The sequence below is a fragment of the Rhabdochromatium marinum genome, from assembly GCF_016583795.1.
Taxonomy (GTDB): domain Bacteria; phylum Pseudomonadota; class Gammaproteobacteria; order Chromatiales; family Chromatiaceae; genus Rhabdochromatium; species Rhabdochromatium marinum.
The window spans coordinates 1-57,671 of record NZ_NRRS01000006.1; the positions used below are offsets into that span (position 1 = coordinate 1).

General features: G+C 59.5%; 39 protein-coding genes and 3 pseudogenes (1 of these 42 running past the window's edge). 34 read left to right on the forward strand and 8 right to left on the reverse strand.

Annotated features, from left to right (window positions below; translation table 11 throughout):
• Positions 1-115: 115 nt before the first annotated feature.
• From CKO36_RS03055 to CKO36_RS03135, 16 genes are all read left to right on the forward strand, one after another.
• Positions 116-577, forward strand: a complete 462-nt coding sequence (locus CKO36_RS03055; protein ID WP_207161373.1) for a sulfotransferase family protein — start codon at positions 116-118, stop codon at positions 575-577.
• Positions 578-583: 6 nt separating this feature from the next.
• Positions 584-2,713, forward strand: coding sequence for an O-linked N-acetylglucosamine transferase, SPINDLY family protein (locus CKO36_RS03060; RefSeq protein WP_200280411.1), 2,130 nt, complete (start codon positions 584-586; stop codon positions 2,711-2,713).
• A gap of 17 nt (positions 2,714-2,730) precedes the next feature.
• A complete protein-coding gene (locus CKO36_RS03065; protein ID WP_200280413.1) occupies positions 2,731-4,938 on the forward strand; it encodes an O-linked N-acetylglucosamine transferase, SPINDLY family protein in 2,208 nt (735 codons plus the stop codon).
• Between the two features lie 22 nt (positions 4,939-4,960).
• A complete protein-coding gene (locus CKO36_RS03070) occupies positions 4,961-7,168 on the forward strand; it encodes an O-linked N-acetylglucosamine transferase, SPINDLY family protein (protein WP_200280415.1) in 2,208 nt (735 codons plus the stop codon).
• Positions 7,169-7,190: 22 nt separating this feature from the next.
• Entirely contained in the window at positions 7,191-9,281 is a 2,091-nt protein-coding gene (locus CKO36_RS03075) for an O-linked N-acetylglucosamine transferase, SPINDLY family protein (RefSeq protein WP_200280417.1), read from the forward strand.
• A 147-nt stretch (positions 9,282-9,428) separates the two neighbouring features.
• Entirely contained in the window at positions 9,429-10,694 is a 1,266-nt protein-coding gene (locus CKO36_RS03080; protein WP_338053411.1) for a flagellin N-terminal helical domain-containing protein, read from the forward strand.
• A 181-nt stretch (positions 10,695-10,875) separates the two neighbouring features.
• On the forward strand, positions 10,876-11,370 hold the full coding sequence (locus CKO36_RS20065; RefSeq protein ID WP_200280623.1) for a flagellar protein FlaG: 495 nt from the start codon (positions 10,876-10,878) through the stop codon (positions 11,368-11,370).
• A gap of 52 nt (positions 11,371-11,422) precedes the next feature.
• Positions 11,423-12,871, forward strand: a complete 1,449-nt coding sequence (fliD, locus tag CKO36_RS03090; RefSeq protein ID WP_200280419.1) for a flagellar filament capping protein FliD — start codon at positions 11,423-11,425, stop codon at positions 12,869-12,871.
• A gap of 50 nt (positions 12,872-12,921) precedes the next feature.
• Positions 12,922-13,323, forward strand: coding sequence for a flagellar export chaperone FliS (gene fliS / locus CKO36_RS03095; RefSeq protein ID WP_200280421.1), 402 nt, complete (start codon positions 12,922-12,924; stop codon positions 13,321-13,323).
• Positions 13,324-13,347: 24 nt separating this feature from the next.
• Entirely contained in the window at positions 13,348-13,683 is a 336-nt protein-coding gene (locus CKO36_RS03100; RefSeq protein WP_200280423.1) for a hypothetical protein, read from the forward strand.
• A gap of 66 nt (positions 13,684-13,749) precedes the next feature.
• Positions 13,750-16,032 carry a tetratricopeptide repeat protein gene (locus CKO36_RS03105; protein WP_200280426.1) on the forward strand — a complete coding sequence of 761 codons (2,283 nt, stop codon included), beginning with the start codon at positions 13,750-13,752 and terminating at the stop codon, positions 16,030-16,032.
• 15 nt (positions 16,033-16,047) lie between these two features.
• Positions 16,048-18,036: an O-linked N-acetylglucosamine transferase, SPINDLY family protein gene (locus CKO36_RS03110; protein WP_200280429.1), complete on the forward strand. Its 1,989-nt coding sequence runs from the start codon at positions 16,048-16,050 to the stop codon at positions 18,034-18,036.
• Between the two features lie 15 nt (positions 18,037-18,051).
• On the forward strand, positions 18,052-20,235 hold the full coding sequence (locus CKO36_RS03115; RefSeq protein WP_200280431.1) for an O-linked N-acetylglucosamine transferase, SPINDLY family protein: 2,184 nt from the start codon (positions 18,052-18,054) through the stop codon (positions 20,233-20,235).
• A 138-nt stretch (positions 20,236-20,373) separates the two neighbouring features.
• Entirely contained in the window at positions 20,374-22,560 is a 2,187-nt protein-coding gene (locus CKO36_RS03120) for an O-linked N-acetylglucosamine transferase, SPINDLY family protein (RefSeq protein WP_200280434.1), read from the forward strand.
• Positions 22,557-23,654 carry a methyltransferase domain-containing protein gene (locus CKO36_RS20070; protein ID WP_275957809.1) on the forward strand — a complete coding sequence of 366 codons (1,098 nt, stop codon included), beginning with the start codon at positions 22,557-22,559 and terminating at the stop codon, positions 23,652-23,654. Before CKO36_RS03120 ends, CKO36_RS20070 begins: the two co-directional genes overlap by 4 nt.
• A gap of 133 nt (positions 23,655-23,787) precedes the next feature.
• Complete coding sequence (locus CKO36_RS03135) at positions 23,788-24,642, forward strand: class I SAM-dependent methyltransferase (RefSeq protein ID WP_200280436.1); 855 nt, start codon at positions 23,788-23,790, stop codon at positions 24,640-24,642.
• A gap of 118 nt (positions 24,643-24,760) precedes the next feature.
• On the opposite strand, the pseudogene CKO36_RS20370 reads toward CKO36_RS03135, so the two are convergent.
• Positions 24,761-24,862: pseudogene (locus tag CKO36_RS20370) on the reverse strand (hypothetical protein); the annotation flags it as partial.
• Positions 24,863-25,006: 144 nt separating this feature from the next.
• On the reverse strand, positions 25,007-26,098 hold the full coding sequence (locus CKO36_RS03145) for a tetratricopeptide repeat protein (protein WP_200280439.1): 1,092 nt from the start codon (positions 26,096-26,098) through the stop codon (positions 25,007-25,009).
• A 64-nt stretch (positions 26,099-26,162) separates the two neighbouring features.
• Here CKO36_RS03145 and CKO36_RS03150 point away from each other — a divergent pair, with 64 nt between their 5' ends.
• The 5 genes and pseudogenes from CKO36_RS03150 (at position 26,163) to CKO36_RS03170 (ending at position 33,897) form a co-directional block, all read left to right on the forward strand.
• The gene (locus tag CKO36_RS03150) at positions 26,163-29,687 is read left to right on the forward strand and encodes an O-linked N-acetylglucosamine transferase, SPINDLY family protein (protein WP_200280442.1); all 3,525 of its coding nucleotides are present in this window, start codon (positions 26,163-26,165) and stop codon (positions 29,685-29,687) included.
• Between the two features lie 82 nt (positions 29,688-29,769).
• A complete protein-coding gene (locus tag CKO36_RS03155; protein WP_200280445.1) occupies positions 29,770-30,102 on the forward strand; it encodes a hypothetical protein in 333 nt (110 codons plus the stop codon).
• A gap of 88 nt (positions 30,103-30,190) precedes the next feature.
• Entirely contained in the window at positions 30,191-32,926 is a 2,736-nt protein-coding gene (locus tag CKO36_RS03160) for an FkbM family methyltransferase (RefSeq protein ID WP_200280447.1), read from the forward strand.
• A gap of 271 nt (positions 32,927-33,197) precedes the next feature.
• A pseudogene (locus CKO36_RS03165) lies at positions 33,198-33,544 on the forward strand (Rpn family recombination-promoting nuclease/putative transposase); the annotation flags it as partial.
• Positions 33,545-33,582: 38 nt separating this feature from the next.
• A complete protein-coding gene (locus tag CKO36_RS03170) occupies positions 33,583-33,897 on the forward strand; it encodes a DUF1640 domain-containing protein (RefSeq protein WP_242469353.1) in 315 nt (104 codons plus the stop codon).
• Between the two features lie 71 nt (positions 33,898-33,968).
• On the opposite strand, the pseudogene CKO36_RS20375 reads toward CKO36_RS03170, so the two are convergent.
• Positions 33,969-34,235: pseudogene (locus CKO36_RS20375) on the reverse strand (IS982 family transposase); the annotation flags it as partial.
• A 125-nt stretch (positions 34,236-34,360) separates the two neighbouring features.
• Here CKO36_RS20375 and CKO36_RS03175 point away from each other — a divergent pair.
• The 5 genes from CKO36_RS03175 to CKO36_RS03190 all read left to right on the forward strand — a co-directional run bounded on the left by CKO36_RS03175 (position 34,361) and on the right by CKO36_RS03190 (position 37,569).
• Positions 34,361-35,665, forward strand: coding sequence for a hypothetical protein (locus CKO36_RS03175; protein WP_200280450.1), 1,305 nt, complete (start codon positions 34,361-34,363; stop codon positions 35,663-35,665).
• A gap of 218 nt (positions 35,666-35,883) precedes the next feature.
• Entirely contained in the window at positions 35,884-36,513 is a 630-nt protein-coding gene (locus CKO36_RS03180) for an IS607 family transposase (protein WP_200280453.1), read from the forward strand.
• Complete coding sequence (locus CKO36_RS03185) at positions 36,510-36,719, forward strand: hypothetical protein (RefSeq protein ID WP_242469354.1); 210 nt, start codon at positions 36,510-36,512, stop codon at positions 36,717-36,719. The genes CKO36_RS03180 and CKO36_RS03185 overlap by 4 nt, the downstream gene beginning before the upstream one ends.
• Positions 36,709-36,969 carry a hypothetical protein gene (locus CKO36_RS19525; RefSeq protein ID WP_242469355.1) on the forward strand — a complete coding sequence of 87 codons (261 nt, stop codon included), beginning with the start codon at positions 36,709-36,711 and terminating at the stop codon, positions 36,967-36,969. Before CKO36_RS03185 ends, CKO36_RS19525 begins: the two co-directional genes overlap by 11 nt.
• 33 nt (positions 36,970-37,002) lie before the next feature.
• The gene (locus CKO36_RS03190) at positions 37,003-37,569 is read left to right on the forward strand and encodes a hypothetical protein (RefSeq protein WP_200280456.1); all 567 of its coding nucleotides are present in this window, start codon (positions 37,003-37,005) and stop codon (positions 37,567-37,569) included.
• Here the strand turns inward: CKO36_RS03190 and rimO are convergent.
• Positions 37,566-38,897 (reverse strand): 30S ribosomal protein S12 methylthiotransferase RimO, encoded by a 1,332-nt coding sequence (gene rimO / locus CKO36_RS03195; RefSeq protein ID WP_200280458.1) that lies wholly within the window; start codon positions 38,895-38,897, stop codon positions 37,566-37,568. The two genes, CKO36_RS03190 and rimO, sit on opposite strands and share 4 nt — an antisense overlap.
• A gap of 467 nt (positions 38,898-39,364) precedes the next feature.
• Between rimO and iscB the strand changes: the two genes are divergently transcribed.
• The 3 genes from iscB to thiO all read left to right on the forward strand — a co-directional run bounded on the left by iscB (position 39,365) and on the right by thiO (position 42,960).
• Complete coding sequence (gene iscB, locus CKO36_RS03200; protein WP_200280460.1) at positions 39,365-40,714, forward strand: RNA-guided endonuclease IscB; 1,350 nt, start codon at positions 39,365-39,367, stop codon at positions 40,712-40,714.
• Between the two features lie 208 nt (positions 40,715-40,922).
• The gene (ispH, locus tag CKO36_RS03205; RefSeq protein WP_200280462.1) at positions 40,923-41,852 is read left to right on the forward strand and encodes a 4-hydroxy-3-methylbut-2-enyl diphosphate reductase; all 930 of its coding nucleotides are present in this window, start codon (positions 40,923-40,925) and stop codon (positions 41,850-41,852) included.
• 13 nt (positions 41,853-41,865) lie between these two features.
• Entirely contained in the window at positions 41,866-42,960 is a 1,095-nt protein-coding gene (gene thiO / locus CKO36_RS03210; RefSeq protein ID WP_338053413.1) for a glycine oxidase ThiO, read from the forward strand.
• A 2-nt stretch (positions 42,961-42,962) separates the two neighbouring features.
• Here the strand turns inward: thiO and glgX are convergent, their stop codons facing one another.
• Positions 42,963-45,041 carry a glycogen debranching protein GlgX gene (gene glgX, locus CKO36_RS03215; protein ID WP_200280464.1) on the reverse strand — a complete coding sequence of 693 codons (2,079 nt, stop codon included), beginning with the start codon at positions 45,039-45,041 and terminating at the stop codon, positions 42,963-42,965.
• Between the two features lie 185 nt (positions 45,042-45,226).
• Here glgX and CKO36_RS03220 point away from each other — a divergent pair, with 185 nt between their 5' ends.
• Both CKO36_RS03220 and CKO36_RS03225 read left to right on the forward strand, forming a co-directional pair.
• On the forward strand, positions 45,227-48,223 hold the full coding sequence (locus CKO36_RS03220; RefSeq protein WP_200280466.1) for a diguanylate cyclase: 2,997 nt from the start codon (positions 45,227-45,229) through the stop codon (positions 48,221-48,223).
• Between the two features lie 59 nt (positions 48,224-48,282).
• A complete protein-coding gene (locus CKO36_RS03225; protein WP_200280468.1) occupies positions 48,283-51,138 on the forward strand; it encodes a diguanylate cyclase domain-containing protein in 2,856 nt (951 codons plus the stop codon).
• Between the two features lie 51 nt (positions 51,139-51,189).
• On the opposite strand, the gene CKO36_RS03230 is transcribed toward CKO36_RS03225, so the two are convergent.
• Together CKO36_RS03230 and kaiC are read right to left on the reverse strand one after the other, a co-directional pair.
• A complete protein-coding gene (locus CKO36_RS03230) occupies positions 51,190-51,516 on the reverse strand; it encodes a circadian clock KaiB family protein (RefSeq protein WP_200280470.1) in 327 nt (108 codons plus the stop codon).
• Positions 51,513-53,189, reverse strand: coding sequence for a circadian clock protein KaiC (gene kaiC / locus CKO36_RS03235; protein ID WP_200280472.1), 1,677 nt, complete (start codon positions 53,187-53,189; stop codon positions 51,513-51,515). Before kaiC ends, CKO36_RS03230 begins: the two co-directional genes overlap by 4 nt.
• A gap of 102 nt (positions 53,190-53,291) precedes the next feature.
• On the opposite strand from kaiC, the gene CKO36_RS03240 reads away from it, so the two are divergent.
• The gene (locus CKO36_RS03240; protein ID WP_200280474.1) at positions 53,292-53,807 is read left to right on the forward strand and encodes a TIGR00645 family protein; all 516 of its coding nucleotides are present in this window, start codon (positions 53,292-53,294) and stop codon (positions 53,805-53,807) included.
• 96 nt (positions 53,808-53,903) lie between these two features.
• Here CKO36_RS03240 and hemE read toward each other — a convergent pair whose 3' ends face one another.
• Positions 53,904-54,968 carry a uroporphyrinogen decarboxylase gene (gene hemE, locus CKO36_RS03245; RefSeq protein ID WP_200280476.1) on the reverse strand — a complete coding sequence of 355 codons (1,065 nt, stop codon included), beginning with the start codon at positions 54,966-54,968 and terminating at the stop codon, positions 53,904-53,906.
• Between the two features lie 146 nt (positions 54,969-55,114).
• Here hemE and uvrD point away from each other — a divergent pair, with 146 nt between their 5' ends.
• Both uvrD and CKO36_RS03255 read left to right on the forward strand, forming a co-directional pair.
• Entirely contained in the window at positions 55,115-57,277 is a 2,163-nt protein-coding gene (gene uvrD, locus CKO36_RS03250; protein ID WP_200280478.1) for a DNA helicase II, read from the forward strand.
• Positions 57,278-57,340: 63 nt separating this feature from the next.
• Positions 57,341-57,671, forward strand: partial view of a TRAP transporter substrate-binding protein gene (locus CKO36_RS03255; protein WP_200280480.1) — the 5' portion only. It continues 758 nt past the right edge of the window; only the first 331 of its 1,089 coding nucleotides appear in the window; it begins with the start codon at positions 57,341-57,343; its stop codon lies off the right edge, out of view.

Sequence of the window (57,671 nt, forward strand, 5' to 3'; positions counted from 1 at the left end):
TTGAGCAAGTGCTTGAACGCATGCCTTGGCCGGCTTGGCCGGCTCGACGACGACCTCGACCGGCAAAGCGCCCCTACCTGATGCCTGTGGCGGCTTAGCAACAATGGACCAAGGCATGATCAAGGCCCTGTTCCCAAAGGCGCGGATTATTCACTGCCAGCGCGATCCGATGGCAACCTGCTGGTCAATTTTTAGTCATCCATTTAATGAGCATCATTACGCCCACCGCCTCGATATTCTAGGCCAGCATTACCGGCAGTATCAGAGGCTCATGGCGCATTGGGAACAAGTGCTGCCTATGCCGATCTATTCAGTACGATATGAACAACTGGTACGGGAGCCAACATCGATGATCCCGGCGCTGCTTGATCACTGCCAGCTTCCATTTGAGCAGGCATGCCTTGCGCCACACCTCAATGATCGGCCAGTCCTAACAGCCAGCGCTCACCAAGTTGTTAAGCCAATCTATATGGATCGAATCAATTTTTGGAAAAACTATAAACCCTATTTGATGGACTTGCATCAGGCATTGTATGGTGAAGGTGATACCAATGAAGATTCGCCCAACCCGAACTGAAATCCAATGATGCAAACACCCGGCGGGGAAACCGGTCAGCTTGAGCGCCTGCTGGCCGCGCAACCAGAGGATCTGAACACCTGGCTGACGCTGATCGAAACCCACTTGCAGCGTGGTGAAGTGGAAGCCGCGCTGCAAGCCGTTGAACGCGCCATCACGGCCATCGGCCAGCACGCCGGTCGAGCGCAGTTGACGCAGTTGCAGCAAACGCTGGAGATTTTTCTCAGGCCAGCGGCGGCTGAGGCGGATCCCGTCCAAGCCGCCGCCTGCTATCAACAGGGCAATCAAGAACGCGCCCAGTCCCGCCCAAAGGAAGCCAGGCTGGCATATCTGCAAGCGCTGGCACACAATCCTGATGATCCCGCCGCGCGGCTCGCGCTGGCCGCGCTGGAGACCGAACAGGGCCAGTTCCAGCAGGCGGAATATCACTATCGGCAGGCGCTGGAACGCTGGCCCGACCGGGCGGATGTCCTGGAGCCGGTCGCGGGCTTTCTCTCGGGGATCGATGCCTTGGACGAGGGCATTGCGCTGTTCCGGCGGGCGCTGGAGCTGAATCCCGAGCGAGCCGAGCTGTGGTTCTTTGCCGCCAATGCCAACAAGGCGCTTGGCAAGGCCGCCGTGGCGGAAGTGGCCTATCGCAGTGCACTGGAACTCAATCCCGATTATGTTGCCGCCTGGACGAACCTCGGCGAGCTGTTACGCACACTCAACCGCCGTGAAGAGGCGGAAGCTGCGTTTCGCCGCGCGCTGGCGATTGATCCCCACTGTGCCGTAGCGCATCAGTGTCTTGGCATGTTGCTGTTCGATCTGGCGCGCTTCGACGCCGCACACGCGGCTTTTCGTGAGGCGCTGGCCTGCCAGCCGGACTTTGCCCTGGCAATGAGCAACCTGCTGTTTCGAATAGGCTTTGCGGTGCACTGGTCAGCCGCGACCATGCGCGCCGAAGCGGAACGCTGGGAGCAAGTCGCCCTGTCCGCGCAAGAGCGGCAACAGGCGCGCGCTCGGACTTTTGCTCGCCAGTTGCTGCCGGGGCGGCGTCTGCGACTCGGGGTCTTGTCGAGCGAGCTGGGGCATCATGCCGTCGGGTTTTTTCTATGGCCTTGGCTGAGCGCACTGGATCGCAGCCGCTGCGAGCTGTTTCTCTATCCCACGCGCCTGCGCCCGGAGCCGCAGGCAGCGTCCTTTCAGGCGCTCGCCGATGCCTGGACCCCCCTGGTTGGTCTGGACGACTGCCAGGCGGCGGAACGTATCCGTGCCGATCAGATCGATGTGCTGATTGAAACCAGCGGTCACACCAAAAGCAACCGCCTTGGGATCATCGCCCATCGCGTGGCCCCGGTGCAGTGCCACTACATTGGCTACTTTGCCACCACCGGCCTGAGCGAAATGGATTATTTTATCGGCGACGCTGTCTTTACCCCGCCCGATCAGGATGACGGCTTTACCGAGCGCGTCTGGCGCCTGCCGCGCAGCCGTTATGCCTTTCATTCCTTGATAGACGCACCCGAACCTGCCTGGCATCCCGATCCCAAAGGCCGACTGTGGCTGGGCAGCTTTAATCAACTGAATAAGGTGCGCGAAGACAGCCTGGCGCTGTGGGGCGAGATTCTGCGCGCGCTGCCGAACGCGCATTTGTTCTTAAAGAACAACCAGGCCGATGATCCTCTGGTGCAAGACCGTATTCTGCGCACCCTGGCAGGCGAGGGCATTGGAGCGGACAGGGTCAAGTTTGTCGGCTATGCCTCCTGCTGGGCTGAACACATGGGGCTTTACAACTATGTCGATCTTGCGCTCGATCCGACGCCTTTTACCAGCGCCACCACCGGCTTTGAGGCGCTGTGGATGGGCACACCTTTGGTCACGCTGATGGGCGAACAGCCGGCCACGCGCCAAGCCGCGTCCATGTTAACCGGTCTGGGGCAGCCGGACTGGATCGCAACGACCCATGCCGACTATGTGCGCATTGCGCTTGAGCTGCTGCGGGATACTGAGCGGCGTCGCCACATTCGCACCACCCAGCGCGAGCGGATGCGCGGTGGTGAGCTGTGCGATGGGGCTGGGCTGGCTCGCGTGCTGCAAGACGCGTTTGCGGTGATGTTTGAGCATTGGCAGGCATCTGCCAGTTCATCACACTGAGCGAGGTCTTTTCACCCATGCTGCAACAGCAAGCAATTCCAACCGAAGACTATGCCAACAGCGGGGCGCCTGAAGATCTGGCCGCCTGGCTCACCCGTATCGAATCCCACGTACGCGACGGTCAGGTCCAGAAGGCTCTGGATAGCGTGCATGGAGCGATTGCAGCCACGGGTACCCAGCCCGGTCTTCTCCAGTTGGCTCAACAGCTCGAACAAGCCCTGCGCGACACTCCGCCGCCTGAGCCTTGGCAGCAAGACCTTGATCATCTGACTGCCATCCATGATGCCGGGGATTCAGCCGAAGCCCTGCCTTTGGCTGAGGCTTTTATTCAGCAATGGCCGAGCCAGCCGCAAGGCTTCCAGCGCCTCGCGGAGATTCGTCATCAGCTGGGCGATCTACTGGGCGCTTTGGCTGCAGCGCGGGAAGCCGTCGCCCTCGATCCCGCCAGCGCCCGCTCGCAGGTCAATCTTGCCGTGTTGTTGGCAGCCACCGATGCCTTGGACGAAGCCGACGCCTGTCTGCGCCAAGCCCTGATACTTAATCCCCATTTTGATGTTGCCCATGCGACCCTCGGCAACCTGCTGCGCATGCGCGGCGACTTGCCAGCTGCCGAGGTCAGCTACAAGCGCGCCCTGGCGTTGAATCCGGAACAGGCGCAAATGCACTACAACTTAGGCCATGTGCTCGAAGAACAGGGACAATCGGAGGCCGCCGAGCAGAGTTATCGCGAAGCCCTGCGCATTGATCCCGGCTTCGCCCAAGCACATGTTCAGCTTGGTTTTATTCTTACTCAGCAGAGACGCTACCTTGAGGCACTTGCGGCACTCGCCCGGGCGCTTGTGATCGATCCTGACTCAGTCCAAGCTCATGGCTACCGCGCTCGCGTACTGATGGAACTCGGCGAGCTGGAGGTATCTGAGGCCGCCTACGAACGAGCACTGGTCATTGCGCCCAACAATAGGTCGCTGCGCAGCAATAGGCTCGTGGTGATGGCGTTTTGTTGTCATTGGCCACCGGAAAGATTGCGCCAGGAAGCCGAGCACTGGGAAGTCGCCACGCTGTCAGCGGTTGATCGGCAGATCGCGTGTGAGCGGGTTTTACTGCGGGCGCCCCGGACCGGGCGCCGATTGCGCATCGGCCTGCTGTCGAATGAGTTAAGGACGCATCCAGTCGCCTTTTTCCTGCGTGCCTGGCTGAGCGAGCTAGACAGAAGCTGCTTTGAGGTCTGGGTCTATTCCTCGGAAGGCCATGAAGATGCCTACACAGATATGCTCAAGGCGTCGGCTGATCATTGGGTGTCGCTGGCGGGACTCTCCGATGCGTGCGCGGCGGAGCGCCTGCTAGAGAATCGCTTGGATGTGTTGCTCGAAACCTCCGGGCATGACCCTGGCAATCGCCTGGGCGTGATCGCGCGGCGCGTGGCGCCGGTGCAGTGCCATTACATCGGCTACTATGCGACCACCGGTTTGTCTCAGATGGATTATTTTATCGGCGATGCGGCGCTGATCCCACCCGAGCATGATGTGCATTTTACCGAGCAGGTCTGGCGCCTGCCCCGCACTCGCTACGCCTACGATCCACTGGAACCCGCACCAGCGCCGCGCTGGTGGCCAGACCCAGACGGGCGACTTTGGGTTGGGAGCTTCAATCGTCTGACGAAGGTGCGCGATGCCAGCCTGGCGCTCTGGGCCGAGGTGCTGCATGCTTTGCCCGAGGCCTACCTGGCACTCAAGGACTTCAAAGGGGATGATCGACCGTTGCAATTGCGGGTGCTGAAGACGCTTAAAGCCTGTGGTATCGAAGAAAACCGGGTGGCGTTTCTCAAGGCCACGCCCTCCTGGACGGAGCACATGGCCTATTACAACCGGCTCGACATCGCACTGGATACCCTGCCCTTCAACAGCGCCACCACGGGGTTCGATGCCCTCTGGATGGGCTGTCCGCTGGTCACGCGCATCGGTGATCGCCTGGCCGGACGTCAGGCCGCCTCTTTGCTGACCGGGCTTGGTCGCACCGAGTGGATCGCCCAGAGTGACGACGACTTTGTACGCATTGCTGTGGAACTGGCGCGCGATATTGACGGGCGCCGGCGGATTCGCAAAACTCAACGTGAACAGATGCGCCACAGCGAGCTATGCGACGGCCCGGGGCTGGCGCGGGCGCTGGAGGCAGCGTTCGAGGCAATGTTCGAGCGCTGGCAGGCGTCTGCTGGTCAAGCGCAATGATCAGATTGGATGATTACCCCTCATGTCTCAACAAAAAACAAGCACGACCAAGAAAAAAGCCGCGTGCAATAGCCCAAAAAATCTGGCCGCTTGGCTTGAACGGATTGAATCCCACTTACGCGAAGGTCAGGTTCAGGAGGCCCTGGACGCCGTGCGCGGGGCGATCAAGGCCACGGGCGCCCAGCCCGGTCTCCTCCAGTTGGCCCAGCAGCTCGAACAAGCCCTGCGCGACACCCCACCGCCCGCGCCATGGCAGCAAGACCTTGACCATCTGACCGCCATCCATGATGCCGGGCATCCAGCCGAAGCCTTGCCCTTGGCCGAGACTTTCATCCATCAATGGCCGGGCCAGCCGCAAGGCTTTCAGCGACTTGCGGAGATTCGTCATGGTCTGGGCGATCTGCCAGGCGCCCTGGCCGCAGCACGCGAAGCCGTCGCCCTCGATCCCGCCAGCGCCCGCTCGCAGGTCAATCTTGCCGTGTTGCTGGCAGCCACCGATGCCCTTGACGAAGCCGACGCCTGTCTGCGCCAAGCCCTGGTACTTGATCCCGATCTTGATGTGGCCCATGCGACCCTTGGCAACCTGCTGCGCGCGTGCGGCGACTTGCCGGCTGCCGAGCAGAGCTACCGCGAAGCCTTGCGCATTAATCCCGGCTTCGCCGCTGCGGCCTATAACATCGGGGTCTTACGCAATGCCGCCGGCGACTATGAGCAGGCCCGCTTGGCTTTTGAGCAGGCGGTAGCAGCCGACCCAGAATTCGCCCGAGCGCATACTCTGCTTGGTTTTGTTCTTAACCGGCAGAGACGTTACCTTGAGGCACTGGCGGCGCTCGCTCGGGCGCTTGTGATCGATCCCGACTCAGCCCTGGCTCATGGCTATCGTGCTCGTGTACTGATGGAACTTGGCGAACTGGAGGTATCTGAGGCCGCCTACGAACGAGCACTGGCCATTGCGCCGGGCAATGGGGCGATGCGCAGTAATAAGCTCGTGGCGATGGCGTTTTGTTGCCATTGGTCACCGGAGAGATTGCGCCAGGAAGCCGAGCGCTGGGAAGTCGCCACGCTGCCGGCGGTTGATCGGCAGATCGCGTGTGAACGGGTGTTGCCGCGAGCGCCACAGGCCGGGCGCCGATTGCGCATTGGCCTGCTATCGAATGAGTTAGGGATACATCCAGTGGCCTTTTTCCTGCGTGCCTGGCTGACTGAGCTGGACAGAAGCCGCTTTGAGGTTTGGGTCTATTCCTCCGAGGGCCGGGAAGATACCTACACGGAGGTGCTCAAGGCATTGGCCGATCATTGGGTGTCGCTGGCGGGCTTGTCCGACGCACGCGCGGCGGAGCGCCTGCTGGAGGATCGCCTGGATGTGCTGGTCGAAACCTCCGGGCATGACCCCGGCAATCGCCTGGGCGTGATCGCGCGGCGCGTGGCGCCAGTGCAGTGCCATTACATCGGCTACTGTGCGACCACCGGTTTGTCTCAGATGGATTATTTCATTGCCGATGCGGCGCTGATCCCACCCGAGCATGATGCGCATTTTACCGAGCAAGTCTGGCGCTTGCCCCGCACCCGCTTAGCCTACGCCCCCTTGGAATCGGCGCCCGAGCCGCGCTGGCAGCCAGACCCAGACGGTCGGCTGTGGATCGGAAGTTTCAATAATCTGTTCAAGGTGCGCGATGCCAGCCTGGCGCTCTGGGCCGAGGTGCTGCATGCTTTGCCCGAGGCCTGCCTGGCACTCAAGGACTTCAAAGGGGACAATCGCCCACTGCAATTGCGAGTACTCAAAACCCTCAAAGCCTGTGGTATCGAAGAAGACCGGGTGGCGTTTCTCAAGGCTACACCGTCCTGGGCGGAGCACATGGCCTATTACAATCGGCTCGACATCGCACTAGATACACTGCCCTACAACAGCGGCACCACGGGTTTCGACGCCCTCTGGATGGGCTGTCCGCTGATCACGCGCATCGGTGATCGCCTGGCCGGGCGCCTGGCGGCCTCTTTGTTGACCGGGCTTGGTCGCACCGAGTGGATCGCTCAGAGTGACGACGACTTTGTGCGCATTGCTGTGGAACTGGCGCGCGATGTTGCCAGGCGCCGGCAAATTCGCGAGACCCAGCGTAATCTGATGCGCCACAGCGAGCTGTGCGACGGCGCGGGGCTGGCACGAGCGTTGGAGGCGGCGTTCGAGGCGATGTTCGCGCGCTGGCAGGCATCTGCTGGTCAAGTGCAATGATCAGATTGGATAATAGCCCCTCATGTCTCGACAAAAATCAAGCACAACCAAGAAAAAAGCCGCGTGCAATAGGCCAATAAATCTGGCCGCCTGGCTTGAACGGATTGAATCCCACTTACGCGACGGTCAGGTTCAGGAGGCACTGGACGCCGTGCACGAGGCGATCAAGGCCAAGGACGCCCAGCCCGGTCTCCTCCAGTTGGCCCAGCAGCTCGAACAAGCCCTGCGCGACACCCCACCGCCCGCGCCATGGCAGCAAGACCTTGACCATCTGACCGCCATCCATGATGCTGGGCTTCCAGCCGAAGCCCTGCCCTTGGCCGAGACTTTCATCCATCAATGGCCGGGCCAGCCGCAAGGCTTCCAGCGGCTTGCGGAGATTCGTCATCATCTGGGCGATCTGCCGGGCGCTCTGGCCGCAGCACGGAAAGCCGTCGCCCTTGATCCCGCCAGCGCCCGCTCGCAGGTCAATCTTGCCGTGTTGCTGACAGCTACCGACGCCCTGGACGAAGCCGACGCCTGTCTGCGCCAAGTCCTGATACTTGATCCCGATCTTGATGTGGCCCATGCGGCCCTCGGCAATCTGCTGCGCGCGCGCGGCGATTTGCCGGCTGCCGTAGTCAGCTACAAGCGCGCTCTGGCGTTGAATCCGGAACAAGCGCAAACGCACTACAACTTCGGCAATGTGCTCGAAGAACAGGGACAATCGGAGGCCGCCGAGCAGAGTTATCGCGAAGCCCTGCACATTGATCCCAGCTTCGCCCCGGCGCATGCTGAGCTTGGCTTTGTTCTTAAAGAACTCGGCGAACTAGACGCCTCCGCAGCCTCCTACGAACGGGCGCTGGCGATTGAACCCGATAATGGAGTACTGCGCAGTGCCCTGTTCGTGGCCATGGCCGCTTCCGGGCATTGGCCGCCGGGCAGGCTGCGCAAGGAAGCTGAGCAGTGGGAAGTCGCGACGCTGTCGGCGGCTGATCGGCAAGTCGCGCGTGAGCGGGTGTTGCAGCGGGCGCCGCGCGCAGGGCGCCGATTGCGCATCGGACTGCTATCGAATGAGTTAGAAGTGCATCCGGTGGCCTTTTTCCTGCGTGCCTGGCTGACTGAGCTGGACAGAACCCGCTTTGAGGTTTGCGTCTATAACGCCCACGGTCGGGAAGATGCCTACACGGAGGTGCTGAAGGGGTTGGCGGATCACTGGGTGTCGCTGGCGGGATTGTCCGATGCGCGCGCAGCGAAGCGCCTGCTGGAGGATCGCCTGGATGTGCTGGTCGAGACCTCCGGGCATGAGCAAGGCCATCGCTTGGGCGTGATCGCGCGGCGCGTGGCGCCGGTGCAGTGCCATTACATCGGCTACTATGCCACCACTGGTTTATCGCAGATGGATTATTTCATTGGCGATGCAGTGCTGATCCCGCCCGAGCATGATAAGTACTTTACCGAACAGGTCTGGCGCCTGCCCCGCACCCGCTACGCCTACGACCCACTGGAACCCGCACCCGCGCCGCGCTGGTGGCCGGATTCAAGCGGGCAAATTTGGGTTGGGAGTTTCAATCGCCTGACGAAGGTGGGCGAGGTCAGCTTGGCGCTCTGGGCTCAGGTGCTGCATGCCTTGCCCGAAGCCCACTTGGCGCTGAAGGCTTTCAAAGGAGATAGTCGCCCGCGGCAATTGCGGGTGCTCAAGACGCTCAAGGCCTGTGGTATCGAAGAAGACCGGGTGACTTTTCTGAAGGCCACGCCATCCTGGGTGGAGCATATGGCCTATTACAACCGGCTCGACATCGCACTGGATACCCTGCCCTTCAACAGTGCCACCACGGGGTTCGATGCCCTCTGGATGGGCTGTCCGCTGGTCACGCGCATCGGTGATCGCCTGGCCGGACGTCAGGCCGCCTCTTTGCTGACCGGGCTTGGCCGCACCGAGTGGATCGCTCAGAGTGACGCCGACTTTGTGCGCATTGCCGTCGAGCTGGCGCGCGATGTTGCCGGGCGCCGGCAGATTCGCGAGACCCAACGCGAGCGGATGCGCCACAGCGAGCTGTGCGATGGCCCGGGGCTGGCGCGGGCGCTGGAGACGGCATTCGAGGCGATGTTCGCACAGAACGGATCGCATTAAAGGATTTTCAGCCGAAGCCGTTAGCCTCATCAGAGCGCTGCAAGAAGGGCCGCTCAAATCGCAACCCGCTACCCAAGTCAAGCATACAGACACCCGGCGCGGGCGCGCTAACAGACAAACCCAACGGATCAATTCAGGAGAAGCATCGTGGCACAAGTTATCAACACCAACATGATGTCGCTTAAAGCGCAGTACAACTTGTCAAATTCCCAGAAATCGATGAGCCAAACGCTTGAGCGGCTGTCTACCGGTCTGCGCATCAACAGCGCCAAGGACGACGCCGCCGGTCTGGCTATCTCGGAGCGTTTTGGTGCGCAAATCAAAGGCCTCAACCAGGCTGTGCGCAACGCTAACGACGGTATCTCGTTCTCGCAAACTGCCGAGGGCGCACTCAGTACGACGAGTGCCAATCTGCAACGTATCCGCGAGTTGGCTGTGCAGTCGGCCAGCGGTAGTAACACAGCAGGTGATCGGACTGCTTTAAATAACGAAGTCCAGGCGCTGATCCAAGAAGTTCAGCGGGTCGCGCTCAATACTGAGTTTAATGGGCAATCCATCCTAAATGGCTCGCAGACCGAGACGTTTTTCCAGGTCGGCGCAAACCAAGGCCAGATGATCTCTGTGAACGGCATCGATTCTCGCACCTCACGTCTGGGTAACCAGGAGATGGTTGGCGCCGCAGCTGATGCCCTCAACTCGACAGAGATGGGATACCTGGAAGATGCGGCCAGTATCGGTAGCGCGACAGTTGGGGGATTCACTATTAGTGTGGACATGGGTGGTACTAATAGCACCTCTTTTACAAGCGCTTCAGCCACCTCGCTGGAAGAAGCTGTTTCCAACATTAACAACGCAATTCAAACACAGATCGACGGAGGCAATACGACTGGCCAACTCGTCGGCGAAGCGGGTCTTAAGGCTTTCTTGCGAGTGAACAATGATGGCAATACCACGATTGCCATCACCGGAGATTACACAAAGGACACTTCTGGTGCTTTCTCCGCATCTTTCTCTGCTTCGGGTGGAGTCGTCTCCGCTACAGATTCCCTTGGCAACACCGTAACTGCAGATCTCGTGGATGGAGGCGCAAGTGAAAGAAACATCGCCACGAGTGCGAGTGTTCTGACCCGCGAAGAGGCGACCATGACCATTGGCATCATGGACGGCGCCTTGAGCCAGATCAATGCATTGCGCGCGGACATCGGTGCGGCTCAGGCGCGTTTCGACAGTGCGATCAGCAACCTGACGGTGTCATCCAACAACATGTCCGCCGCGCGTTCGCGGATTCGCGATGCCGACTTCGCGCAAGAGACCGCCGAGCTGACTCGGGTGCAGATCTTGCAGCAGGCCGGTATCTCGGTTCTGTCGCAGGCCAACCAGGCACCGCAGAGTGCGCTGTCGCTGCTTCAGTAGGTCATGGCGCATTGAGCCGATCATGACGCTGAAGGCGTCTGTCAGTGGGGGTTGCCAGCCAGAGAGAGGGGCTGGCAAACCCCGTCTCTGACATGAGGACAGAATGATGAGCGATAATTCAATCTCAATGATATCGACAGCTCTGACGCCCGCTTATCGAGGCGAAGCAGCGGGCGGACGCATGCAGTCCTCAGCCAGGGACGCGGCGGTCGCCGGGCAAGATGAGCAATCCGTACCACGGTCGAGCAGTCTTTTAGTCGCAACATCCGTCAACGATTCTGCGGCGGGTTCTGATACGATCAGTAAACAGACCGTCACGCCTGGGAAGAATACAGAGCAGACCGGCCATGACCAAGTTCCAGCAGACGCCCAGCCCCAATCCGGACTCGGGTTGGACGAGGAGCAGACCACAGCGACCGATCCCTTCGCCCAAGACCAGAGAGGCCTGCAACAGGTGCAGGAGGTAATCAACGAATACCTTAAGTCGAGCAATCGCTCGCTGGAGTTTTCGTTTGATGAGCCGAGCGGGCGCACTGTGATCAAGGTGATGGATGACGAAAATGATGAAGTGATTCGGCAAATCCCACCAGAGACTGCGTTGGCGCTGATAGCGCGGATACGCGATGGCGATAGTCAGGCGGCAACGGGCCTGTTGATCGATAATCTCTCGGCCTAATCACCTCTGCAAGGACTCCAACCCATCAAGCAACTGACAGGAGTAATTCAACATGGCAGGCATTAGTGCAACCGGAATCGGATCCGGATTAGATCTCCAGGGTTTGGTCAGTCAATTAGTCGCGGCCGAGCGTGCGCCGATCGAGAATCGGCTTAACCGGCAGGAGTCGACACTACAGGCGAAGATTTCAGCCTACGGCAGCCTGCGCGGGTCGCTCAGCACCATCGAATCGCCGCTCAAGCGTCTGAGCGAATTCGAACCCAAGATGAGCGTGACCAACTCCAACAAGGAGGCGCTCAGCGTCACAGCGGCGGATGATGCGCCGGCGGGTAATTTTTCCATCACTGTCAATCAGCTCGCCACCGCGCAGTCACTGGCGACCAACGCGGCCGATGCTGGGGCACTTTTTTCTGGAGGCGCCGCAACTGAGGTTGTCACCCTGGGCGACACGGCGACTTTTTCGATCCAAGTCGGCTCTGGTGATACCACCGATATTACTCTGGATGCAAGTGAGCAGGCGCTGACGCTCGGTAATCTGCGTGATGCGATCAACGACGCTGATGCTGGCGTAACTGCTTCGATCATCAATGATAGCAACGGTGCGCGTTTGGTCATGACCGCCAATGACACCGGCGAAAGCAATACCATCACAACCACCGCAACCGGCATGGCCAGTGGTGCGCTGGATACCGCGCTGAGTCTGGACGGATCGGCTGGAAACGTGCCTGGTGTTAATGGCCAGATTACCCAGGTAGCCCAGGATGCCCAAGCCATAGTTAACGGCATTACCATCAACAGCGATAGCAATACGCTAGGCAATGCTGTTGATGGCCTGAGCATCACGCTGCTGGAGACAACCACGAGTGCCACCAGCGTGCGGGTGGCCGAGGATCGATCTTCCCTGCGTTCGCTGCTGAACGAGTTTATCGGCGGGTACAACGAACTGATCAAGCAAACCAATTCGCTGACTGCTTACGATGCCGAGAACGACTCCGGCGCGGTGCTAACCGGTGATGCGACCGTGCGTGGTGTGCGCACCATGTTGGGCAATGCCATGGTTTCTTCCGGGCAGGCCATTCAGGATAACGGTTCGAGAAGCAAGGGCGAAAGCATCGCACTGGCTAACTTGGGGATTGTTTCGAGCGCAACCGGCACCCTAAGCTTCGATCAGAGCACGTTTGACGTAGCCATTGAAGACTATGGCATGGAGAATATTACTGCGGCGTTGAAGGATATTGCTGGCAACTTCCACGAAAACGTCACCGGTTTTACCAGTAGTACGGACGGCATGTTGGCAGCTCGCACCAAGGGCTTGAACGCAAGCATCGCCGACATCGGCGAGCAGCGCGAGCAACTGGACAAGCGCACGTTGGCATTCGAGGCGCGCATGACCGCGCAATTTAACGCCATGGACAGTCTGGTTGCAGAAATGAACACAACCGGAAACTATCTCATGAGTCAGCTCGGCAACCTGATGTCGAACAACAACAACAGCAATTAGTCGCTACTCAGGTGTAGCCGACAGCAGACTTGGCATGTATATTATTGGGTATGAATAAAAGCACTGAACAATACCGTCAGGCAGGCGTCCTGTCTGAAATCTCGGTGGCCAATCCGCACCGCATCATCCAACTGCTGTTTGAGGGCGCGCTTGAACGCATCGCCGTCGGGCGCGGTGCCATGCTCCAAGGCAATATCCCCAAGAAGGGCGAACAGATCGGCAAGGCGATTAATATCCTCGACGGGCTGCGCGGGGTGCTCGACTACGATAAAGGCGGTGAACTTGCCGAGCGCCTCGACGCCCTTTACGAGTACATGTCTTTTCAGTTGTTGCAGGCCAATCTGCACAACGACCCCGACTTGCTAGATGAGGTCACCCGGCTCTTGCGTCAGATCAAGTCCGGCTGGGACGAGATTCCGGAGGAATTTCGCAACGGGGTCAAGGCCGTTTAGGGCGGTCGTTGTGGCCGGCATGTCGTGACATCCCCTGCCCCACACCTTGAACCTCGGCTTGAGCGCCTGCTCGCCGAGTTTGAGCAATCCGCCGCAGATGGCTCATTCAGCGAGTTGCCCTCGTTGGACGCCCAGCTGCGGGAGCTGCTGACCTCCGATGAGATTACCCAACGCGCAGCCGAGGATGCTGACGCCCGTGAGCGACTCATCACCCACCTTCAGTCCATCGACCAAGTCCACCGCCAACTGATCGCTGTTGCCGAAGAGCAGCGTCGCGTGCTTGCTGAGCGCGTACAGCAGCTGCACGAGGATCAGCGCGCCGCCAACACTTACGAGCGTGTGCGCCACCAGTCCCTCTGAGACTGCTGCCTGAGTTCATTCGCGCGGTTCCTTTCCGTGAGTCACTGATCAATCCCGTGTCAGCTTATGTATCCTGATGCAATCATACCAATCCTGAACACGGCGCTTGCGTGCCATCAGCGCGGTGAGCTTGATACCGCCTTGGTGGGCTATGATGCGGTGATTCAGGCCAAGCCGGATTTGCCAGAGATTCATGTCAACCGCGGCAACGTGTTACAGGCGCTCGGACGCCCACAAGAAGCCATTGCAGCCTTTGATGCGGCACTTCAGCTTGCGCCACAAGATGCGGTTGCGCATTTTAACCGTGGCAATACCTTGCGGACTTTGGATCGCTTGATGGACGCGCTGGCCGATTTTGAGGCCGCGCTCAGCATTCGCCCGGATTTTTTCGAGGCGCATCTCAATCGAGGTATCATTCTGAAAGAGCTGGCGCGCTTTGATGAGGCGCTGGCGGCCTATGATGCGGCACTCGCGATACAGCCGGATTTTGTCCTTGCGCATTATAGTCGCGGAATTGTGTTAACTGATCTGCAGCGTTTTCAGGAGGCGCTTGCGGCCTATGATGCTGCGCTCAGAATCAGGCCGGATTACGCCAAGGCGCACAATAATCGCAGTCATGTTCTGGAATTGCTTGGTCGGCGGAATGAGGCACTGGCCTCGTGTAAGACAGCATTGCAGATGAAGCCGGATTATGCCGAAGCACATTTGCATCTTGGCTTGATGTTGAAAGGCTTGGATCGCTTGGAGGAAGCGCTGGCCTCTCTGGATGCGGCGCTGAGTCTTAGGCCCGATTGCGCAGATGCTCACTATAATAGGGGGCTTATTCTTAATGAACTTGGACGGCGGGACGATGCTTTGGTCGCTTGCGATGCCGCGCTGCGCATCCAGCCAGAATCGGCAGCAGCGCATTACGCGCGAGCGAATGTTCTGAAGGATCTTGGGCAGCTGGGTGACGCCCTGACCGCGTGTGATGCCGCTTTGCGCCTCCAGCCTGAATTTTTGGAAGCGCATAATACGCGAGGCGGTGTTCTTATGCAGATGAGGCAGATGGATGAAGCTGTGGCGGCTTTTGCTGTCGCGGCAAATCTGAAGCCGGATTTTCAGCCAGCGCATAGCAATCGTCTGTTTGCGCTGCATTATTGCGAACAAACTGCGAATGGTGCCATCCTATCGGCGGCTCGGCAATTTGGTGCCCAGTTCGATCAGCCGACCGCCGGCGACAGTCATCCCAACCCTCGACAGACAGAGCAGCGGTTGCGCATTGGCTATGTTTCTGGAGATTTTTGGCGCCATCCAGTCGGATATTTTCTGCAAGGCGTGCTGCCTCATCATGATCCGGCCGAAGTTGAGGTGTATTGCTATAGCACTCAAGCTGCACGCGACGACTTGACCGACAGGCTTGAGGCCTGCGTTCATGGTTGGAAGACCCTGGTGGGCTTGGATGACCATGCTGCCGCCAATCAGATTCGCGCTGATGCCATTGATATCTTGATCGATTTATCGGGGCATACTAGGCACAATCGCCTGCTGGTGTTTGCGCAACGGCCCGCGCCGGTGCAAGTCTCATGGCTCGGCTATTTCGGTACCACCGGATTGGCCGCGATGGACTACATTTTGGCGGATTCTTTTGTCATCCACGAGGGCGAAGAACAGCTATTCTCCGAGCGCGTCTGGCGTTTGCCGTTCAGCTATTTGTGCTTTAACGCTTCTGATGTGCGGGTTGCGATTGAACCACACCAGACCAGTGCGGATACAGTGACCTTTGCCAGCTTTAATAACCTCGCCAAGCTGTCACAGTGCACGATTGCGCTCTGGTGTCGTTTGCTTGCACAGGTGCCCGATTCGCGATTGGTTATTCGAGACAAAGCGCTGGCTGATGCATCGGTACGTCGCGAGCTTCAAGGTGCCTTTTTTGCTCAGGGCATCCATGAGGATCGCTTATTGTTTGAGTCCATGCTGCCACGAAACAAGTATTTAGCAGGATACAACCGCGTGGATATTGCGCTGAGTCCGACACCCTTTGGCGGGGGGACGACAACGGCGGAGGCACTCTGGATGGGTGTGCCTGTTGTGGCTTTGAGAGGCCATACTTGGGTCGGACGGATTAGTGACAGCATTTTGAGCACCGTCGGGCTGCCTGAACTGGTTGCCCGCGATGAGGAAGATTATATCGCCATTGCCGCATCTCTGGCGAAGAATGCCGAATGGCGAGCGTGGTTGAGAACGAATCTGCGCTCCATGGTGATGAAATCGCCCCTCGGTGATGGGCAGCGTTTTACTCGCGATCTGGAAGCGGCCTATCGCGGCATGTGGCGCCTGTGGTGCACGGGTTCGGCACAGGGAACCTAAGCATTTTTGCCCATCATGAAATGTCAATCCGTCTCGTCTATTTTGCAGGCTGCGCTTCGCCATCAGCAGGAGGGTGAGTTAGTGGCCGCCGTGGCGGCCTACGATCAGGTGTTGGAACTCAAGCCGGATTTTGCCGAAGTGCACAATAACCGCGGCAATGCGCTCTCGGGGCTTGGTTGGCTGGAGGATGCACTGGCTTCTTTCGATGCCGCACTCAGATTTGCGCCAACTGACCCGATCACACACTTTAATCGTGGGAATGTGCTGCGGGCGCTCGCGCTTCCGACGCAAGCGCTTGATGCCTACGAAGCCGCACTCAACCTGAACGCCGAGTTTGCCGAGGCTCATTTAAATCTCGGCTTGACGCTGAAGGGACTCGGGCGACTGGAGGATGCGCTGACATCTTTGGATGCAGCACTCAGACTGAAACCCGGCTTGGCTGCGGCTCATAACAATCGCGGCATTGTTCTTAAGGAAATGGGGCGACTGGATGAAGCGCTTGCGGCCTACGATGCAGCGCTCAGTCTGAGGCCTGATTTTGCGAAAGCTCACAATAACAGAGGGGGAGTTCTGAAGGATCTCGGGCGATCCACCGAGGTTTTGGCTGCTTGTGACGCCGCACTGCATATCCAGCCTGATTTGGCGGAGGCGCATAATATGCGAGGTTATATTCTTCTGGTGACTGGACAGGTGGATGAAGCTGTAGCCGCTCATGCAACTGCGGTGAATCTGAAACCCGATTATGCGCAGGCGCATAGCAACCGGCTTTTTGCGCTGCTTTATCGCGAAAAAACCGCAAATGGAGTCATTTTGTCGGCAGCCCAGCAATTTGGCACCCAGTTTGATCAACCAACCGTGGGCATCAATCATCCTAACGCGAGACAGCCAGAACGCCGACTCCGTGTTGGCTATGTTTCCGGGGATTTTCGCTGCCATCCAGTTGGTCGTTTCCTGCAAAGCGTTTTGCCCTATCATGATCCAGCCGAAGTGGAGGTCTATTGCTATAGCACTCAAGCTGCACGCGATGACTTGACCGACAGACTTGAGGCCTGTGTTCATCGTTGGAAGACCCTGGTAGGCTTGGATGACCGTGCCGCCGCAGCGCGGATTCGTGCTGATGCCATTGATATCCTCATCGATTTGTCGGGGCATACCGCGCACAATCGCCTGCTGGTGTTTGCACAGCGACCTGCACCGGTGCAGGTGACCTGGCTCGGCTATTCTGGCACCACGGGCCTGGCCGCGATGGATTACATCCTTGCTGATCGCTTTGTGGTGCCTGATCATCAAGAGCAAAACTTCACCGAGCAGGTTTGGCGCTTACCAAACAGTTACCTTTGTTTTACTCCGCCTGATGTCTTTGCTGAGGTCGAACCACCACAGTCGCAAGCGAGATCTGTCGTCTTTGGGAGTTTTAACAATCTTGCGAAGCTGTCACCGCAGACCGTGGCGCTTTGGGCGAAAGTGTTGGATCGGGTGCCGGAGTCGCAACTGATCCTGAAGGACAAAGCACTGACACAGATGCCGGTACGCCGTGAGGTTTTGAGTCGCTTCGCGGCGCAAGGCGTCGATTTTGGGCGACTGCAATTAATGGGATCCACGTCTCGTTTGGAGCATTTTGCACGTTACAATCGGATCGATGTTGCACTTGATCCAACTCCTTACGCTGGAACGACGACGACGGCGGAGGCGTTGTGGATGGGAACGCCCGTGGTGACCTTCAGTGGTGAAACCTGGGTCGCACGCGTCGGTGAGAGCATTCTGAACACCATCGGCCTGCCTGAGTTGGTTGCCCACACTGAAGAGGACTATATCGCCATGGCTGCGACGCTCGCGGCCGATGCCGAACGGCGGGCGTGGTTGCGCATGAATCTGCGCGCCATGCTGACAGCATCGCCCTTTTGCGATGGACAAGGCTTTACTCGCGATCTGGAAGCGGCCTATCGCGGTATGTGGCGCCGGTGGTGCGCTGGCGAAAACAAGACCGCCCCGGATGCGCGTTAAGCGCAGGAACATAAGATGGTTCAGTCAGTCTCATCCATGTTGCAGGCCGCCCTTCGTTCTCAACAGGAAGGTGACCTGGCAGCCGCCGTGGCGGCCTATGAACAGGTACTGGAACTCCAGCCGAATTGTGCCGAGGCGCACGACAAGCGCGGCGTGGTGCTTCAGAAGATGGGTCGGTTGGGGGATGCGCTCGCGGCCTTCGATGCCGTGCTCAATCTCAGGCCCGATTTCGCGGGCGCCTTGATGGATAGAGGCGTGGTCCTGCATGACCTCGGCCGTTTTGACGATGCGCTGGCGTCGTTCGATGCCGCACTCCGATATGCGCCGGACGATCCAATCACACATTTCAATCGCGGGAATGTCCTCAGAAAGCTTGCACGTCCGGAGCAGGCGATTGAGGCCTACGCAACCGCGCTCAAACTGAACGCCAATTTTGCAGAAGCGCATTTGAATCTCGGCGAGGCGCTGTGGGAATTGGATCGGCTGGATGAAGCACTGGTCTCCCTGGATGCCGCGCTCAGGCTGAAGCCCGGCTTGGCGAAGGCGCACAATAATCGCGGCCTTGTTCTCAAGGACATGGGACGGCTGAATGAAGCGCTGGCGGCCTTGGATGCGGCACTCGGCTTGACGCCTGATTTTGCGGAAGCCCTGACGAATAAAGGTGTTGTCCTTCAGGATCTCGGACGTTTTGACGATGCGCTGGCGGCTTGCGATGCTGCACTGCGCATTCAGCCCAAATTGGCGAAGGCGCATCATACGCGCGCGAACGCTCTAAAGGGTCTTTGGCGGCTGAACGATGCGCTGGCTGCTTGTGATGCTGCGTTGCACGTACAGCCTGAATTGGTGGAGGCGCATAATACGCGAGGGGCTGTTCTTCTGTACCTCGGGCGATTGGATGAAGCCATAGCAACCGCTGCTATGGCGATGAATCTGAAGCCGGATGATGCGTTGCCGCATAGCTATCTACTTTGCGCTCTAAACCATCGCGAACAAACCGCGCGTGAAGCCATCCTGTCAGCGGCCCGGCAATTTAGCGCCCAGTTTGATCAGCCGACCGTGGGCGACATTCACCCCAAACCGAGACAGCCAGGGCAGCGGTTGCGCATTGGCTATGTCTCCGGAGATTTTTGTCGCCATGCGGTTGCCGATTTTCTCGAAGCACTGCTGGCCCAGCATGACCGTTCGCGCGTTGATGTGCTGGCGTATACCACCAACGGGCGGGAAGACGCTGTCACCGCACGCATCCAGGGGCTGGTTGATCGCTGGCAGTCGATTGTTGGCTTGTCCGACGAGCGCGCCGCTCAGCACATCCGCAACGATGGGGTAGATGTGCTGATTGATCTTTCCGGGCATACGGCGCACAACCGCTTGGGCGTTTTTGCCCAGCGTGCCGCGCCAGTCCAGGCGCATTATCTAGGTTTCATAGGTTCCACTGGACTGGCAGCGATGGATTATTGGATCGGCGATGAATGGCTGACACCAGACGAGTTGGCGCCGCAGTATTCCGAGACGCTTTGGCGTTTACCACGCCTTTGTGTCGCTTACCGCAGTCCCCCGGAAGCGCCGGAGCCGGCCTGGCGGGCGAGCAGCGATGGCGCTCTGTGGCTAGGCAGTTTCAACAACCTCATTAAGTTGACACCGCGCACGGTTGCCCTGTGGTCGCAGGTGCTACAGAGGCTGCCAGAGGCCAAGTTGCTGCTCAAGACCCATGAACTGGCCGACGAAAGCAACCGCGAGCGAGTGCTGACGGCCTTTGCGCAGCAGGGCATCACCCGTGAGCGTATTGAACTTCGGAATCGGCAGGCGACATCGTCCTGGCTGGAGCATATGGCCTACTACAACCGCTTGGACATCGCGCTCGATCCGGTTGGCCCGTGGGGCGGTGCCACCACCACCTGTGATGCGCTCTGGATGGGGGTGCCGGTGGTAACCAAGCTCGGGGATTGCGCGGGTTCGCGCATGTCCGCTGCCATGCTCAGCGCGCTGGGGCGCGAGGAGTGGATCGCCCATGATGACGAGGACTACATCGCCAAGGTGGTTATGCTGGCGCGCGCGGTTGCAGGACGCCGGGCGATGCGCTTGAGCCAGCGCGAGCGCATGCGCCAAAGCCCACTGTGTGATGCCCAGGATTTGGCCCGGGCGCTGGAAGACGCCTACGAAGCGATGTTCGAGCGCTGGTGGGTTAAGCAGGACAAGTAGAGCGTGAAATGTGTTTGCACATGATGAAATTTTGATGATTTGGGGGGAGGCATGAGCAGAAAGCAGCGACGAGGTTTGAAGCAAGCCAAGCTGCTAAGGCGTCGGAATCCTTCTAACAAGGCGCCGTCAGTCTCTTCGATGTTGCAGTCAGCGCTTCGCGATCAGCAGAAGGGTGACCTGGCAGCCGCTGTGGCGGCCTATGATCAGGTGCTGGAACTCAAGCCGGATTTTGCCGAAGTGCACAATAATCGTGGCAATGCACTCTCGGGGCTTGGGCGGTTGGGGGATGCACTGGCCTCTTTCGATGTCGCACTCAGATTCGCGCCAACTGACCCGATCACACACTTTAATCGTGGGAATATGCTGCGGGCGCTTGCACGTCCGGTGCAAGCGCTTGAGGCTTACGCTGCCGCACTCAACCTGAACGCCGAGTTTGCTGAGGCACATTTAAATCTCGGCCTGACGCTGAAGGAACTCGGGCGACTGGAGGATGCGCTGACATCCTTGGATGCGGCGCTCAGACTGAAACCCGGCTTGGCTGCGGCTCATAACAATCGCGGCATTGTTCTTAAGGAAATGGGGCGACTGGATGAAGCGCTTGCGGCCTACGATGCAGCGCTCAGTCTGCGGCCTGATTTTGCAAAAGCCCACAATAACAGAGGTTTTGTCCTGAATGATCTTGGGCGGCTCAACGATGCCCTGGCTGCTTGCGATGCCGCGTTGCGAATTCAGCCTGATTTGGCGGAGGCGCATAATACGCGGGGCTGTGTTCTGAATGGCCTCAGACGACTCACCGAGGCTCTGGCTGCTTGCGATGCCGCGTTGCGAATTCAGCCTGATTTGGCGGAGGCGCATAATACGCGGGGTTGTGTCCTGAATGATCTCGGACGACTTACCGAGGCTCTGGCTGCTTGTGATGCCGCATTGCGCATCCAGCCTGAATTGATGGAAGCGCATAATATGCGAGGCTTTGTGCTTGAGCGTATCGGGCAGATAGATGAAGCTGTAGCAGCTTATGCTGTTGCGATGAATCTGAAGCCGAATGATGCGCGGGTGCATAGCAATCGAATAATGGCGCTGCTTTATTGCGAACAAACCACAAATGAAGCCATCCTATCGGTGGCCCGGCAATTTGGCGCCCAGTTCGATCAGCCGGCTCTGGGCGACTGTCATCCCAACCCGAGACAGCCAGAGCGGCGGTTGCGTATTGGCTATGTCTCTGGGGATTTTCGTCGCCATGCGGTCGCCGATTTTCTCGAAGCGCTGCTTGCCCAGCATGATCGTTCGCGCATTGAAGTACTGGCGTATACCACGAATGGGCTGGAAGACGCTGTCACCGCACGCATCCGGGGGTTGGTTGATCGCTGGCAGTCGATCGTGGGTCTGTCCGACGAGCGCGCCGCTCAATGTATCCGCAGCGATGGGGTGGATGTACTGATTGACCTCTCCGGGCATACGGCGGGCAACCGCTTGGGTGCCTTCGCCCAGCGTGCCGCGCCAGTCCAGGCGCATTATCTCGGCTTTGCAGGTTCCACTGGACTGGCGGCGATGGACTATTGGATCGGCGATGAATGGCTGACGCCAGACGAGTTGGCACCGCAGTATTCCGAGACGCTTTGGCGCCTGCCGCGCACGTGGGTTGCTTACCGTGGTGTCGAGAAAGCGCCAGAGCCGGCATGGCGGGCGAGCGGCGATGGCACCCTGTGGCTGGGTAGTTTTAACACGCTACGTAAGATGACGCCGCGCACGATTATTCTGTGGTCGCGGGTGTTGCAGACACTGCCTGAGGCCAAGTTGCTGCTCAAGACCCATGAGCTGGCCGACGAGAGTAATCGCAAGCGGGTGCTGACGGCCTTTGCGCAGCAGGGTATCGCTAGTGATCGCATCGAACTTCAGGGTCGGCAGGCAACGTCGTCTTGGCCTGAGCATATGGCCTACTACAACCGCCTGGATATCGCACTCGACCCGGTCGGCCCAGTGGGCGGTGGCACTACCACCTGCGATGCGCTCTGGATGGGTGTGCCCGTGGTGACCAAACTCGGGGATCGCGTGGGTTCGCGCATGTCTGCTGCCATGCTGAGCGCGCTGGGGCGCGAGGAATGGATTGCGCGTGATGACGAGGACTACATCGCCAAAGTAGTCATGCTGGCGCGCGCGGTTGCCGGACGCCGGGCGATGCGCTTGAATCAGCGCGAACGCATGCGCCAAAGCCCGCTGTGCGATGCCCAGGGCTTGGCTAGGGCGCTGGAAGACGCCTACGAAGCGATGTTCGAGCGCTGCTGGACCAAGCAAAACAAGCATGACGCGCCGACGGTGATGCCATGATCGCGCGCGGCATTCATACCCATGCGGTGGTCGATTGCCAGGGTGATGGCATTTTGCCCGAGACCACCATCCTGGAACCGGGCGCGGTAATCTATGTCAGTCCGCGCGGGCGGCTGGTGCTCGGCGAGCGCAATATCCTCTATCCCAATGCCAGTATCCGCATCGATCAGGGCTGGCTGATCACCGGGGAGGAGGTGTCCTTCGGGCCGGGGGTGCAGATCTACGAGCCGCGTGCCGGGATTGAGATCGGCCATCATTGCCTGATCGCTGGCGGGGTGCTGATCTGCGGGGTGCACCATGGTCTGGCGGACGCCGATCAGCCGATGCGCCATCAGCCGGCTGAGGCCCGACCGATTCGCATCGGCGATGAAGTGTGGATCGGCATGGGGGCGATAATATGCCCTGAAGTGAGCATTGGGGCCGGTGCGGTGATCGGTGCTGGCTCAGTGGTAACGCGCGATATTCCGGCTCGCGCGGTCGCTTGGGGGACACCGGCGCGGGTGCGCCGCCTGCGCCAAAGTGCGGGCAAGGTGCCTTGGGCGAGCGATGGCCCGGTACGGCTGCACCTGGGCTGCGGGCCGCGCTGCATTCCCGGCTTCATCCATGTCGATGCGCAAGCACATCCGCATGTTGATCTGGTCGCTGATGTGGCGCGTCTGGAGATAATTCCGGATGCCACTGCCGATCTGATCTACGCCTCCCATGTGCTGGAGCACTTCGGACGTTGGGAATTTCGCGCCGTGCTGACCGAATGGCGTCGAGTGCTCAAGCCTGGCGGTCTGTTGCGCCTAGCGGTGCCGGACTTCGCCGTTTGTGCCAAGCTGTATTATGAACACGGTTTATCCGATGGTTTGAACGGGCTGATCGGGCTAATTTGTGGCGGCCAGCGTGATGAGATGGATTATCACAAGATGATTTTTGACGAGCCGTTTTTGAAGCATGAGTTGCAGGGATTGGGCTTTCGCAATATTGGCCGCTGGGACTGGCGAACGACTGATCATGCGGGGGTGGATGATTATTCCCAGTGCTATCTGCCTCATCTGGACAAAGAACGGGGGACACTGATGAGCTTGAATTTGGAGGCGGAGCGATGATGTCGTGTCGATTAGGACAGCAGCAAAAAGATTAGGAGACTTTATAGCGATGCAGGCAGAACGATTCGTTGAGCGTTTAGGTCGTATACGAGATGTATCTGCGCCAAAGGCCTTTGTAACGCCGGAAGCAGTGATGGCGGTTTCGGCAGCCCAAGCGCGGGTTAATGAGGTGCTTGGACGTTATCGCAGTGCCACTGTGGAACAGGCACGTGAGCAGGCTGCGTGCCTAATGCATGATTTTCCGGATCAGGAGCCACCGGAGCAATTCTGGGAGACGGCATCATCGTTGGCGTTCAGGGATTTTTTTGTCTGGGGACACGATCATGATTTTGGCCACGGTGTAACGCGCTCGGGGGCCATGATGGCCCGGCATCGGGAGATTGCCATTGAGGGGCTTGTAACCGGCTGGCTGGCACCAGACTTGACAGAGCAACAGGTGCTGGATGTCGGCTGCTGGAGTGGGGGCGATCTGCTGATGCTTGCGGGACTGGGTGCGCAAGTGACAGCGATTGAGGAGCATCCAATTGCCGTGCGCGCAACGCGGCGTCTGTGTGAGCTACTGGATGTTCAAGCGGATGTCATGGAAGGTAGTTTGTATACGGATCGGCGCGATTGGGCGGGCCTGTTCGATTATATTTACTGCGCGGGTGTCATTTATCATGTAACCGACCCATTATTGTTTATGCGTTTGCTGTTTGCGTACCTCAAACCTGGCGGATCTGTCTTTTTGGAAACCAAAGCCGTTGCAGGTGATGGTAGTTTATGTTCTTACTCCGGTACCCTGGAAAAGGGCTGGAACTGGTATGCACCGAATGAAATCGCCTTTGGGCGCTGGCTGGTCGATGCCGGGTTCGATGCCGGCACCGTACAGGTGTGGCGACGCGCGAATGGCCGACTGCTGGCCGGAGCGCGTAAGACTGCGCCGGCAATGATGCGCGAGACAGCGGGTTTTTCGCGACCGGGAAGTTGGCTGGAGGGGGTGTGTTGACATTCATGCCTGAATTCGCACTCGAACTCAAAACCTGTTCCTTGTTGCGCGGATACAGTTGGTACCAGGTATCAGTAATTTTGTGTAGATCGGAGGCGATAAGCGGTTGCAGGCGTTCGTCGTCGAAATTAACATAGAGCAGTCGCTTCTTGGACAGGCCGCTGGCAAGCTGATCCCGCATAGCCTGAAGCAATCGCCAGCTCTTGCCGGTGCGGCGCATGCCAATCAGGGTATCGATCTTGCCCGGCAACGCAGGCAAAACAGTCTCGCGTGAGATGAGATCCGGCTAAAAGCACTGCTGCAAGCCCGAACTGGCATCGGCATTTGACTGCCGACAGGATCTACCGCATGGTGCGTACGGATTTCAGCCGTCAAGCACCCCTTGCAGCGCAGCAAGCACATCGCTTTCGCGATTCTCGATCAGGTTAAGCGTACTCGGCATGATGTCTGCGTAATCTTGGTATTCGACTGTAGTCCAGGTTTCGATCAGGGTTTGGATATTCACTCTGAGCGCGTCGTTGTTCGGGTTGAGGCCGGTGACCATGGCTAAACCGCTTGGGTAGGTTGGGATGGTGGTGATCGAAAGATCGGGTCTTTGCTCTTTGAGTAGGGGAATGACTTTCCAGGTGTCACCGACCCAGAACTTGGTGTGGCGTTGTCTTGCCGCCGTGCTTGGATCAATCGGGTAGATGTCGTGAAACAGCACCACGGATTTTTCATGGGCATTGGCCTCGACATTGACAAAGTCTCGCAATGCCTGGTCGAAGCTGTGATATCCGTCAATAAAACAGAAGTCGATGCGCGCGCCGTCGAATAACGACTGAATCGAATGCTGGCGAAAGAAATCGTCGCTGGTTTGCGCATAAATTTTTGTCCAAGCGCTCAAGTTGACGCTGATCAACGGTTGCGGGTCGATGCCGATGCAGTGTGTTGGCGGTTGGGCTTGCTGTAATGTCTGTCCGGTTTCGACACCGATTTCCAGATAGGTCGCGGGTTTCAAGGTGCGGTGAAACCAATCCAGCCAGTCGGTATAGGGCGTGCCGGGGAAATGCTCGGTTGCGGCCTGAAGGTGATGCTCAAACAGATTGGTATCCTGCATTTGCGCTCCCCAGGCGAGCAGGGCTTCAGGGGGTTGTAGGCTTAGATCGTCCACTCCAGCGGCGCGCGCGGCTTTAAGCTGGGTTTGTGCCTGCTCCATGTGACCACAGCGAACCAGGATTTCGAGGTAACTCTGCCAGAAATGGGGTTCCTGCGGGTTGGCTTGCACCGCCGCGTTAAAAAATTGCAGTGCAGTGTCAGTTTGCCCAAAGTTTTCGGCAATGACGGCAATGTTGTGGTTTGCCACTGGGTGATCGGGTTGAACGGTCAGGATGGCGTGATAAAGCCTGAGCGCTTCTTGGTGATCCCCGGTGCTATGATGCTGGATGGCCTCGTGTAAAGTATCCGAGATGTTCATGGCATGATTTTCCATCTATAAAGGGGGGCGAAGATGCAAGATCTTGATAAGGTAGGTTTTTAAGTTGCGCCCGGATCTCACCGAAGCGGCGCAGGGTCAAGCGATCCTGCTGGCCCACCAAGGGCAGCTTGAGCCAGCGCTGGAGCATTTTCTCGAACTCAATCGCCTCGCTCCGGACCAAGCGACCACTTTACACAATATCGGCATCACTTTGAATCGTTTGGAGCGCTATGCCCAAGCGGTGCCTTGGTTCAAGCGCGCGCTGTCCCTCGCCCCCGGTTTTGCCGATGCCTGGACTGGGCTGGCGGCGGCGCACGCTGAGCTGGGCCAGGACGCGGCGGCGCACGAGGCGGTTGAACGTGCCGTAGCCGCCAGCCCCGCTGCACCCCTGCCGCGACTGATGCAGGCCATGCTGTGCCTGCCGGCCGTGGCCGAGACAGTAGAGCTTTCCAACAGCGCCCCCGAGCAGTTCGCACGGGCGCTGGCTGCGCTGGCCGACTGGGCAGACCAGGATCCGCGCCATCTGCACGGACTGGGCGAGCGCGTGGGCGACCGCCAGCCGTTCGCGCTCGCCTATCGACCGGGCAATCACCGCGCCTTGCTCGGTGCCTACGGAGATTTGATGGCCCGCGCCGCGCGTGCCTGTTGGCAGGCGCGCGGCTTGCTGCCCATGCCCTTGCCACCCGCGCGCCCGCGCGTGCGGCTGGCGATTCTGAGTGCGCATATTCGGCGTCATTCCGTTTGGGATATTATTCTCAAAGGGCTGGTTCGTCATCGGCTGCGCACCTGGTTTGAGCTGACAATCTATCATACCGGTACCGAGGTGGACGCGGAAACCGCGTGGGCCAAGCGTCATGTTGAGCGCTTCGTCAGCGGTCCGCGCGGCCATGCCGAATGGCTGCGCCTGATCCGCGAGGATGCGCCCGATGTGCTCTTTCTGCCCGAGGTGGGCATGGATCCACTGACCTGCAAGCTCGGCGCGCTGCGTCTGGCGCCCTTGCAGGTCGCGAGCTGGGGGCATCCGATCACCACCGGCCTGCCGGAGATCGATCTGTTCTTCTCCGGCGAGCAACTTGAGCCGCCGGACGCCCAGGAGCATTATCGCGAGCGCTTGATCCGGTTGCCTGGCACCGGTGTTTGCACAGAATGGCCGGACTTGGCACCGGCTGCGTTGCCGATTGGTTATTTGCGCGCACGATCACCTGAGCGGGTGCGCTTGTTGCTGTGCCAGCAGCCGTTTAAGTTCGATCCGGCGGATTGGCCGCTGATCCTTGAGGTGTTGCGTGCCTGTGCGCCCTGCGAGCTGTACCTTCTGCAACATCGGCGTTTGTCCGCGGCGAGTCGGCAAGCGACAGACCGGCTGCGCGAGACCCTTGACAACGCCGGACTGGAGACCGATACGATTCTGCTTGAACGCCCCTGGTTACCGCGCGCCCAATTCCTGAGCCTGCTTGAGGCTGTCGATCTTTATCTGGATTTGCCGGCCTTCAGCGGCTATACCACCGCTTGGCAGGCGCTGCATTGCGGACTGCCAATCATCACGCTGCAAGGCGCGAGCCTGCGCCAGCGCCTGGCCGCTGGCTTGCTGCGGCAAATTGAGCAGACGGATACTATCGCCCGCGATGCAGCGGACTATGTCGCCATCGCCGCGCGCCTGGCTGCCGAATGTCGTGATCCTGACGCGCGCGAGATCCGCCGCGCCCGCCTGAAAGGCGCCGCTTCCAAGGCGGATCATCAGGTCGACAGCGTGCGTGCTTTGGAGCAGGCGCTGCTTGATGCGCTGGCAGAGCGCGGGAGAGATCCTCGATCAGCGCCGCAATCGACTCAGACCACGGCGCTGACTGCGTTGAGGGCCGTTTATCGCGAAGGTGAGCGGGCTGTGGCGCGAGCCGCCGCCGAGCACTATGTTGCGACCTGGCCAGACTGCACCGTTGGCTGGACCATTTTGGCCAAGCTGTGCGAATCCGACCGCGACTGGCACCAGGCGAGCGCCGCAGCGCAGCAACTGTGCACCTTGCAGCCTGAGGTCGTCTGGAACTGGTCTTACCTCGGGCTGCTGCTCAAGCGACAAGGTCGGCTCAGCGATGCCGTGCAGGCACTTTCCAAGGCGCTGACGCTAGCGCCAACCGAGGCTGAAACACTCAATTTACTGGGTATTGTCCACATGCAGCAAGGGCAGCCTGCCAAGGCCGAGTCATGTTTCCGCCAGGCGCTTGCTAAGTGCCCCGAGCTGTCCGAGGCCTGGAATAATCTGGGCACCGCCCTGCGCGATCTTGACCGCATCGATGAAAGCATGTTGACTTTTTGGCAGGCCGTGAGTCTGTCGCCCGAGAACGGTCGGGCGCGCAGCAATTTGCTGTTCTCCCAAGCCTATACGGCCGCGCTGATGCCGGAACGTCTGTGCCAAGAGGCGCGCCTGTGGGAACGCGAGGTGCTGCGTGCCGATGAACGCGCGCAGGCGCGCCAGCGCCGCTTTAGCCGACCCAGGCCGCGCGATCAGCGCCTGCGCCTGGGCGTGCTGTCGGCGGAATTCGGCAAGCATGCGGTTGGGGATTTTTTGCTGAGCTGGCTGCGTGCGCTTGATCGCGAGCACTGCACGCTCTACCTGTATCCCAGTGTGGAACGCTACGAGCCGGAGGCCGGGTACTTCAAGGCGCTCGCCGATGTCTGGTGTCCCATCGATACCCTCAGCGATGCGCAGGCCGCCGCGCAGATGCGCGCCGATGGCATTGACGTGCTCGTGGAAACCAGCGGGCATACAGTGAATAATCGCCTGGGCGTGATCGCTCATCGCGCGGCACCGGTGCAGTGTCACTATATCGGTTATTTTGCGACCACGGGCCTTGCGGAGATGGATTATTTTATCGCCGACTCAGTTCTGGTCCCGCCGGAGCACGACCACCATTATACCGAGCGGGTCTGGCGCCTGCCGCGCACGCGCTATGTCTATGAACCTTTGCAGCAGGCTCCGGAGCCGCACTGGCAGCCCGATCCTAGGAGTGTGCTCCGCTTGGGCAGCTTCAACAATCTGACCAAGGTGCGTCAGGAGACGCTGGCGCTCTGGGGCGCTGTGCTGCGGGCGCTCCCGCATGCGCGCCTGCTGCTCAAGGATCGGCGAGCCATGGATGAGGGCGTTCAGGCGCGCATTCTCAGTCGCCTGCAAGAGCAGGGCGTGTCTGCGGATCGGGTCGAGTTTTTGGGCACCTTCGCCACCTGGGCGGAACACATGAGCGCTTACAATCGGATCGACATTGCATTGGACACGCTGCCATTCAGCAGCGCCACCACGGGTTTCGAGGCGCTCTGGATGGGCGTGCCGCTGATCACCCTGGCGGGCGACCGCTTCGCCGGGCGTCAGGCCGCGTCCATGCTCAGCGGGCTTGGGCGGCATGAGTGGATCGCGACTGACGATCAGGATTATGTGCGTATCGTCACAGCGCTTGCGGCGGATCGCGAGCAACGGCAGGGCCTTCGCGCTGAACTGCGCACCGCCATGCAGACCAGCGAGCTTTGCGATGGCACTGGTCTAGCCCGCGTGTTGGAGCAGGCCTTCCGGCAAATGCTCGCTCAGTCGCCGTTCTTTGCTTAAGTTCAAGCCTTGTTTGCCGTTCTAGTGGCAATTCGCTAGTCTGGCGGCATCTGGCGACAGCCCCAGCTACGGAGACCTTGGTATGGCCTTAGCCCAAGAAGACATTGCATTCATTAAAGCGCATCTCGGCGAATGGTTGGCCGAACAAAGCCTTGGCAAGCCGCCGGTAGTCTACGAAATCGAGCTGCGCGAACGCATGGCTCGAGTGGAAGAGGAACTCAAGCACCAGCGCGAACTGTTGCGCGAAGGCTTCAAGCGGATGGACGAGCGCTTCGAGCAAGTGGACAAGCGCTTCGAGCAAGTTGACAAACGCTTCGATGAAATGCTCAAGCGCCACGATCAGCACTTTCTCTGGCTGGTGGGTTTTATCGCTAGCAGTGCGGCCTTGATCATTGCGGCTCTTCGCTATCTGTAAGGCTCGGAATTCAATTTCCGGCTGCATGGCCATCTTCCCAATCGTCGGAATCGCTTCTTACACTGTCCCGAATGCAGGATTGACATTCATGCCTGAACTCGCACTCGAACTCAAAACCGCCCTCCTGCTGAAGGAGGAAGGCCGCCACCAAGAAGCGGAGAATCAGTGCCGTCAGCTCCTGCAACGCGCGCCGGATGATGCCGAAGGGCATTATGTTCTCGGCACTCTACTGCTCGAACAGCAACGGGCCGAAGAAGCCTTGGTAGAGTTTCAGCAAGCCCTGACGCTGGCGCCAGCCAATGGCGACTACTGGCTCGCCTTTACCGAGGCCCTGCTTGCCCTCGGTCGGTCGCGCGAAGCCTTGGAAATCATCGACGACATGATCGCCAAGGGACTCGATTGGCCACAAGCATTGGCCTTGCAAGAGCGCGCCAAGGCAGCGGTGCAGCGCGCAGCGGATCAGCCGACATCTCCGGCGGTTGCCGCAGAGCCAGACCCGACTCATTGGACGCTGACCATTGCCGACGATGTGCGCGTTTGCGTCCCGCCTGATGCGCGACTGATGACTCCTTACATTCTGCTGGAGCAAGAGGACTGGTTCGAGGCCGAATTGCCCTTCCTGCGCCAGCTCATCGAACCCGGCATGGGCGTGCTCGACATCGGCGCCAATCACGGTCTCTATGCGCTCAGTCTGGCCAAGCGGCTGCAAGGGCAGGGCCGAGTCATCGCCTGCGAGCCGGCCAGTGCGCCGGCGGATATGCTGGAGCGCAGCATCGCCGAAAACGGCTTTGGCGAGGTGCTGACCCTGCTGCGCCTCGGTCTGTCCGACCACGAGGGTTCGGCGATGCTGAACATTGGCGCCAACAGTGAACTGAATTCCTTGACTCCCGCCGCCGATCAACCTGTTGATCAGACCACAGGCGAGACCGAGACAGTGCGCCTGACCACCCTTGATGCCCTGATGCAATCCTCTGACTGGCCCGACGGCTGGCAGGTAGACATCCTCAAGCTCGACGCCGAGGGCGAGGAAATTCGCATCCTTCAAGGCGCCGCGCGCTTTTTTGCCGAGCAGGATCCGCTGGTGCTGTTTGAGTGGAAGCACGGCCAGGTGCCCAACACCGGTCTGCTGGAAACCTTTGCCGCGCTCGGCCTGGATCGCTATCGCCTCGTGCCGGGGCTGAATGCGCTGGTCTCTGTTGCCGAGAACGAACCGCTCGATGGCTATCAGCTCAACCTGTTCGCCTGCACGCCTGCTCGTGCTGAACGTCTGGCCGCCGCTGGTTATTTGATCGGGGCGGCTTCAGCCATTCTCGAACCCGCTCCCGCCCCCAACCAGAGCTGGCCTCAGGCGCTGGTGGCCCGCTCCTTCGTTTCCGGTTTGCAGGCCGACGGCCAGATCATCACCGCCTGGCGGGCATTGGATCGCACCGGCGACCCGCACTGGCCCGTCTACGAAAAAGCTCTGAATGCCTACCTGAGCGCCAGCGACCCGAGTCAGCCCCTGCCCGCGCGCTGGGTCTGGCTGCGCGCCAGCCAGAGCGCATTAGCGCAACTCATCGCCGCCGGCGACACCCATCTGGCCACTCGCTTGCTGCACATTCGTGTGCTCGACGCCTGCGGTCAGCGCTCCGCTGCAGTAAAGGCTAATACCGAACTGGAGCAGAGGCTGGAGCAAACCCCGTCGGCGCGATTTGATCTGCCTGACCGGCCTTTCCTGCCTCCACTGCCGGATTATGACCACCGTCTTCCTCAAGGCAGCATTGATGCCTGGATTCAGGCCACTATCTGCGAAGGATTGGAGTGCCGCCGCGCCTATTCATCCTATTTCCACCGCGACGGGCGCTTGCTACAACGCCTGGCTGACAACCCGAACCGCAGTCTAGTGATGGATCGCCGTCGCGTGTTGATAGTGCTGTTGCTGGCCTTGGTTGCCGGTCGGCGTGTGCAACTGAGCGCAGAAAGTCCTTTGCGTGGGCCGGAGATGATGCCTGAGCATCGCAATGTTGAATGGTGGAGGGGGTTGCCCGTGCTTGGCTTGCAGCAAGCCGAAAACGTGAGTCCTATTTGCCGAACACCTGATCGACACTCTTACCGGGCGGTCTTCTGCGCGGGCATGCAGCGTTCAGGATCAACGTGGTCGTACAACGTTGCCCGGCTTATACTCAGTCGGTCTGTTGGTGAGAAAAGCTTGGAAGCCGGATATGTTGGGGGAGGTGATCCACTCGATAGGTTGCTTGGCAGTCGGATGAAGCAAGGTCAGCTAAGACTGCTCAAGTTTCATCGGGCGACTCCGCAGTCTCTTGGTTATGCGACTCTGGGTCTGGGCAAAGTTGTATTTACTTATCGACCCCCACTGAACGCTGTGGCGTCGATAGCGGATTTTTTTGGAACTTCCATCGAAAATGCGGTTGCCACCATTGCAGCTAATATTCAGGATATGAACCTATGGGTGCGCACCGGCCATGCGCTATTGATTTCATTCGATGATTTGACGCTCCGAAGCTCAGAGTGGATCAGTCGTATGGCTGCATTTCTTAGTGTCGATCTGACCGCCGAGGACGTTGCGCAAATTCAACAGGAAACGGCTTATGAGCGTGTCAAGCAAAAAGCCGAAGCGCTTGGGCAACAGCGAGAAAGTCTGATCAAAGCGGGTTCATCGGCTTATGATTCCCAATCCTTACTGCACGTCGGGCATGCACCGCTCGGACGCGCCCGAGATTGGCGCACGCAGTTGACACCAGAGCAGCAATCTTATGCGCTTAAACATTTGGACCGTTGGGTTGATGCCGATGGGCAGTGGCGACCTGATGCGTTATATAATTGAAAAATTATGAAATTAAAGGATTGTGTTCGAGTTTGTTCTTTGTGTGTGAGAGTGCGATCAGACGGGAAACCCGGGAGGGACCACTTTATTTGTGCGGATATGTGAGAGACCTCGAGCGCGTCTAGGCTGAGCGTCAAACGGATGCCCGGAGCTAATCAAATCCATCTGCGCCGCGAACTGGGTGACGGCATGGCGATCATTCAGGGCTGGTTGGGTAAAGCTGCTGGTGGGGGCGATAGTCGGTGCTTTCGATCAAAAGAGACATTCCACCATGCGCCACGCCATTGACCCAAAATTGACTGCGTGTTCAAAGCCCTGCTGGGCGCGGAGTCCAATCGTGCCTTGCTGATTCACTTTCTGAACGCGATTCTGGAAGCAGATCTAGGCGCGCCCATCGCATCAGTCGAAATCCTCAACCCCTACAATGAGCGTGAATTTTTTGACGACAAACTCAGCATTGTCGATTTGAAGGCGCGTGATCAGCGCAAGCGCCTGCATCAGATCGAAATTCAACTCTTGACATACGCTGACCTGTTGGCGTGCATTCTGTGCACTTGGGCTGATCTTTACCGTTCACAACTAAAACGCAGTGACAGCTACAGCAAACTCCAACCCACATAGAGTATCTGGCTTTTAGGCGAGGAGTTGCTGGCCGGATGCAAACGCCGGAAATGAAACAAGCCATGAACACGTTTGACACGCTGAGATTTGTTGAGCGATTGAAACTGGCAGGCATCAGTGAGGAACAAGCCAAGGCGGAAGCAGAGGCGCTGGCATCGGCATTTTCTGAGGCCATGAGTGGACAGCTAGCGACCAAGCCGGACATCAATGGCTTAGAGTGCCAGGTGACCGCCGAGATCCATCGCCTCGAACGTGAATTGCTGGTGTTGAAATGGATGGTCGGCTTGGTGCTGGCGGGCATTCTCGCTCTGGTGTTGAAAGCGTTCTTTTTCGTCGGTGCTGACGGATGAAGCGCTTACCGGCAGCCGGCATGATGGCCGTCTGTTCAGTCTACATAACCCAAGTTGCCACCTTGGCTGATTCAGAAAAGGAAATTGAGGCTACAGGCCAGGATAAAGAATGCTGTCTTGAGTTCAAAACCGGCAGCGGTCACGCTGTGGACATGCTTGGGTAGCAATCGTTCGATGAGGCTTCCTGTGGTTTCCACGGCATGACGCGCGGATGACATCAAGTACGTCAGCGCCGGTTCATGGGGACGCTTGGAGTTTTTCTTGCGAAGCGGCTGCAGATGTAAACCGGCTTCCTCCAGAAGATCTTCATAGTCGTAGTCATTACAGCAATTCCCGCCGAAAAAATTTTCGGCGTAACAACAGCAGGTTGGCCCAGGCTCAAAAAAAGTTTTTCGTAAACTTTTGGCGCTGACTCGGTAGACTGGCCGGCATCGTTCAATGTCAGATTGCGAGGGTGGTGCTGATGAGCACGCCGTTTTGCCGCAAGCATCTCAGCATTGAGGGGCTGCTCAAAGAAGCGCATCAGGTGTTTCGTCGAATCCCCGATGCGCCGGGTAACGACATCGCCTTGGTCGATCATCTGATGTCGGGGCTGGCGATCTTCGGGTTGAAGTATCCGTCGCTGCTGCAGTTCGATCAGGACTGCCGGGAGGAGACGACGCGAGCGAATCTCAAGGCGCTCTATGGGATTGAGCAGGCCCCGAGCGACACGCGCCTGCGCGAGCGGCTCGATGAGCTTGACCCGAGCCAGGTACGCCCCCTCTATCAAGCGTTGTTTGCTCAGTTGCAGCGCGGCAAGGGGCTGGAAGGATTCGCCTACCTTGATGGCCATTACCTGCTCTCCGTCGATGGCACGGGCTATTTCTCCTCCAAGCAGGTCCACTGTCCGTACTGCGCCGAGAAGCACCACCGCGACGGCACCATCACCTACTATCATCAGATGCTCGGTGCGGTGTTGGTCCATCCGGATTGCCGGGAAGTCTTTCCCTTGGCCCCCGAGCCCATCCTCAAGCCCGATGGGTCGAACAAAAACGACTGCGAGCGCAACGCCGCCAAACGCTTGCTGAGCGATGTGCGTCGCGAGCATCCCCACCTGAAGCTGATTGTCGTTGAAGATGGCTTGGCCTCCAATGGACCGCACATCCGCCATCTGCAAGCGCTGGATCTGCGCTTCATCCTCGGGGCCAAGCCGAGTGATCACACGTTCTTGTTCGAGTGGGTGGCGGCGACGGAGCAGACGCGCGAGGTCAGCTTCAGCAACGAGGACGGCTATCGTCATCGCTTTCGCTACCTCAACCACGCGCCACTGAACGACACCCACTTCGACTTGGAGGTCAATTTCTTCGAATACTGGGAGTACGCCCCCGACGGGGGCGTGCAGCACTTCTCCTGGGTGACGGATCTCCTCATCGACGACACCAACCTCATGACCCTAATGCGAGGTGCACGCGCACGCTGGAAAATCGAGAACGAAACCTTCAACACCCTCAAAAACCAAGGCTATCACTTCGAGCACAACTTCGGTCACGGCCATCAGCATCTCAGCACTGTGCTCATGCACCTGATGATGCTGGCGTTTCTGATCGATCAGATCCAACAACGCTGCTGCCGGCTGTTCCAGGCCGCCGTGACGGCGGCCAAGAGCAAGACGCGGTTCTGGCGCAAGTTGCGCAACCGCTTCGATCTGTGCCTGATCCCCAATTGGGAGGTGCTCTATCAATCCATTATCGACCCACCGCAGATCGCCTTGGGGTACAACACCTCGTAGCCCCCCGGCCGTGACCGATCGTGCTTGAGGTGTCGTTTGAGGGTGAGAACAAGCCGGGCGTACCACAGCGCTTCTTTGTCGCGAGGTGTTCGCGTGCCGGTTGATTTTCAACGGCGGATCGGGGCCATCGCAACCGCTCGCCACAGAGGTCAGCGGGAATTGCTGGAGCAAACAACTGTTCCTTGATTTATTACTGAAAGTTGTTAAACTTTCTTATTATGAGCAAGCGATACAGCATTGGTGAATTTGCTAAGCGGATTGGGCGGTCGCCACAGACGATCCGGCGGTGGGAAACCGAGGGGAAGCTACAAGCCAAGCGGTTGCCGTCGGGACATCGGTATTTTGATGAATCCGATGTGCGCTTGATGCTGGGCGGGGCGCCGAAGACGCGGGATGTGGTGGTCTATTGCCGGGTCTCCAGCGCCGGACAAAAAGACGATCTCGCCTCGCAAGTACGAGCGATGGAAACCTACTGCCTGGGCGCGGGGATCGCGGTGGATGAGTGGATCCAAGAGATCGGCGGCGGGATGAACTTCAAACGCAAGCGCTTTCTTGCCCTGATTGACCGGATTCAGCGCGGGGAAGTGCGCCTGTTGCTAATCGCCCACAAAGACCGGCTGATGCGCTTTGGGTTTGATTTGTTCGCGCACATGGCCGAGGAAAACGGTTGCGAGATCACGGTGGTGAATCAAGAAGCGTACTCGCCTGAGCAGGAAATGGTCGAGGATCTGATGGCGATTGTGCAGACCTTCAGTTGCCGTTTGTATGGGATGCGCAAGTACCAACAACAGATCAAGGAGGATTTTGCTGAGATGCCGATTCATCAGCCAAAGGATCGGTGCGAATGAAAGTCACCCGAATCCATCGCGCCCAGCGCGTGAACAAAGGCAAGGTCGCCGCCTTGCGCGAACAGGCGCAGCGGCTCGGGCCGGTGCGCTCTGAAGTCTGGCAGCGATTCGGCTCGCTGCGAGGCGTCAACCGCACCGACCGTCAGATTCGCGATCAATGGCTGAAAGACCAGCGCGTCTTTCCGGTCTCGGCCAATGCCTGGTAAAGAAACCCTGCGCGATGCTAAGGGCGACATCACCGCCAACATGGAAGCGGCCAAAATCAAGGCGCGCCGGTGCATCTGGCGTCACAACGAATGGACAAGCGATCCGTATCTGCGCCGAATCATGCCCATCTTGCTCGAACGCACTGAGCGCCTTCGGTTGGGACTGCTCAACCAGGACTCCAGTTGCTCGCCTGGCATCAACCGGATGCTATCAACGGAGAGCGAAGTGCCGAAAAACCACTCACTATGAGCAATTTTGTTTAGGTTTTTAGGAGCAGCAGCGATGAAGGCTTTAAACCCAATCCTGATCGTGTCGGCACGGATAGTGAGCGTTGCCTCGATCCTGGTGCTGACGGCACTGATGCTCGGTTGTTCCACTCAGTCACCCAAGGACATCGATTACGATCTGGCGGCGACCAACATCAAACCCTATGAATATGGCCAAGTGCTTTGTCATGGTGTGGCGATGGCAGTGCGCCACACCTGCATCACGCGCGCAATGCAGCACTATCGCGAGCGGGTGCGGGTGGATGGCCCGCCGACCGAGGCCACGCAGGGACCCTTTACCATGGTGTTTGCCGACGGTGACTTTTATGTCGGGCGCTATGTTTCGGATCCCTTTGCCGCGTCTTTCAGCGCTCGCAATGCGCGTGGTCAACACTGTCGCGGGCGTTACAGCGCCTATTACGGTGACAAGGAGGCAATTTTCAAGATCCGTTGCGATGATGGAATCACTGGACGTGGCAACATTATCCTCGATCTGGGTGGACGCAATGGCCTGGGTGAGTTCAGGCTAAACAACGGCCGCCATGGGCGTATTGCCTTTGGCTATGCGGCGGTAGAGATTTAGTGGGCATCGTAGTCGGCCGGTTCACCGATGAGATCATAATCACCGCTGCCGGTGATGCGCACCAGGATAAAGTCGCCGGGTTCGATCTCCCAGCGACCTGGGATAATCACCTCGCCGTCGATCTCCGGTGCGTCGGCATGGCTGCGGGCGATGCAGCGATCCGGCTCGATACGATCAATCATTACTGTCAGTTCCTGGCCGACGTAGGCTTTCAGCTTGGCGTGGCTGATGGCGGCCTGATGCTGCATGAAGCGTTCGAGTCGCTCCTGTCGGATAGCCTCCGGTACCGGATCGGCCAGCGCATTGGCGGCGGCGCCTTCCACCGGCGAGTAGGCAAAGCCGCCGACCCGATCCAGCTGCGCCTGGGTTAAAAATTCCAGTAACTGCTCGAAGTCGGCAGCGGTCTCGCCGGGAAATCCCACAATAAAGGTGCTGCGCACCACTAACGTCGGGCATTGCTCACGCCAGTGCGCCAGGCGCTCTAGCATGCGTTCACTGGCGGCTGGGCGGCGCATGGCGCGCAATATCCGGGGGCTGGCATGCTGGAGCGGCATGTCGAGGTAGGGCAGAATTTTATCCTGCGCCATGAGTTCGATCAGCTGATCGACCGCCGGGTAGGGATAGACATAGTGCAGACGCACCCAGGGGGCGATTTCCCCCAGCACCCGGGCCAGGGAGCTGAGATCGGTGCGCAGGGGACGACCACGCCAGAAGTCGAGTTTATGGTTGAGGTCGCGGCCATAGGCACCCGTGTCCTGGGCGATCACCATCAATTCGCGCACGCCGCTGTCAACCAGTTGCTGCGCTTCCTCCAGGACTTCGCCGATAAGGCGGCTGCGCAGGGGACCACGCAGGCTGGGAATCACACAGAAGCGACAGTGCTGATCGCAGCCCTCGGCAATCTTAAGATAAGCGGTATGCGCTGGGGTGAGCTTGATGCCCTGGGGTGGCAGCAGGTCGCCGAATGGATGCTGCGGGGGTGGCAGATACTGATGGACTACCTGCATCACCGCATCGCTTTGCGCGGGGCCGGTAATGGCCAGCAACTGCGGATAGGTGGCGCGGATCAGCTCGGCGCGCGCGCCCAGACAGCCGGTGACAATGACTTGGCCATGGAGTTTGAGGGCCTCGCCGATGGCGTCCAGCGATTCGGCGACCGCGTCCTCAATAAAACCGCAGGTATTGATGATCACCAGATGCGCCGAGGCATAGTCCGGCGCGATCCGATAGCCTTCGGCCCGCAGCCGGGTGAGCAGACGCTCGGAATCCACCGTGGCTTTTGGACAGCCCAGGCTGATAAAACCAATACTCGGAATCTCGGTAGTCACAGGGCTTGGGGCTCCGGTTTTGTTACAGCGGAGAGGAACTATAGCGTTTTGCTCAGATTTTTTCTTGCGAGCCGCTGTATTTCCGGTAGGATGACCGGCGGATTGGCCGCAGCTGATGTGGACGATTCTCCCAAGCCACTGGTCTTGACAACCGTGTCGGAGTTATATGTAACCACCGTCAACTACCCCCGCCTGAAGGCGAGGGCTTGTGAGGCGACTCATGAGCTGGGTTGACCAGGGAAAGCGGTAGCCAATCCGCTACGTTTGCAACAGGTCGTTAAGACCCACTCCGGGATGCTTCCTCAGTCCCGGACACTGGAAGATCAGGATCATGCTGACGAAAGGTAAAACGTCGAAGGTCTTGATCGCTGTCGCAAGGCGGGAGCCGGTTGCAGACAGTCCCGAGGGGAGCGAGCCGCAAGGCTCCGTCACCAGGCCCGTAAGGGCAACGAGTGTGGAGAAACGACATGGCCGTTTTTGTTTTGGATAAGCAGAAAAAGCCGCTGATGCCCTGTACGGAGAAACGCGCGCGGTTATTACTTCAGCGCGGGCGCGCGGTGGTTGTGCGTCTGGCCCCCTTCACCCTTCGCCTGAAAGATCGCGTGGGTGGGACACGACAGCCGCTGCGCGTGAAGCTCGACCCAGGCAGCAAGACAACGGGGATTGCTGTGGTGCGCGAATCCGAAATCATTGACAGAGACACTGGCGAGGTCGAACGGACCGCGCATGTCCTCTGGCTCGGGGCGTTGGAGCATCGGGGGCCGTGGATCCGTGAGGCACTGGAGAAACGCCGCCATTACCGTCGCGCCCGGCGCGCGCGCAAGACCCGCTACCGGGCGCCACGTTTCCTCAACAGAACCCGCCGCGACGGCTGGTTACCGCCATGGTTGCAGCATCGAATCGACACCACCCGCCACTGGGTGGATCGGTTGCGGCGGCTCGCCCCAATCACCGCCCTCAGCCAAGAGCTGGTGCGCTTCGATACCCAGGCGCTCCAAAACCCGGAGATTGCCGGTGTCGAGTACCAACAAGGCGAACTCGCAGGCTACGAGGTGCGTGAGTACCTGCTGGAAAAGTGGCACCGGACCTGCGCCTACTGTGGCGCGACGAACGTGCCGCTGGAGATCGAACATCTCCACCCCAAGAGCCGGGGCGGATCGGATCGGGTCTCGAATCTGACGCTCGCCTGCCGGCTCTGCAACGAACACAAGGGAAACCAGCCAATCGAGGTGTTCCTCAAGGATAAGCCGACGCTCCTGAACAAGATTCAGGCGCAAGCCAAAGCCCCCTTTCAGGACGCCGCTGCCGTCAATGCGACGCGCTGGGCGCTGTTCAATGCGCTCAAAGCAACCGGCTTGCCCGTTGAAACCGGCTCGGGCGGGCGCACCAAATACAACCGCACGCGGCTGGGCATCCCCAAGACCCATGCCCTGGATGCTGTCTGCGTCGGTACCGTCGATCAGGTGAATCACTGGAACCGCCCGATCCTGGCGATCCGGGCCACGGGGCGCGGAAGCTACGGCCGCACGCGGGCGTTCAACAACGGCTTTCCGCGCGGGTATCTCATCCGCCACAAGCGCGTTCATGGTTTTCAGACCGGCGATTGGGTGCGCGCCGAGGTACCCAAAGGCAAGAAGGCCGGTGTGCATCTCGGGCGCGTGGCGGTGCGTGCCACCGGATCGTTTAACCTTCAGACCCCTGACGCGACCGTGCAGGGCATTTCATACCGTTACTGCCGTGTGCTGCAACGCGCCGACGGTTATGGCTATTGCGTTCAACCCAAACCTTTAACGGAGGAGACGAGACGGACGGCCTAACCGCGCTACGCGCGGTGCGCTATCCATCCCCGCCCTGAAGGACGGGGTTTCTCGCGCAAGACTGATGAAGAATTGTAAGTTGTGCAAATTGAGCAACACCTGCAATGATCTGCCGGGTGTCTGTATCCTGATCCCTTATCTGGCTGTGGCTGTGATTGCTGTCTCGGTGAGTTATCTGTTTGTGACGCAAGAATTGTTGATCTAAATCATGGATGTTTTGCTCGCCAACCCGCGTGGCTTCTGTGCCGGCGTTGATCGTGCCATTGAGATTGTTGAGCGCGTGCTGCAGCGCCATGGCGCCCCGCTCTATGTGCGTCACGAAGTGGTGCACAATCGGTATGTCGTCGAGACGCTGAAAGCGCGTGGGGTGATCTTTATCGAAGAGATTGCCGAGGTTCCCGCCGGCGCGGTCTGCGTTTTCAGCGCGCATGGTGTGTCGCTGAGCGTGCGCCAGCAGGCCGAGGAACGCGGTTTGCAACTCTATGATGCGACTTGTCCGCTGGTGACCAAGGTGCATCTGGAAGTCGCGCGCCATTGTCGCGAGGGCGCCGATGTGGTGCTGATCGGTCATCGCGGCCACCCGGAAGTCGAGGGCACTCTGGGTCAGTGCCGTGACGGGGAAGGGCGCATGCATCTGATCGAAACGGTTGAGGATGTGGCGAGCCTTGAGGTACGGGATCCGCAGCGGGTGTGCTATGTCACCCAAACCACCCTGTCGGTCGAGGACAGCCGCGCGATGATTGCGGCGCTTAAAGCCCGCTTTCCCGCGCTCCAGGGGCCGAAGAAAAGCGACATTTGCTATGCCACGCAGAATCGCCAGGATGCGGTGCGCGAACTGGCCGCACGGGTGGATCTCATGTTGGTGGTCGGCTCGGTCACCAGCTCCAATTCCAATCGGTTGCGTGAACTGGCGAGCGCCCAGGGCATTACGGCCTTTCTGATCGACGATGCCGAGGAGATTGATCCGCAGTGGCTGGTCGGTCAGTCGCGGGTGGCGGTGACGGCCGGAGCTTCAGCACCCGAGCTGCTGGTGCAGCAGGTTATTGAGCGGCTGCGTACCCTGGGCGCTGAATCGGTTGAGGAATGTCGCGGCGTGTCAGAAGAAGTTGTCTTCGCACTGCCGAAATCACTTGGTTAAAGTGGACAAATGCATGATGAGTGATTATTTGATTGTTGGCGGTGGCGTCATGGGGCTGCTGACGGCCTATGAGCTGGCCAAGACTGATGCCTCGGTGACGCTGGTCGAGATGCGCGCCTCCGGGCGCGAGTCTTCCTGGGCCGGCGGCGGCATCCTGTCGCCGCTCTACCCGTGGCGCTATGCGCGTTCGGTGACGCAGCTGGCGCTGTGGAGTCAGGCCCGCTACCCGGAACTGGCCCGGGAGCTGCTTGATCTCACCGGCACTGATCCTGAGTATCGAGAATCCGGTCTGATGATTCTGGACGCCGAGGAACGCGATCTGGCGCTGGCCTGGGGGGAGCGCTATCAGGTGCCGGTCGAACTGCTGGATCGCACCCGCCTGGCCGCCGCCGAACCGAATCTGGCCTTGCGCCTGGATAATGCCATCTGGCTGCCAGGGGTGGCACAGATTCGCAATCCGCGTCTGACCAGTGCCTTGCGGGCCGCCATCGATCACAAGGTGACGCTGCGCGAAAACGAAGAAGTGCTGGATATCCTGGCCGAGGATGGTCGGGTGCGCGGGGTGCGCACGACCAAGGGTGAGCTGGCTGCCAAGCAGGTGGTGGTCTGTGCCGGCGCCTGGACTGCACAATTGCTGGAGCGCATTGGTGTGGCCCCGCGTATCCGTCCGGTACGCGGGCAGATGATGTTGTTTCACACCAAGCCCGAGCAGATTGCCCATGTCATGCTATATCGCGATCGCTACATCATTCCGCGCCAGGACGGTCGGGTATTGATCGGCGGCACTCTGGAGGAAGCCGGCTTTAGCAAAGGTACCACCAGCACGGCCAAAGATGTGCTGTATCGCTTTGCGGTGGAACTCTATCCCGAGTTGCAGCGCGCCTCGGTTGAAGACCACTGGGCCGGTCTGCGTCCCGGCTCGCCCGATGGCATTCCCTATATCGGCCCCTATCCCGGCATTGACGGGCTCTTTGTCAATGCCGGGCACTTCCGCAATGGTCTGGTCACCGGGCCGGCCTCGGCGCGGCTGATCAGCGATCTGATGCTACAGCGCGAGCCCATTGTACCGCCCGAGCCCTACGCCCTGGACGCCGAGCGGGGTAGTTAAACCTACAGCTGCGCGCGCGCTTCAAACACCATCACACTGCGCGCGACCACCATCAGGCGCGCGACATTGATTTGCGGTTGCTCGGGTGGCGGTAGCACTGGGCGCGCATCGGCGGTATCCACGGCACGGAACCAATGGAGTCCCGGCAGCGGCGGCAGTTCGCACAGCACCGATTTGTCGCTCATGTTCATGATCACATGCAGATGGGCTTCATCCGGGTTGCGCGCCGCCAGGGTGAAGGCGAGCAGGCGGGCGTCTGCCTCTCCCCAGGCGGCGCGATTCAAACGCGCGCTGTGCCAGCTGATATCAGGCAGATCGTGGGTGTGCTCGGCAGTGCCGGTGAGAAAATGCCGGCGCCGCAGGTTCGGGTGGCGGCGGCGCAGGGCGATCAGGCCGCGGGTGAATTCCAGCATGGCCCGCTGCGGCTCGACCTGTCCCCAATTGAACCAGCTCAGCTCATTGTTCTGGCAATAGGAATTGTTGTTGCCTCCCTGGGTGCGCAGAATTTCATCACCCGCCAGCAGCATGGGCACGCCCTGACTGAGCATCAGAATGGCGATGAAGTTCATTGCCTGGCGCTGGCGCAGAGCCAGAATGGCCGGATCATCGGTTGGGCCCTCAACGCCGCAGTTCCAGCTGCGGTTGTCGTTGTGACCGTCGCGATTGTCCTCGCCATTGGCTTCGTTGTGCTTCTGGTTGTAGCTGACCAGGTCGTGCAGGGTGAAGCCATCATGGCAGGTGACGAAGTTGATCGAATTGCCCGGCCGGCGCCCGCGCGTTTCATACAGATCGCTGGAGCCGGCGATGCGGGTGGCGACTTCGTCGATGCCGGGGTCGCCGCGCACAAAGGAGCGAATCACATCGCGGTAATGGCCGTTCCACTCTGCCCAACGGTAACCGGGGAAGTCGCCCACCTGATAGAGTCCGGCGGCATCCCAGGCCTCAGCGATGATGTGGGCGCGGGCCAGCTCGGGGGACAGCTCAATGGACCACAGAATCGGTGCATGCTGTTGGGGTTGCCCGTCCTCGCCGCGCGCCATGGCGCTGGCCAGATCGAAGCGAAAGCCATCCACATGCATGTCGTGTGCCCAGTAATACAGGCTGTCGATCAGATAGCGGGTGACCAGCGGGTGATTGCAATTGACGGTATTGCCGCAGCCGGTGTAGTCGCGATACTGGGAGCGATCGTCGAAGTCCAGATGGTAGAAGACCTCATTGTCCATGCCTTTGAAGTTGATGATCGGCCCGGTTGCGCCACCTTCGGAGGTGTGGTTGAACACCACGTCCAGGATGACGCCAATGCCGGCGCGATGCAGTGCCTTGACCATGTCGCGAAACTCATCGCGTGCCCGATTCGGCTCGACGGCATAGCCGGGATGCGGAGCAAAAAAGCTGTGGGTGCTGTAGCCCCAGTAGTTCTCCAGCCCCAGTTCGAGGGTCTTTGGTGGTGCATCCTGGACATCAAAGGCCATCACCGGCAGCAGCTCAACATGAGTGATGCCGAGCTCCTGTAAATAGGGGATCTTGTCGATCAGGGCGCGGAAGGTACCGGGGTGCTCGGCCTGCGCCGAAGGGTGGCGGGTGAAGCCGCCGACATGGAGTTCGTAGATAATGGCATCAACCAAGGGGGTGTGTGGATGCTCGTCACCCTCCCAGTCGTAGTGATCGCGCAGAATCTGTGCGCGCATGGCGCTGGCGACATTATCGCCCGGCTGACAGGCGCGGGCACGATCCCACAGCCGATCGCTGACGGTGGCGGCCCAGGGATCGAGCAGCAGTTTGCCCGGGTCGTGCCGACAACCGGTGTGCACCGTGTCATGGCAGCCATCCATGCGCCAGCCGTAGAAGACGCCCTCGGGTAGATCCTTAACCAACAGGTGCCAGAAGAAGAAGGTGCGGTGCTGCCAGGGATCGAGGGGGATGACCTGAAAGGGCGTCTGGCTGTGATCGTGTTCGAACAACAGCAGTTCCACTGTGGATGCGGTGTGTGAAAAACAGCAGAAATTCACTCCATCGTCAATGAATCTTGCACCCGCGCGGTCCCAGTGACCAGCGGCGACTTCGTATGGACCCAGTGCCATGAATGCTCCCTAGCGAGAAAGTAACAATGCCAGCGCTGTAGAATAACAGCCCCGACCCGGCAACGCGGATAAGCGGCGCTGAATTTTTACCTGGAGGCTGGTTATGCATCACTTATCGGTTCATTTTGCTATCAGGTGCCCTAAACCGTGCTACACCAACTGACTGCGCTGCCCGCGTTGCCACGATGAAATTTCTCACGTTACGTGCTAAATTGCTGCTGTTGCTGTTGCCCCTGGTCATCGGGCCCTTGCTGGGACTGGGCTGGCTGGCCTACGAGCGCTTGCGTACCAGCACCCAGACCAACCTGCTGCGCGAGATGGATACGTTGCTGGATCAGATGGCGCTGAACGAAGCCACCCATCGACGCTCGGCGCTGGCCAACGCCAAATTGTTTGCCGGATCCAATGTGCTCAAACGCTATTTGTTTGCCTCCGAGGACGAGCGTGTCAACTTTCTATTGTTACCCTTGCTGAATCTGTTTGCGAGCTATCAGGACGCCTACGACACCTATGGCGATATTCGCCTAGTCGATCCAGACGGTCAGGTGCTGGCGCGTTACCGGTCTGATGACCAGGCCAAGGCTCCCGCACTGCAAGGTCTGGAGGCCTATCTGGCCGATCTGCGGTCCAAGGATGCCGATGCCATGGCGCGCTATGTGCGTAACCAAGCCGGCGACCCCCTGTTGCTGGTCGGGCACAAACTGGTTTTTGTTGATCCGGTTTTGGACGATAACCGCATTGCCGAGCCGTCGTTGCGCGGTTTTCTGCTGTTGGCTATTTCGCCGGATCATCTGCGCCAGCAGGTCATCAACAGTCATGTCGGGCAAACCGGGCAGATTCTGTTTACCGATGCCCAGGCACAGCGCTTGTTCGACGATGCCAGCACAGGCGCCGATGCGCCGCTGGAAGCCGAGGTGCGCACAGCCATCCAGGCCTCCACCGCTGACGGCAGCGTTCATCAAGCCGAGCACGGGGGGCAGCAGACCCTGGTGCGCGCCCAGTCACTCACTCCCAATCTGGCGCAGGTAGCATTCTTGCCGGTCAGCGAACTCGACATCGCGTCCGCCACGCTGCGCCAGAATATCGCGGTGGTGGCGCTGCTGGCCTTGTTGCTGGCTGCAATTCTGTTATTGGTGGTCTTGCATCTGCTGGTGTTGAAACCGGTGCGGCGGCTTGAGCGAGGCGCGGCGGCCATCGGCGGCGGGGATCTGCGTGCGCGGGTGCCAGTGCGTGGGCGTGATGAACTGGCTCATCTGGCCAGCGTATTCAATCAGATGGCGGCCAATCTCGAAGCCTCGCAGCAGGAAAAAGACCAGGCGCAGCAAGAAGCCCTGGCTAGCAAGCAGCTGGCCATTGACAGTCTGCGCAAGGCTGATCGGCTGAAAGATGACTTTCTGGCCAATACCTCGCATGAATTACGCACCCCTCTGCATGGCATTATCGGGCTGGCTGAGAGTCTGCGCGCCGGTGCCGCCGGTGCGATCAGCCCGGCGGTGGATGAGAATCTGGGGCTGATCATCGCCTCCAGCCAGCGCCTAGCGACGCTGGTCAATGACATTCTCGATTTCTCCCGTTTGCATCACCACGAGCTGCAGCTGCATCTCACTGCTGTTGATGTGCGCTCGATCTGTGATCTGGTGTTGCAATTGCTGGCCAAGCTGGCTGAATCCAAGGGGCTGGCGCTGATCAACAGCATCCCTGATCAGTTGCCGCTGGCCCTGGCTGATGAGAATCGGTTGCAGCAGATTTTGTATAACCTGATCGGCAATGGCATCAAGTTCACCGATCAGGGGTCAATCCAGGTGCGTGCTAGCGTCAATGAACAGCGACAGCTCGCTATCAGCGTGTGCGACACCGGCCCCGGCATTCCGCCTGAACAGCATGAAACCGTTTTTGCCTCCTTCGAGCAACTCGACAGCGGCGCCGGGCGCATGTATGGCGGTACCGGACTGGGGTTGGCTGTGACCCGCTCACTGGTTCGGGCCATGGGAGGGCAGATTGTGCTCGAATCCGAGGTCGGCGCCGGTGCCTGTTTTCACTTTACCTTGCCGGTGGCGGATCAGGCGCCGGTGAATGCCCCGGTTGGCGCGGCGGAGGCGCTTGCGAGCGAGGCGACGGCTCTGAGTCACGAGGACCAACCGGCTGCGGGTAGCGAGGATCAGGAAACCGTGCCGAGTGCCCTGGATGCCTGGACGGGTGGCGGTCAGTTGGTGCTGATCGTGGATGACGATCCGGTCAATTTGCGCGTGCTGACCAATCAGCTGGTTTTGCAGGGCTTTCGGGTTCAGACCACCACCGATGGCGAACAGGCACTGGCCTGGATGAGTCAGAGCGAGGCCGATGATACGCGGGTGGTGCTGCTTGATGTGATGATGCCGCGCATCAACGGGTTTGAGGTCTGCCGCCAGCTGCGCAAACGATTTGCCGCCAATGATTTGCCAATTGTGTTTTTAACGGCGCGCACCCAGGAACGCGATATTCTCGAAGGCTTCAGTGTCGGTGGCAATGACTATCTGCCCAAGCCGTTCTCGCGTGGGGAGCTGATTGCGCGTGTCCACACGCATGTCGATTTAGTCGAACGCACGCGCGCCTTGCACCGACTGACGGAAGAACTGGAGCAGCGGGTGCGTGAGCGCACGCGTGAACTGGAAGCCGCCCATGCTGAGATGAAGCGCCTAGCGATGCGCGATGGGCTCACTCAGGTCTTCAATCGTCGCTATCTCGATCAGGCGCTGGCGCGCGAATGGGGCCGCGCCGGGCGCCATGGTGAACCGCTGGCTGCCATGATGATCGATGTTGATTTCTTCAAGCAATACAATGACCGCTACGGGCACTCAGAGGGTGATCGTTGCCTGCGCGCCGTTGCACAGGTACTCAGTGAGCAGGTGCGTCGGGGCGGGGATATTGTCGCTCGTTACGGCGGCGAGGAGTTTTGCGTCATTGTGCAAAGCCAGGTTAAGGAGGCTCACGCACTGGCCGAGCACCTGTGCGCCGCTGTTGCCGCGCTGGCCATCGAGCATCGCGACTCCAGCGTCGCTGATCATGTCACCATCAGTATTGGCGTTGCGACCCTGGTGCCGGATTCCAGCCAGCAACCCGATGACCTGTTAAAGCGCGCTGATGCCGCGCTGTATCAAGCCAAACAACAGGGACGCAATCGGGTTATTTCTCATCATGATTAAACGGCATGCAGACTGGGAAACCCTGAGCGATTTTTGAGCAACTTCGGAATCTGAAACCAGTGCCTACCATTGAGGAACTCACCGCCGCATTGCACCGTTGTGAAACGGAGCCAGTCCAGCTGATTCCCATGATTCAGCCCCATGGGTTCTTGCTGGTGGCCGAGCCTGTACCTGACTATTGTCTTCTGCAAGCGAGCGGGAATGTGGCCGATTTGTTTGGCAGGCCGTTGGACGAGTTGCTCGGCACCTCGCTGTCCGACCTGCTCGGTCAGGATTGGATTGAGGCGCTCCATCAAGCTTCAGATTGCCAACTTGCCTGCGCGCCAGTTGGGCGGGTGTTCGATCTTGGCATCGGCGACGCATCCCGGCTCTTCCACGCCACGCTGCATCTTGGCGACGATTTGCTCCTAATGGAATTGGAGCCAATTGAGGATTCGGAGATTGGATTTGAAGCCATCGCCTTTCAGCAACGCATGCAGCAGGTCGCAGCCGTTCTCAACGAGCCGCATGATCTGGTCAGCACAGCGGAATTGTTGGCCAAACTGACGCAGCAGATCGCCGGTTACGAACGAGTCATGGTCTATCAGTTCGACCGTGATTGGGAGGGCCGGGTCATCGCCGAGCAGCGTGCTCATGCCGACATCCCCTCTTATCTGGGACATCGCTTCCCGGCCGGTGACATCCCACCGCAGGTGCGTGCGCTCTATCTGCGCCAGCCTTTTCGGTTGCTGGTCGATATCGACGCCAAGGCCGCGCCGTTGCAGCCTGCGATCAACCCACGGCAGAGCGTGCCACTCGACCTGACTGCGATCACCCTGCGCGGTTGTTCGCCGGTGCATATCGAATATCTGCGCAACATGGGGGTTCGTGCCAGTCTGTCAGTGGCTCTAATTGTCGAAGGACAGCTCTGGGGGCTCATCGCCTGTCACCATGCTCGGCCACGTAATCTAGAGCTGCCGCGCCGCGAGGCGGTCAAGTTTCTCGGGCTGCTCGCGGCCATGCGCTTCGCCGCGCTGATCGCACAGGAGCGTGATCAGATGGCCCGGAAAACCCAGCAGTCGATTGGTTCCATGCTTGATCTCTTCTATCGCAAGGGTCCACAGGCCCCCAAACTGCTGCGTTTCGAACAACATCTGACCGACCTGATTGCCGCGACCGGCATTCTAATTCGCGTCAAAGCACGTCGCTTTCGGCGTGGCGCTTTGCCCAGTGATGCCGAACTCGATCAGCTGTTGCCCTGGCTGGATCAACAGCCAGCTGATGAGGTTTTGGCCATTGATGCGCTTGGGGAGGTTTTTCCGGAGGCAACCCGCTATGCCACTCAGGCGGCGGGTGTGTTGGCAGTTTGGATTGATCGGGCCGCAGGTGACAGCATCCTCTGGTTTCGGGAAGAGCGGGTGCATCATGTCCATTGGGCCGGAAATCCAGAAAAAATCCTGGTCAGGGACCACCAGGGCCGGCCCAACATCTCGCCTCGCCAATCCTTTTCAACCTGGACCGAGACCTGGCTCGGGCGCTGTGAGCCCTGGCAAACGCATGAGATCGAGTTAGCCGGGCGTGCGGCCCAACTCATGCACCAGGCCTTTCGGCTGCTGGTTGATCTGAGCCTGACGCTCAATGTGTCCGGCACCGATGCCCAGGATAGTCGTCCAGATGAGGAGTTGATCGCCACCGGCCCGCTGCTGCAAAACCTGCCGGCGGGTGTGGTGGTGCATGCCGCAGATACCCAGATTCTCTATGCCAATCCGCTCGCTCTGGACTTGCTGCGTATGACCGAGGAGCAGGTGTTGGGCCGGCAGACGCTGCGCCCGGAGTGGAATCTGATCGACGAGGCCGGCCATCGGATCTCGGCGGAAGACTACCCGGCCAACCGCGTGCTCAGCACTGGAAATCCTGTGTCTGGCCTGGTACTGGGGATCGTCGATAAACTGGAGCCGGAGCCGACCTGGCTGCTGATCCAGGCGTATCCGCAGGCCGACGCGAGTGGCGAGCATCAGGCGATTGTCACCTTTGTTGATATTAGTGACCGGGAGCGCATTCCCTTCCGGCAGATCGTTGATTTGGCCAATGATGCTGTGGTCGTCACTGAAGCCCAACCCCTCGATCCACCCGGGCCGAGAATCCTCTATTCCAACCAGGCCCATGCCAAACTGACCGGCTATTCGAAAGAGAATGTTCAGGGGCAGACTCCGCGTCTGTTCCAAGGACCGAACACTGATCGGGATACACTAGACCGGATGCGGTTGCAGCTGAACCGGGGCGAACCGGTACGTGAAATCCTGGTCAACTATCATCAGTCCGGCTCAAGCTATTGGGTCGATATCTCGATCACGCCGCTGTACGATCATCGGGGCCAGCTGCGATATTTCTTTGCCATCGAGCGGGATGTCACCGACCAGGCACAAGAAAATCAGCAGCTGCGCGATGCGGCTGACACCGACGCCCTCACCGGACTGCTCAATCGACGCGGTTTTGCCGCTCGCATGCAACAGCTGATCGCCGAGGCCGGTGACCAACCGTTGCGCTGTGCCGCGATTGCAGCAGATCTCGATCACTTCAAACGCATCAATGACCAATTTGGCCATGAAACGGGCGATCAGGTACTCCAGGGGCTGGCCAAGGTGATGCTGGAGGTCTTTCGTCGCGACGACCTGTGCGCGCGATTCGGCGGAGAGGAGTTCATTGTCGTCCTGTTGGACAGTGGATTGGAGGAGGCCCAGGCCGTCGCCGAGCGTTTGCGTCTTCAAGTCGAATCCAGTCTGAGCGCGCCTGACGCCCAGCCGATTACCGTCAGCTTGGGAGTCACGGTCTGGTGCTCGGGCGATACCGAAACCGCGTTGCTGGCTCGTGCCGATGAAGCGCTATACGGGGCCAAGCGCGCCGGACGCAATCAAGTGGTGTCATGCACAGAATGACCTGCCCATTGTCGCATCATCTTGCCATATTGTGTGTGAGGTGTTGGCAGTTTATATGGCACTGGATACTGAAGCCGGCAGATCCAAACCGAAAATGACGCTGTCGCTGTCGGAGAGATCACCGATGACGCGGCGCTCGGGTGCGGGGGTTAGGCGTACCAGCGTGGGAGTGGCGAGGATTTGATCTTTGCGGGCAATTTCCGGATTGCTGCTCAGATCAACGATTTCAATCTGGTAGGGCGTGGTGAGATGCCGCTCACAGAAACAGGTCAGATTGCGTTGTGCGATGATTGATTTGGGATTGCGTCCCACGACATAAAGACGCAACCGTAACACCTCTTCGGTGGCCTCTGCGGGCGTGCCAACCCCGGCGTTCAAGTCGTCCCCCCTGGCTGCGCTTGCCGGGTGGTGGGTGTTTTGGCTTCAGCTTCCAGCAACCCTTCAAGCTGCGCGGCACGCAGTCCGTATTCGGCGCGCAGGGTATCAATGCGGGTTTCCATCAGGGTGCGTTGTAATTCCAGTTGTTCGCGCTGATACGCAAGTTTGCGCTGCTGAGCACTGTGCAGCGCGCGTAAGCGATTTTCCTCAGCGACGCGCTCGGAGCCGCTCAGGTGTCTGCTGATCTCCGCCTGGGGGTCGAGTAGCTTGACCCCCTGATCGGTGAGCAGGAATTCGCGGGTTTGACTGGAATGCGACATGCCGCGGGACTTGATGATGCCCAGCTGGCGCTTGCGGACGCCATGGCTGTCAATGGCTGAGAGCAGAATCCAGGTGTCGATGAGTGAGGAAATGGCCACATCGGTGTGATCCAGTGCGGCACCGCCGGAGGTGAGACTGGTGAAATAGCCGGTAATGCCTTGCTGTTTCAGATAGTCCAGCATGCGCATCAGCATGGCTTTGACCTCCAGCATCTGCTTGGTTTCAGAGGACTCCGCAAAGCTGTTTAGGGGGTCGATGACTACATTTTGTGCTGAGTAGTCCAGAATAGCCTTGTGCATGAGCGTCAGGTGCATTTCCAGACCGGTAAAGGATGGGCGGGTGGCATGAATGTGCAACAGGTCCTGCTCTAACCAGGGCCTCAGATCGATGCCGATGGATTCCATGTTGCGTGTGATTTGGCTGGCAGATTCCTCAAAGGCAAAGTACAGCACCCGTTCACCGCGTTTGCAGGCGGCAGCGGTAAAGTGCCCGGCCAGGCTGGTTTTTCCGGTGCCGGCCGTACCCGAGACCAGAATTGAGCTGCCGCGATAGAAGCCCGCGCCACCGAGCATGTCATCCAGGTGCTCCACGCCGCTGGACAGGCGCTCGCGGCTGGCTTCATGCGTCAGGGTCACGGACGTGATGGGCGCAATGGAAATCCCGTGGTGATCGATCAGGAAGGGGTATTCGTTGGTGCCATGGCTGGAGCCGCGATATTTCAGTACTTTCAGATAGCGGGTGGAGATCAGGTTGCGTGGTTCGTGCGTCAGAACCACCACGCAATCCGAGACATATTCTTCCAGCCCATAGCGGGTCAGGGTGCCGTCGCCACGTTCGGCCGTGAGAATGACGGTCACTCCCCGATCTTTCAGCCAGCGCAACAGCCGGGATAGTTCAGTGCGCAACACCTGCGGATTGGGCAGACTGGCGAACAGTCGCTCCAGGGTATCGAGCACAACTCGCTTGGCACCAATGCGCTCGATGGCATCGGCCAGGCGTAAAAAGAGTCCATCAAGATCGAAGGCGCCGGCGGTGGTGAGTTGCTCGGATTCGAGCTTAATCTCATCAATCAGCAGGTGTTGGTGCTCCATTAAGGCTGTCAGATCAAAACCAACCGAGGTGAAGTTTTCACACAACTCGGCTATGCTTTCCTCAAAGGCCACAAAAACACCCGGCTCGCCATAGTCGGTGGCGCCGCGAACCAGAAACTCCATCGCAAAGAGTGTTTTTCCGCAGCCAGGTCCGCCGCAGATCAGGGTTGATCGAGCCTGTGGCAGTCCGCCGCCGGTGATCTGATCAAAGCCCTGGATTCCGGTCTTGGCTTTGGTTAATGATGTCGAGGGACGAATCATGCAAGCTTCCCTTATGAGCGCGGCGCCTGGACTCCGGAACCGACCGGGCCGACCGCCGCATAAGCATCACAATTTGTTAATGCAGGGGTGATACCAATCCTTATGAGTCTAATCGAGCGCCTTTTCGAAAGCCTGTTGTTTCGCAGCCGCTGGCTGCTTGCGCCACTGTATCTGGGCATGGTCCTGTCGCTGGTGCTGCTGGTGATTAAGTTTGTGCAGAAGTTCATTGCGACGGCCATGGGCTTTCTGGAGCTGAGCAGCACCGGGATGATTCTGGATGTGCTCGGACTGGTGGATATTGTCCTGATCGGCAATCTGTTGCTGATTGTGCTGTTCAGCGGCTATGAGAATTTTGTCTCCAAGCTCGATGTGGTTAAGGACCATGTCGATAAGCCTGAATGGATGGGCAAGGTCGGCTACAGTGATGTCAAACTCAAAATCATCGGTTCGGTGGTGGCCATTTCCACCATTGAGTTGCTACGCGCCTTTATGAATATCGGCAATTTTGACAAAACCGAAGTCGCCTGGATGATCGGTTTGCATCTGTGCTTTGTGGTATCCGGCGTGCTCTTTGCGCTCATGGAGCGGCTGGCCCATCGCCGGCATTTCGGTGCCTGAAGCAGCGATTGAGCCAGGGACTGAATCCCAGGCTGGGATCACCTAGGCGAAGCGCCAAGTGATCCCTGGGCCTGATGATTCGTGCCTGCCACCTGCTTAGGCGTGATAGGGCCGGCTGAGCTGATGCACGGCGGCGACCATGGCGGCGGCATGCTCGGGATTGACATCGGGATGGATGCCGTGGCCCAGGTTGAACACATGTCCCGGGCCGCTGCCATAACTGGCCAGCACCCGGCCCACTTCACGCTCAATGCGCTCGGGCGAGGCGTAGAGGGTGCAGGGGTCAAGATTGCCTTGCAGTGCCACCTTATCCTTGACCAGGCGGCGCGCGTCGGCCAGATCCATGGTCCAGTCCACACCCAGGGCATCGCAGCCGGTTTCGGCCATGCGATCCAGCCACTGACCGCCGCCCTTGGCAAACAGCACCACGGGCACCCGGCGTCCATCGGCCTCGCGCGTCAGTCCCTCGACGATACGCTCCATGTAGCGCAGGGAGAATTCGCGGAAATCAGCCGGGCTCAGCACGCCGCCCCAGGTGTCGAACACCATGACTGCCTGGGCACCACGGGCAATCTGGCCGTTCAGATAGAGGATCACCGTGTCAGCGATTTTGGTGAGCAGCTTGTGCATCAGCTCGGGGCGGTCGAACATCATTGCCTTGGTCAGGGCGAAATTCTTGGTGCTGCCGCCCTCCACCATATAGGTGGCCAGCGTCCAGGGCGCACCGGAGAAACCGATCAGTGGTACCCGGCCTTGGAGTTCACGGCGGATCAGCGCCACGGCGTCCATCACATAACGCAGTTCCTGCTCGGGATCGGGGACCAGGATGCGTTCAATATCCTCCTCCGTGCGCACGGGCCGCTCGAAGCCGGGGCCTTCACCCTCGCTGAAGTAGAGTCCCAGGCCCATGGCGTCGGGGATGGTGAGGATATCGGAGAACAGAATGGCCGCATCGAGCGGGAAGCGTTCCAGCGGCTGCAAGGTCACCTCGCAGGCCAGTTCGGGATTGCGGCATAGGTCCATGAAGCTGCCAGCCCGCGCACGGGTCTCGCGATACTCGGGCAGGTAGCGCCCGGCCTGACGCATCATCCAGACCGGGGTGTAATCGACAGGTTCGCGCATCAGGGCGCGCAGGAAAACATCGTTTTTGAGTTCAGTCACTTTTATGCTGTCCGCTTCGCAGTGGTGGTGAAAAATAAACAACCTGATCTAGGGTGGGAGGATACTACAGCGAGCCATGCGACGGGCAAATCGCGATGACCGCCAAGCGGCCTTGTGGCGCGTATTCTGCGGTAGAATGCTTCCCCATGGACGTTTCTCCCATTCTGGATCCTCTCAATCCCGCCCAACGCGAAGCGGTCTCGGCGGCCGGTGGCAATGTGCTGGTGCTGGCCGGGGCCGGTTCCGGCAAAACGCGGGTTTTGGTGCATCGCATTGCCTGGTTGCTGCAAGTCGAACAGCTCCAGCCCTGGTCGGTATTGGCGGTGACCTTTACCAACAAGGCCGCGCGCGAGATGCGCGCGCGCATCGAAGAGATGCTCGCCCAGCCCGTCGGTGGCATGTGGGTGGGCACTTTTCACGGGCTGGCGCATCGCTTCCTGCGCGCACATTGGCAGGATGCCGGGCTGCCGCAGCAGTTCCAGATTCTTGATTCAGACGATCAGTTCCGGCTGATCAGACGCCTGCTGAAAACCCTGGCGCTTGATGAGGCGCGCTGGCCACCGCGTCAGGTGCAGGGCTATATCAACAAACGCAAGGATGAAGGACTGCGCGCCGCACATCTCGATGATGGCGGGGATTTTTTTGAACAGCAGATGATCCGCATCTATTGCGAGTATGAGGAGACCTGCACCCGGGGCGGGGTGCTGGATTTTGCCGAGCTGTTGTTGCGCGCCCATGAGTTGCTGCGCGAGCGCCCGGACATTCAGCACCACTATCGCACCCGCTTTCGCGCCCTGCTGGTGGATGAATTTCAGGATACCAATGCCATCCAATACGCCTGGCTGCGGCTGCTGAGCGGCGATCACAATAATCTGTTCCTGGTTGGGGACGATGATCAGTCCATCTATGGCTGGCGCGGTGCCAAGGTCGAAAACATTCAGAGTTTCCAGCGCGATTATCCCAATACCCAGGTGGTGCGCCTGGAGCAGAATTATCGCTCCACTGGCACCATTCTGGCTGCCGCCAATGCGCTGATTGCCAACAATCCGACCCGACTGGGCAAGGAGCTTTGGACCGAGGATGGCGCCGGTGACCCGGTGCGCTTGTATGCCGCCTTCAATGAGATTGATGAGGCGCGCTTTGTCGCCGAACGGGTGCGCCAGGGCTGTGCGGAATCGGGTCTGCGCCGCTCGGAATGCGCTATTTTGTATCGCACCACGGCCCAATCCCGACTGTTCGAGGAAGCCCTGATGCAGCTGGGGCTGCCGTACCGGGTCTATGGCGGGCAGAAGTTCTTCGAGCGCGCTGAGATCAAGGACGCACTGGCCTATCTGCGCCTGCTGGCCCATCCTGAGGATGACGCCGCCTGCGAGCGGGTGCTGAATGTGCCGCCGCGCGGCATCGGTGCGCGCACCGTCGAGCGTTTGCGCCACGAGGCGCGTGAAGCGCGCTGCTCTTTGTGGCATGCGCTCAATCAGGCCTTGGTTGGGAACCTGTTACCCGCGCGTGCCACCGGCGCTCTGCGCCAGTTCGTTGAGCTGATTACCAGGCTACGCGAGGCGCGGGACCAGCCCACACTAGCGGATCTGACCCTGCAAGTGATCGAAGCCAGCGGACTGCCGGCCCATTACGAGAAAGCCAAGGATGGGCGTGGCATCGACCGCTTGGAGAACCTGGAGCAGCTGGTTGAGGCCGCACGTCGTTTCGAGGCGGAGCTGCATGACGAGGAGGCCGATCCACTGGGCAGCTTCCTGGCCCATGCCGCGCTGGAAGCGGGCGACACCCAGGCCGATGGCCATGAGGATGTGGTGCAACTCATGACTCTGCACAGCGCCAAGGGGTTGGAGTTTCCGCTGGTGTTTGTCACCGGGGTCGAAGAGGGGCTGTTTCCGCACAGCCTGTCGGTGGATGATGCCAGCCGGCTCGAAGAGGAACGTCGCCTGTGCTATGTCGGCATGACCCGCGCGATGCGCCAGCTCTATCTGACCTATGCCGAAACCCGGCGTTTGCACGGACGCGAGGAAGCCCCTATGCCCTCGCGCTTTCTGCGCGAACTGCCAGCGGAACTGGTTGAGGATGTCCGCGCCCATCGTCGCGGCAAGCGCGCCGGGCTGGGGCGCGCCAGCGCGCCGATGGCTGCGGCCGGTGGCTTTAGGCTCGGTGATCAGGTGGTGCATCCCAAATTTGGCCGTGGGGTGGTGCTCAACAGCGAGGGCACTGGCAGCAGCGCCCGGATCCAGGTCAATTTCGAAGCTGTGGGTTCCAAATGGTTGGTGTTGGCTTACGCCCGGCTGGAGCGCGCCGAGTGAGGCGCTGGCGTTGTCCGGCCAGGTGTTCATTTAACCCGTCCTGATGAGAAGGAGAAACCGTCGATGCAACGCAGAGATTTCATCAAAGCCGCTGGCGTCGCCGCTGTCGCAGCCGGCGCTGGCACCCAGGTTCAGTCCGCCCAGGCGCAAACCAAGCCCGAGCACCGCTGGAAACTGGTCACCACCTGGCCGAAGAACTTTCCCGGTCTGGGCACGGGAGCGAATCATCTCGCGGCGCTCATCGGGCAGATGAGCGGCGGGCGCATTGAGGTTAAAGTCTATGGGGCTGGTGAACTGGTGCCGGCGTTTGAGATTTTCGACGCTGTCTCAGCCGGCACGGCGGAGATGGGGCATGGCGCGGCCTATTACTGGAAGGGTAAGAGCGAAGCGGCGC

Excerpts from the sequence above, each read along its gene's own strand:
- CKO36_RS03175 (WP_200280450.1), top strand. The coding sequence starts at position 34,361 with ATGAGCACGCCGTTTTGCCGCAAGCATCTCAGCATTGAGGGGCTGCTC.
- CKO36_RS03155 (WP_200280445.1), top strand. The coding sequence starts at position 29,770 with ATGGCCTTAGCCCAAGAAGACATTGCATTCATTAAAGCGCATCTCGGC.
- CKO36_RS03070 (WP_200280415.1), top strand. The coding sequence starts at position 4,961 with ATGTCTCAACAAAAAACAAGCACGACCAAGAAAAAAGCCGCGTGCAAT.
- uvrD (WP_200280478.1), top strand. The coding sequence starts at position 55,115 with ATGGACGTTTCTCCCATTCTGGATCCTCTCAATCCCGCCCAACGCGAA.
- CKO36_RS03170 (WP_242469353.1), top strand. The coding sequence starts at position 33,583 with ATGCAAACGCCGGAAATGAAACAAGCCATGAACACGTTTGACACGCTG.
- CKO36_RS03220 (WP_200280466.1), top strand. The coding sequence starts at position 45,227 with ATGAAATTTCTCACGTTACGTGCTAAATTGCTGCTGTTGCTGTTGCCC.
- CKO36_RS03145 (WP_200280439.1), bottom strand. The coding sequence starts at position 26,098 with ATGAACATCTCGGATACTTTACACGAGGCCATCCAGCATCATAGCACC.
- fliS (WP_200280421.1), top strand. The coding sequence starts at position 12,922 with ATGAATAAAAGCACTGAACAATACCGTCAGGCAGGCGTCCTGTCTGAA.
- kaiC (WP_200280472.1), bottom strand. The coding sequence starts at position 53,189 with ATGATTCGTCCCTCGACATCATTAACCAAAGCCAAGACCGGAATCCAG.
- CKO36_RS20070 (WP_275957809.1), top strand. The coding sequence starts at position 22,557 with ATGATCGCGCGCGGCATTCATACCCATGCGGTGGTCGATTGCCAGGGT.
- CKO36_RS03065 (WP_200280413.1), top strand. The coding sequence starts at position 2,731 with ATGCTGCAACAGCAAGCAATTCCAACCGAAGACTATGCCAACAGCGGG.
- CKO36_RS03180 (WP_200280453.1), top strand. The coding sequence starts at position 35,884 with ATGAGCAAGCGATACAGCATTGGTGAATTTGCTAAGCGGATTGGGCGG.
- CKO36_RS03110 (WP_200280429.1), top strand. The coding sequence starts at position 16,048 with ATGAAATGTCAATCCGTCTCGTCTATTTTGCAGGCTGCGCTTCGCCAT.
- CKO36_RS20065 (WP_200280623.1), top strand. The coding sequence starts at position 10,876 with ATGCAGTCCTCAGCCAGGGACGCGGCGGTCGCCGGGCAAGATGAGCAA.
- CKO36_RS03240 (WP_200280474.1), top strand. The coding sequence starts at position 53,292 with ATGAGTCTAATCGAGCGCCTTTTCGAAAGCCTGTTGTTTCGCAGCCGC.
- CKO36_RS03115 (WP_200280431.1), top strand. The coding sequence starts at position 18,052 with ATGGTTCAGTCAGTCTCATCCATGTTGCAGGCCGCCCTTCGTTCTCAA.
- fliD (WP_200280419.1), top strand. The coding sequence starts at position 11,423 with ATGGCAGGCATTAGTGCAACCGGAATCGGATCCGGATTAGATCTCCAG.
- CKO36_RS03055 (WP_207161373.1), top strand. The coding sequence starts at position 116 with ATGATCAAGGCCCTGTTCCCAAAGGCGCGGATTATTCACTGCCAGCGC.
- CKO36_RS03060 (WP_200280411.1), top strand. The coding sequence starts at position 584 with ATGATGCAAACACCCGGCGGGGAAACCGGTCAGCTTGAGCGCCTGCTG.
- thiO (WP_338053413.1), top strand. The coding sequence starts at position 41,866 with ATGATGAGTGATTATTTGATTGTTGGCGGTGGCGTCATGGGGCTGCTG.
- CKO36_RS03185 (WP_242469354.1), top strand. The coding sequence starts at position 36,510 with ATGAAAGTCACCCGAATCCATCGCGCCCAGCGCGTGAACAAAGGCAAG.
- CKO36_RS03190 (WP_200280456.1), top strand. The coding sequence starts at position 37,003 with ATGAAGGCTTTAAACCCAATCCTGATCGTGTCGGCACGGATAGTGAGC.
- CKO36_RS03075 (WP_200280417.1), top strand. The coding sequence starts at position 7,191 with ATGTCTCGACAAAAATCAAGCACAACCAAGAAAAAAGCCGCGTGCAAT.
- glgX (WP_200280464.1), bottom strand. The coding sequence starts at position 45,041 with ATGGCACTGGGTCCATACGAAGTCGCCGCTGGTCACTGGGACCGCGCG.
- CKO36_RS03120 (WP_200280434.1), top strand. The coding sequence starts at position 20,374 with ATGTTGCAGTCAGCGCTTCGCGATCAGCAGAAGGGTGACCTGGCAGCC.
- CKO36_RS03160 (WP_200280447.1), top strand. The coding sequence starts at position 30,191 with ATGCCTGAACTCGCACTCGAACTCAAAACCGCCCTCCTGCTGAAGGAG.
- CKO36_RS03105 (WP_200280426.1), top strand. The coding sequence starts at position 13,750 with ATGTATCCTGATGCAATCATACCAATCCTGAACACGGCGCTTGCGTGC.
- ispH (WP_200280462.1), top strand. The coding sequence starts at position 40,923 with ATGGATGTTTTGCTCGCCAACCCGCGTGGCTTCTGTGCCGGCGTTGAT.
- CKO36_RS03135 (WP_200280436.1), top strand. The coding sequence starts at position 23,788 with ATGGCGGTTTCGGCAGCCCAAGCGCGGGTTAATGAGGTGCTTGGACGT.
- iscB (WP_200280460.1), top strand. The coding sequence starts at position 39,365 with ATGGCCGTTTTTGTTTTGGATAAGCAGAAAAAGCCGCTGATGCCCTGT.
- CKO36_RS19525 (WP_242469355.1), top strand. The coding sequence starts at position 36,709 with ATGCCTGGTAAAGAAACCCTGCGCGATGCTAAGGGCGACATCACCGCC.